Origin of the sequence: Hymenobacter metallilatus, from assembly GCF_003944705.1 — a bacterium.
GTDB classification, from domain to species: domain Bacteria; phylum Bacteroidota; class Bacteroidia; order Cytophagales; family Hymenobacteraceae; genus Hymenobacter; species Hymenobacter metallilatus.
The window spans coordinates 115344-173014 of record NZ_RWIS01000012.1 but is presented as its reverse complement, the minus strand read 5'-3'; the positions used below and the strand labels follow the sequence as shown (position 1 = coordinate 173014).

Sequence of the window (57671 nt, the reverse complement as noted above, 5' to 3'; positions counted from 1 at the left end):
GAGCAGGGCAACGTGTTCGTGAACGGCAAGCGGGCCAGCATCGGCGACCAGGTGACCAGCAAGGACCGCGTGGTGGTAAACGGCAACCTCATTGAGCCCCGGGCCGAGGAAGATGCCGTGTACATTGCCTACAACAAGCCCCCCGGAATCATTGCCACCACCGATACCGGCATCAAGGACAACATCATCCGGGCCATTAAGCACTCGGTGCGCATCTTCCCCATCGGCCGCCTGGATAAGGAGTCGCAGGGCCTGATCCTGCTGACCAGCAACGGCGACATCGTGAACAAAATCCTGCGGGCCGGCAACCAGCACGAGAAGGAATACATTGTGATGGTGGATAAGCCTATCAACGAGCTGTTCATTGAAGGCATGGCCAGCGGCGTGCCGCTGGGTGGGGTAATGACCAAGCCCTGCAAGGTGTCGAAGGAGACACCTTATATTTTTCGCATTACGCTGGTGCAAGGCCTCAACCGCCAGATCCGGCGCATGTGCGAGTACTTCGGCTACGAGGTGGTGCAGCTGGAGCGCATTCGGGTGATGAACATCAACGTGAAGGGCCTGGGTGTGGGCGAGTGGCGGGAGCTGCGCGAGAAGGAGTTGAAGGTGCTGTTTGAGATGATCAAGGATTCCAGCGGTACCGACGACGGCAGCAGCCCGCGCCGCCGCAAGCGCCCCTCCACCGCCGAGTTCTGGGCCGACCGCCCCGCCCGCCAGGGTGCCCCCAAAGCCCCCTCAGCCCGCCCCGACCAGGAGCGGCCGGCCGGTGCCTGGGTAGAAAAACCCACCCGCAAGAAAGTAGCTGCGGCCCGCGCCGCCAAGCCCGCCGCCAAAACCACCAACCCGGCCGAAACGCCGGCCTGGCCTACGGGCCCGGGCCGGCCGGCCGGGGGCGGCATTGTGCGGCCCGATGGAGCTGGCCCCAAAAAACCCGGCCGCCCGGCCAGCGCCCGGCCCCGCAGCGCCGGCCCCGGCAAAGGACCGGCGGCTTCCCCCAAAGGCAAAACCACCACGCGCGGTTCCCGCGGAGCCAGCCGCCCCGGCAAGCGGTAAGGCCGGGCGCATTGCGGCCGTAATGCGTAGCGCTTGCTGTATCCTACCGCCGCAACGCGCATTCCAAGCGACCCAAGAGCTGATTGATTACGTGAAAGCCCCGGGCTGCCTCAGTTGAGGTGGCCCGGGGCTTTTTATTGCGGTGCTCAGTGACTGATTAGGCTTGCTGAAATATCTGATGACACGCGAAGCTGCTGGTTGTCATTTCTTGCGCAGCTCAATAAAAACATGCCTTAACGTATTTCAAATGCTATTATAACAACTTACAAGTAAAAATTTGACTGAGTTACGATCCGCCATCATGGCTGCTTCAAAAGTCTGAACCGCGAAAATGGTGGTATGCGTAGCGGTATAGTTTCCCTGCTATGTTTGAAGGGTCGGACGGAGGAAACGTCCGGGCTGTTTTTCACTGCTCTACCTTACTTCACCATGAACACTGCCAAACCTTCTAATGCCTTTATTGCTGCTTCCTGGTTTGCTTTGCTGGCCGGCATGGCTGCCTTTATCATCGGGCTCTGGAATGCCCAAATGGCCCTGAATGAGAAAGGGTACTATTTCACCGTGCTTATGTACGGACTGTTTTCGGGAATTTCTTTGCAAAAGTCGGTGCGCGACCAGCTAGAGGGCATTCCCGTAACGGGCATCTACTACGGGTTGAGCTGGTTTTCCACCATTCTGGCCATTGCCCTGCTCACGGTGGGCCTGTGGAACGCTACATTGTTGCTCAGCGAAAAAGGCTTCTACGCCATGGCTTTCCTGCTGAGTTTGTTTGGGGCCATTGCGGTGCAGAAAAATACCCGCGACGCTAAAACAACGGCCTCTCCGGAGCCCGAGACGCCGTTTCGGGCGTAATCAGCAGAAACGGTAAGTAGCGTGAACAGTGTAGTTTGCGTATCCCCGAGTATGTTGCACTGGCTCTGGCATACGCAAACTATACCACACGCATTTAACAACCCAATCCTGAATTTGGCTATGAGCCTGACGCCGAAACAACAGATGCTGGCCGGTGAGCTCTACCTTGCCAACGACCCGGAGCTGGTAGCCGAGCGCCTGCACGCCAAACAGCTCTGCCACCGCTACAACCAGGAGCCCGTGGCCCTGAACCGGCAGGTACTGGCCGAGCTGCTGGGCTACGAAACCGACGCCCACATTGAAGCGCCTTTCCGCTGCGACTATGGCTACAACATCCGGCTGGGGCGGAATTTCTACGCTAACTATAATTTCACCGTGCTCGACTGCGCCCCGGTAACCATCGGCGACAACGTGTTTGTGGCCCCCAACGTGGTGCTGAGCACGGCCGGGCACCCGGTAGAGGTAGTGCCGCGCATTGCAGGCTGGGAGTTTGCCCAGCCCATCAGCATCGGGGACAATGTGTGGCTGGGCGCGGGCGTGCTGGTGCTGCCCGGCGTAACGATTGGGGCAGGCACTACCATTGGCGCGGGCAGTGTAGTCACGCGCAACATTCCGGCCGGTGTGGTGGCCGTGGGCAACCCTTGTCGGGTAATTCGGACGCTGTGAATAGAGCAGCCGACTCTGAAATGCCAGCTTTAGCTGAAGTAATTACTGCCCTGTATGCCTGGTTTTCTACTCATCGGCTTCGTCAGCCGCCGGATGCCTGCCCCTGCTGCATCAGTAGCGAAGAAAACCGGGTGCTGTTCACCGTGCCGCTGGCATACCTCAGCGAAAAACAGCTGCGGCGCTATGCTTTCAAGGCAATAACGACCTGGGGAAATGCGGCCGACTTCCGGTATTTCTTACCCCGGCTGCTGGAATTGCTGCTATGCCCAGACTCAGAGCTGGAGAAGGATGCTTTTTTCGACAAGATGCTGTATGCCGGCTGGGATGGTTGGCCCGAGGCGGAAAAAGGCGCCGTTCGGCAAGTACTGCGGGCCTGGTGGGCGCAGCATATTCAGCACGAATGCTTTTTCGAGGAGGAACTAATAGGCTGGCTAGTTCGACTGACCGGCTCACTAGAACCCTTGTTGCAAGCGTGGCAGCCGGCCGAAACCGATTGGGCTTTTGAAAACCTCGTGCGTATTATTCCACATCTTCCCGACTTGGAAAAGCACATTCAGGTGCTCACTCCCGATACCGCAGCGCACAGTATGCTCACGCTCCGTCGGTGGCTGAGCCAACAGGCTTCGGTGCTGGAAGCCGGCTTCTTTCAGCAAGAACCGTGCAATGAGGAATTTACCCAGGCAATTTCTCAGGCTCACACGCTGGTCACGGGCCTCCTGGCGGATGGAACTACGCACTGACTCATCTACAAATCCGCTTCTCGTGTATCTTGCGGCCCGCTGGCAGCTTCGGCTCCGGCGGGCCGCCCCGTTTTGCTTTCTGGCACAACGACCATCAACCACCGAAACCCTTCCCGCCCCTATGACACTCCGCACTGACTGGACCCTCGACGAAGTACACGCCATTTACAACCAGCCCGTTCTGGAACTGGTAACGCAGGCTGCTGCCATACATGCCCAAACTCAGGCTACCGGCGAGGTGCAGGTGTGCACCCTGCTGAGCGTGAAAACCGGCGGCTGCCCCGAAGACTGCGCCTACTGCCCCCAGGCGGCCCGCTACCACACCGGCGTGCAGGCCCATAAGCTGCTGCCCGATGCCGAGGTACTGGCCGCCGCCCAACGCGCCAAAGACGGCGGCTCCACCCGTTTCTGCATGGGCGCCGCCTGGCGCGAAATCCGTGACAACCGGGACTTCGACCGGGTGCTGGGGATGGTGGAGCAGGTAAACGGCATGGGCCTGGAGGTGTGCTGCACCCTGGGAATGCTCAACGAGTACCAGGCCGAGCGCCTCAAGCAGGCCGGCCTGTACGCTTACAACCACAACCTCGACACCAGCCGCGAGAAGTACGACGATATCATCACGACCCGCACCTACGACGACCGGCTGAACACCCTGGAGCACGTGCGTAAGGCGGGCATTTCGGTGTGCTCGGGTGGCATCATTGGCCTCGGTGAAACCGACGAGGACCGCATTGCCATGCTGCACACGCTGGCTACCCTGCCCGCCCACCCCGAGAGTGTGCCCGTAAATGCCCTGGTGCCTGTGGAAGGCACGCCCCTGGCCGACCAGCCCCGCGTGAGCGTGTGGGAAATGCTGCGCATGATTGCCACGGCCCGCATTCTGATGCCCCACACCATGGTGCGTCTCTCGGCCGGCCGCCAGGAAATGCCCGTTACGGAGCAGGCCCTGTGCTTCCTGGCCGGTGCCAACTCCATCTTCTCGGGCGAGAAGCTGCTGACCACACCCAACCCCGATTTCGACGCTGACAAGCAGATGTTTGCTCTGCTCGGCCTCAAGCCCCGTAAGTCGTTCAAGGACGTGCCCGAGGGCGCCACTGTGCTGGGCAAGGAAGTATTGGCGTAGACCTCATCCCCTAGCCCCCTCTCCTTGGGGAGAGGGGGAAATAGTAACTAGGTTTTTAGCGCTAGTTGCTATTGGGAAGAAGAAAAATTAGAGTTAAAAACTAAAGGTTAGTCCCCCCTCTCCCCAAGGAGAGGGGGCTAGGGGGTGAGGTTTCCCGTATGAACGACCAACTCCACCAACGCCTCCACGATGAACTGGCCCGCCGTGAAGCTGCCGGCACCCGCCGCCGCCTCACGCTGTCGGCAGCTGGGCTAGTGGATTTCAGCTCCAACGACTACCTGGGCCTAAGCCAGCACCCGCAGGTGCGGGCGGCCGTGCAGGCTGCGGCCCAACTACCTGCCGGCAGCACCGGCTCGCGCCTGCTCACCGGCAACTCCGCCGCCGCCGAGGCCCTGGAAACCACGCTGGCCCGTTTCCACCGCGCCGAGGCGGCGCTGCTGTTCAACTCCGGTTACGCGGCCAACTTGGGGTTCTTTGCCGCCGTGCCCAAGCGCGGCGACACGATTCTGTACGACGACGCCAGCCACGCCTCCGTGAAAGACGGCATCCGCGGCTCCTTCGCCACCGCCTGGAGCTTCCGCCACAACGACGTGGCTGATTTGCGGCGCAAGCTGGCCCGCTCCACCGGGGCAGTTTTCGTGGCCGTGGAGGCGCTGTACTCCATGGACGGCGACATGGCTCCGTTGCCGGAGCTGGCGGCGCTGTGCCGAGAGCAGGGCGCTTATCTGGTGGTGGATGAGGCCCATACCAACGGCCTCTACGGTCCGGCCGGGGAAGGATTAGTGATGGAGTTGAAACTGGAAGACGCCGTGTTTGCCCGCATCCTCACCTTTGGCAAAGCGTTGGGTAGTCAGGGCGCGGCTGTGGCCGGTCCGGCCGTGCTACGCGACTACCTGCTGAGCTTCAGCCGGCCATTCATCTACACCACCGCTCTGCCCCCGCTTACGGTGGCCGCCTTGGCGGCGGCCTACGCAGTGCTGCCCGCGCTGCAACCGGAACGGGCACGGCTGTTTGCGTTGTCTGACTACCTGAAAGCCCGGCTGAACGCGGTGCCAGGCCTGCGGGTGCCGCCGGAAAGTCACGTTATTCACCCGGTGTTTTTCCAGGTTAGTTCCGGTCCGGCCCGGGTGCGGGCCGTGGCCGCCGCTGCCCAGGCCGCCGGCTTCGATGTGCGCGCCATTGTTTCGCCCACGGTGCCGGTGGGTACGGAGCGGCTGCGGCTCATTGTGCATTCGTATAATTCGGAAGCGGATATTGACACGCTGGCGACTGTACTGGCCGGCGCAACGGCGTAGAGACGCATATTTGCGTCTCGTCGTTGAACAACTGGGGCGAACATTTGGAACAGCACGTCATGCTGAGCGAAGGCGCAGCCGCAGTCGGAGCATCTCTACCGCTTCGTTTGCCCGTCAGGATTTAGCTAGAGGTAGAGATGCTGCGACTGCGCTCAGCATGACGTTCAACAACGACATACACGTCACAGCCACCAATCCTTTCACCCCCAACCACCCCACCCATGAACGACCAGGAAGTTGGTGAATACTGGAACCGTAACGCCCCGGCCTGGACCACCCTGGCCCGCGCCGGCTACGACGTGTACCGCAACTACCTGAACACGCCCGCCTTCTTCGCCTGGCTTCCCCCGGTGGCCGGCCTAGCGGGCCTCGACATCGGCTGCGGCGAAGGTTACAACACGCGCCTGCTGGCCCGGCAGGGCGCCCACGTCACGGCCCTGGATATTGCCCCCGCCTTTGTGGAGGCGGCGCAACAGGCCGAGGCCACCGAGCCGCTGGGTATCCGCTATTTGGTGGGTAGTGCCGCCGCGCTGCCGTTTGCCGACGCATCGTTCGACTTTGCCGTTTCCTTTATGTGCCTGATGGACGTGCCCGATCCGCCTCTGGCCCTGCGGGAGGCGTTCCGGGTGCTAAAACCGGGCGGGTTTCTACAATTTTCCATCAGCCACCCCTGCTTCACCACGCCCCACCGCCGCAACCTGCGCGACGCCCAGGGCCAGCCCTACGCGGTGGAGGTGGGCGGCTATTTTGAGTACCAGCACGGCCAGCCCGAGGAGTGGATATTTCACGCCGCCCCAGCCCAAGAGCAGGCCCGTCACGCGCCGTTTCGGGTGCCGGTATTCAACCTGATAATGAGCCAATGGGTAAACGCCATTGTAGCGGCCGGTTTTCAGCTGGAAGCCATGCAGGAGCCCTGCCCCACCGAGGAGCAGATGACGCAGCATCCGTTTCTGCGCAAAGCCCGGGTGGTACCGTATTTTCTGCACCTGCGCTGCCGCAAGCCGTCGGCTTAGGTGGTTGTGTCATTCCGAGCAGCGCGAGGAAGCTGGATTAAATTGTTGGAGGATCAACTCAGATTCATCGCGCTGCTCGGAATGATAACTCAGTAAACTTCATCTATTCTCCCTCCTTTGGAACGACTTTTTATCAGCGGCATCGGCACCGACGTAGGCAAAACCTTCGTCTCGGCCATTCTCACCGAAGCTTTGCAGGCCGATTACTGGAAGCCCGTGCAGGCCGGCCTTACCCCCACCACCGACGCGGCCACCGTGCGCAAGCTGGTGCAGAATCCCGTCAGCCGCTTCTGGCCCGAGCGGCATCGGTTGCAGCTGCCGGCCTCGCCCCACGCTGCCGCCGCCGCCGAGGGCATTGCGCTGCGTCCCAAGGATTTCCAGCTGCCCGAAACTACCAACCATCTGCTGGTAGAAGGCGCGGGCGGCCTGCTGGTGCCGCTGGCCCCCGGCTTCCTTATCGTGGATTTAATTCAGCAGCTGAACCTGGACGTGGTGGTGGTGTCGCGCAATTACCTGGGCAGTATCAACCACACCTTGCTCACGCTGGAAGCCCTGAAGGCCCGCGGCTTGCGGGTGCGCGGCCTCGTGTTCAACGGCGAGCCAACGCCCGCCACCGAAAGCTTCATTGCCGAGCACACCGGTGTACCGGTTATGCCCCGCGTGCGGCTGGAGCCGGAAATAACCCCCGCCGTGGTGAGCCGCTACGCGGCGGAGTTTCGGGCGTGGTTTGGGCGCAGGTAGTTTTCTCGCAGAGGTCCGCAGAGGGATGCGCAGAGGTAAAGGGAGGTCGTTCCTCTGCTATCCTCCGCGCATCCCTCTGCGGACCTCTGCGAGAAACTCTCTCCCTACCTTTGCCCCATGCCTACCCTGTCCGAACGGGACCACGCCGTATTGTGGCACCCCTACACCCAAATGCAGACCGCCCCGCTGCCCATTCCCATCATCCGGGGCGAAGGCAGCTGGCTGGTGGCCGAAGACGGCACCCGCTACCTCGACGCCATTTCCTCGTGGTGGGTGAACCTGCACGGCCACGGCCATCCGCACATTGCGGAGCGCGTGAGCGAGCAGCTGCGCACTCTGGAGCACGTGCTGTTTGCCGGCTTCACCCACCCCGCCGCCGTGGAGCTGGCCGAGCAGCTGCTGACCTTGCTGCCCGCCAATCAGGCCCGCGTGTTCTACTCCGACAACGGCTCGACGGCCGTGGAAGTGGCCCTGAAAATGGTGCTGCAATACTTTCACAACCAGGGCCAGCCGGAGCGCCGCACGTTTATCTGCTTCCAGAACTCCTACCACGGCGACACGTTCGGGGCTATGGCCGTGAGTGCCCGCGGAGCTTTTACCGAACCGTTCTGGCCCCTGCTGTTCGACGTAGAATTTCTGGACGTGCCGGTGCCGGGCCACGAGGCCGAAACCCTGGCCCAGCTCGATACGCTGCTGCTCCGCCCCGACGTGGCCGGCTTCATTTTCGAGCCGTTGGTGCTGGGCACGGCCGGTATGGTGATGTACGAGCCCGAAGTACTCAGTGAACTACTGCGCCGCTGCCACCAGGCCGGCGTGCTGTGCATTTCGGATGAGGTGATGACCGGCTTCGGCCGCACCGGGCCACTGTTTGCCTCCGAGCTGCTCACGGAGCAGCCTGATATCATGTGCTTTTCCAAGGGCCTTACCGGCGGCACATTGGCTATGGGCCTGACCACCTGCGCCGCGCCCATCTACGAGGCCTTCCTCAGTCACGACAAGATGCGGGCCCTGTTTCACGGCCATTCCTACACGGCCAACCCCGTGGCCTGTGCCGCTGCGCTAGCTAGTCTGGAACTGACGCGGGCCGACGAGTGCACCCAGCAGCGTCGGCGCATCGAGGCGGCCCACACTGTGTTCCGGCAGGAGCTTGCAGGTAAGCCGGGGGTGCGGGCGGTGCGGCACCGGGGCACTATTTTGGCCGTGGAGTACGACCCCGGCGAGGGTACCAGCTACTTCAGCCGCCTGCGCGACGCCTTCTACCAGCTCGCCCTCGACCACCACGTGGTGCTGCGCCCTCTGGGCAACGTGGTGTACCTGCTGCCACCCTATTGCACTACCAACGAGGAGCTAGACTTACTCTACGCCGTGCTACGCCGCATGCGCGAGCTGGTGCTTGACTTCACCCCCGCTCCCAACCTGCCCGAAATTCTGCATGACTAACCCCTCCGATTCGCTGGTGGTTATCCGGGGCCGGGGCCGGGTGTCGGCGCTGGGCCGGGTGCTGCCGGCTTCGGCCGAAGCCGCCGTTTCTCCCTTCACCCACCACCCCAGCGGCGTGCCCGTAGCCGCTCTGCCGCCGGCCGCCGAAACCGCCGTAGCCGAGTTGCGCCGCCACCCCAGTTACCGCCAGCTCGACCGCACCGTGCTCCTGGCCCTGCTGGCCGCCCGCCAGGCCACCGCCCAGGCCGGGTGGTCGGTTAGTGGTGAGTTGTCAGTTGATAGTTGTCAGTTGTCAGTAGTTAATGGCCAAGATGGCTCTATCAGCATTGAGCAGGCGGCTACTGCCACCGATGATTCGGGGGCAATGTTGAATTCGGAGGGAGCCAGCAACTACGATGGCGCCACCCCCCCAACCTCCCTTCTGACAGCCACCAACCACCAACCAATAACTAACAACCAGCAACCAGCAACCAACCTGGCCGTGAGTATTGGCAGCAGCCGGGGGGCTACGGGGCGGCTGGAGCAGTTTCACCAAGAGTTCCTAGCCGAAGGCTCGGTGTCTGCTGCCGCCTCGCCCTTGACCACCCTGGGCAACGTGGCCAGCTGGGTGGCTTTTGATGCGGGCCAGCACGGCGGCGCGGCCCTGAGCCATTCCAGCACGTGCAGCAGCGCGTTCCAGGCGCTGGGCAATGCGCTGGCTTGGCTGAAAGCCGGCATGGCCACCCGGTTTCTGGCCGGCGGCACCGAGGCCCCGCTCACCGATTTTACCCTGGCTCAGATGCGGGCCATCGGCATCTACTCGCCTCTGGCCGCCACCGACTGGCCCTGTCGGCCGGGGGCGGGGCGGCCTTCTACGTTCGTGCTGGGTGAGGGCGCGGCAGTGTTTGCCCTGGAGCAGCTTTCGGCGGCCCAGGTGGCGGCCGAAGTTCGGCCCCTGCTGGTGCTGGCTGGCGTGGGGTTCGGGTTCGAGGCCATTGGCAGCAAGACCGGCCTTTCGCCCGAGGGCCGGCACTTCCAGCAGGCCATCCGCCAGGCCCTGGCCCAGGCCGGCCTCGCTCCCACCGACATCGACGCGGTGGTACTGCACAGCCCCGGCACCCCCGCCGGCGACGCGGCCGAGCGGTCGGCGTTGCGGGCCATATTTGGGTTGGAGTTGCCTCCCCTGCTCTCTAACAAATGGTTGTTGGGCCACACGCTGGGAGCTTCGGCTGCGCTAAGTCTGGATTTTGCCTGTCAGGTGCTGGAAACCCAGCAGTGGCCGGCGGCCCCATTTGCCACCGACCTGGCGACTTCAACCAACAAGCCCATTCGACGGATGCTGGTAAATGCGGCCGGCTTCGGCGGCAACGCGGCCAGCGTGGTGGTGGAGTTGAGAGTATGAAACACAAGAACGTCCTTCCGAACGCAGCTGAGGAATCTCGCGTGCTGACGTTGCCAAGCTAATTCAACAAAAAAACCGCTCCGTAGCCCAGGGTTTAAACCCTGGGCTAATGAAGCAACGTCAGCTAAGCGAGAATCCTCGCTCCGCTCGGAATGACAGTTACCAGCACAGCGTCAGCACGCGAGATTCCACGGCTGCGCTCGGAAGGACGTTCTGTTTGCCCCGCAACACTGGCGGAAATCCTGCGTCTATAGCCATCCATACCACAACCACCGTCTATGCGTCGTTTTTCCCCTTTGCTGCTCGCTCTTGGCCTTGCCGCCCCGGCCTTGGCCCAAACTCAGCCCGCTACCACGCCCAATCCGCTCATCAGCCGCATGGTGGAGGAGATTTCTGAACAGAACCTGCGCGAGGATATTGACAAGCTCGTGAGCTTCGGTACACGGCACACCCTGAGCGACACCAAAAGCAAGAAGCGCGGCATCGGGGCCGCCCGCAACTGGGTGGAAAGTGAGTTCAAAAAGTACAGTAAGGCCAGCGGCGGACGGCTGAAAGTGGAGCAGGATACGTTCACCATCAAGCCCGACGGCCGCCGTATCGACCGGCCGGTGCTCATGGCCAACGTTATGGCTACCCTACCCGGCACCGACCCCACCGACAAGCGCGTGTTCATCGTGAGCGGCCATATTGATTCGCGGGTGAGCGACGTGATGAACGCCACTGCCGACGCGCCGGGGGCCAACGACGACGGCTCGGGCACGGTGGCCGTACTGGAGCTGGCCCGCGTGATGAGCAAGCAGCAGTTCCCGGCTACCATCATCTTCGTGGCCGTACAGGGCGAGGAACAGGGCCTTTACGGCTCCACGCACCTGGCCAAGCGCGCAAAAAAAGAAGGCTGGAACCTGGTAGCCATGCTCAACAACGACATTATGGGCAACTCCGTGGGCCACGACCCGGAAATCAAGAACACCACCCAGCTGCGCGTGTTCAGTGAAGGCGTGCCCGCCACCGAAACGCCCGACGAGGCCAAAGTGCGCCGCACGCTGAGCAGTGAAAACGACTCGCCCAGCCGGCAGTTGGCCCGCTACGCCCGCACCGCCACCAAGCAGTACGTGCCTGGCCACGAGGTGGTACTGGAATACCGACCCGACCGTTTCCTGCGCGGCGGCGACCACACGCCCTTTAATCAGCAGGGTTTCACGGCCGTGCGCTTCTCGGAGATGAACGAGGATTTCCGCCACCAGCACCAGGACCTGCGCACCGAAAACGGGACGGAATACGGCGACTACGCCAAGTTCATGGACTTTGCCTACCTGCGCAAAAACACCGGCGTAAACCTGGCTACTCTGGCCGCCCTGGCCCTGGCCCCGGCTGCCCCCGAGAATGTGGGCGTGCTCACGGCCAACCTTACCAACCGTACTGAATTGAAGTGGGAAGCCCCCAAAACCGGCGAGAAGCCAGCTGGCTATTATGTGCTCATGCGCGAAACCAGCGCCCCCGAGTGGCAGCAGAAATTCTTCGTAACCGACACCAAAGCCGACCTGCCCCACAGTAAGGACAACTTCATTTTTGGGGTAGTAAGCGTGGACGCTGAGGGCCACGAGAGCTTGCCGGTACTGCCTAAGCCGGTGCGGTAAGGCATTTTCTTAATCTTTTTCTAAAAGGCCATCCTACTGCGGCAGGATGGCCTTTTTTCTATTTCTGAAGCTACTCATGTGGGTGAGCAAGCGTATTGCGGCATGGTCGTTTTGGTGGTTCGCCTTACTTCCCGGCACCCGGCACCGCCTGATGCGTGGAGGGCAAAGAATAAAGGGAGGCGGATAATCAGGATAGTTGTACGTGTGCTTAACCACTTTACGGCTGCTGCACTAGGTATGCACACTGTAAGCCCTGCGTAACCGCTTGCTTCTATCTGAAAGGCTTTTTGAGTTGTAGCCTGTATCAGGTTCGGACGCTGCCCTGCGCGGCACCTCGTTGGTATCATTTTAACACTGTCCAACGGGCAGATGCAAAGTGTTGCAACTGTGCCTTGTTTATGGAACTGCTACACTCCGCGTTGCTTGATCAAGCTCCTGAATGCACGCCGACATTGCTATATTTCGTCAATATCTCATCCTGGCCATTCTACTTGTATGTATGTGTTTCATTCGTTGCGGGCGCTTGTGTGGGGCCTGACTGCCGCATTGTTTTGCGCGGCCTACGATGGGTTAGCCCAGTCTGCTGCAGCCGCCCTGCCCAACCGACTACCGTTGCTTGGCGGCCGGGCCTATCTGAACTTCCCCGCCAGCGCGGTCAGCTCGGCCCGACCGGTAGATATAATGTCGGCCAAGCCCGATGAGCAACTGGAAACCCGCATTGTTCTTGATTTTGACAAGAGCCGGGTAGTGTTCTTTGCGCGGGAGCTATTCCGCCTGGCCGATAGTCATTTTACGGAGGAAGCCGCCCGTTTCGAGTCTGGACCGTTTACCTCAATGCCCCGTGTCATCCGAACCACCGATTCGGTAACGGCGGTAGTGAGCCTGGCGGCTCACCCGGACACCAGTGAATCGGCCATTCTGCTACAGCGGCTGCTGGTGCGTACCCTCGACAATACGGTATTTGAGGTGGATGCCTACGTGAACCCGGCGGGCTTCCAGCGCCGCACCGAATTCGATGCCCTGGCCACGGCCGTGTTCAACACCATCCAGCCGGGCCGGCGGCTGCTTAACCTGCAGGCCCGCACGGAAACTCACGACGAGCTGGTTTTTCAGCTTCCGAACAACTATTACGTAAGCCGCCGCCACAGCTATGACTTCTACGTGTACAACATCTGGCCGCTTACGCCCCTGCTTTCGACTACCGAAAACCGCATTCTAGTGTACTTGGGTAACCACCCCAGCCCTAGGTACCGGGACGAGCGCCTGACCCCCACCGACGCCATGCTTACTGACGGCCGCTTTTTGGGCAAAACTATTCGTTGGATGAATTTCAGCCACCCCCAGCAGCAGCTGTACTGGCGCGAGCAGCTAGTGCCAGATGCCTTGAGCAAGCAGCGTTTGGGCGCCCACGTAATTATCAGCAGCAACTCTCCCGATCAGCTCAGTGGGCTTACCCGAGTGGCCGAAGCTATTACCCGTAAGAAGTAGCGCCGCGAAGTCTGCCCCCCCTTCCATTCCGACCACCCCACCCTACCAAAATGATAGGGGGCGCAACAGCCGCCGGCTGAGCACCCGCTAAAAAAATGCCTGCGAATGATTGCACGGGCATTCTATAGTATTGGCCATTGGATTGGCACGGCCTGTGTGCTCCCGAGTATCAACTGTATCACATTTCGCGGCCTGAGGCCACTGTTTCCATGACGACGTTATTTGTCTTGCTGGGTATTGGATTGATTTTACTGTTTATGGGCCTGTGCATTGCTCAGGAATATGAGCGGGCCATTGTGTTCCGGCTGGGGCGCTACGCCGGGCGGCGCGGGCCGGGGTTGTACTGGATTATCCCGTTTATTGAGCGCCGCACTACCGTGGACATCCGCACCAAAACCGTGGACCTGGAGCAGCAGGAAACCATTACCAAGGACTCCGTAACCATTAAGGTAAACGCGGTGCTGTGGTTCCGGGTGGTGAACCCTGAGGATGCCATCATCAAAGTGGCCAACTTCAACCAGGCCGTATACCAGCTCTCCGTTACGGCGCTGCGCAACATCATCGGCCAGCACCAGCTGGATGAGGTGCTGAAGGAGCGCCAGCAAATCAACGCTACCCTGCAGCAGCTGGTGGATGCCGCCACCGAAACCTGGGGCGTGAAAATTGAGATGGTGGAAATCAAAGACGTGGAAATCCCCGAATCCATGCAGCGTGCCATGGCCCGGGAGGCCGAGGCCATTCGGGAGAAACGGGCCCGCATCATCAAGGCGGAAGCTGAATTGGAAGCTTCGTTGAAGCTCACTCAGGGTGCCAAGCAGATGGAAAGCAGCCCGATGGCCCTGGAGCTGCGTCGTATGCAGATGCTCTCCGAAATTGGCATCGACAACAATACCACTACGGTCGTACTCATTCCCTCGGAGTTCACCAACCTGGCCCGCGGCTTTGCCCAGGCTCAAGGGGCTGCCTCAGGCTCCTAAGCACTCCTTTAGGGTTAATTCTACCCCACCTTTCCACCGGTCTGCCCCCAGGGCCCGACCGGTGGTTTTTTGTTTTGTTTTATGCAGCTCCGCGTTAACAAGCAGCCCGAATTTTTGGTAGTTTGGTCTGCATTTTCACCTACTCTATCCTACTGATTCTCATGAACAAACTTCGACTATTAGCCTCTATTCTGCTGTCGTTGCTGCTGACAGCTTCGGCGGCCCGGGCCCAGACCAGCTACAAGGTGCCTACCGGATATTCTTTCCAAACCGCCGACGACTATGCCGAATATGAGCCCCAGGTTATTGCAGCAGTAAACTGGCTGGAAAAAACGCCCCTGAACCAAGAGCCCGCACTGCGTAAGGAAACCGACCAGTTTCTGTTTCAATGGATCAGCGGCAGTTCCTCGGTGTCGGTGCAGCTGCAGAAGTACGTGGCCGACTTAGCCGGCCAGGATTCGGAGCTGCTCATGCTCTTTATGGGTGGGTGGGCGCGCTACCAGCTGCAGCATCCTGAAACTAAAGATGCTGTACAGCTCAACACCGAGGGCATCCGGACGATGCTGCGCGCCTACCAGGCCGGGGGCTTCCGCCGAAACAAGCAGTTGGATGAGCTGAAAAAACTGGAGGCGGCTGGCACTCTACCAGCCTGGGTGAAAAAGCAGTTAGCGGGGTAGTAGTGCGAAGCCTTGCCTTGCGTCTCATCGAACCGAGCACTACCCCACGGCGAAACGCGAAGAAGGCTTCGCGCTACCGCTCTGCCGGCAGTACAACTACTTTTTAAGGAACTGATTTGGAAAATACCGCCCCCGCAGCCGTACTTGCAGCCGCAAAACGGCGCGGGGCCTTACGTCCGCTCTTGTCTTTGCCACCTTTCGTCATGCCCATTTCTGTTGTTTGCTGTGCTTCCGCTGCCTCACCGGCTTTCGCTGGTGCGGTGTGCCTAGCGCTCAAGAACGGCAAGTGCGCCGGCCTGCCCGTGGGCCTGCAGCTGATGAAGAAATCGAAGAAACGCAACCCGACCTGACCGTCGCAACCGTTCGTCGTACCCCAACCACTGAACTTCCAAGCGTCGGTCCTCCCCAGGGTCGGCGCTTCTTTTTTTGACCTGATGTTTCACTTTGCCCGCAACCTGGCGGGCGCATTTCCCGACTCTCCGATTCGGTTTCCTGCACTATGAAAGTTCTCAAGTTTGGCGGTACGTCCGTCGGGTCGGCGCAGCGTATGCGCGAAGTAGCCGAGCTCATTCACGCCCCCCACTTGCAGCGGCGCATTGTAGTGTTATCGGCCATGAGCGGCACCACCAACGCCCTGGTCGAAATCGGGCAGCTGCTTTACGGCGGTGATGCCACCACCGCTTCCACCCGCATCGAGGCATTGCGCCAGCGCTACCATGAGGTGGCCCGCGAGCTGCTGCCCGAGGCCGCCGTGGCGGAACAGGCCATTCAGGACCTCAACCAGAACTTCCAGACCTTGCTGGACCTCACGCAGGCCCCGCTTTCCGGCGATGGGGAACGGGTCATTCTGGCTCAGGGTGAATTGCTGAGTACTCTGCTGGTGCACCGCTACGTAACGCAGGTGCTCGGCCGTCCGGCCGTTTTGCTGCCCGCACTTGACTTTATGCGCCTAGATGTGGATGAGGAGCCCGATGCGGCCTACATTCAGGAGCACTTGGCCAGTACTCTGGCCCCTTACGCCCAGCAGCAGCTGTTTATTACGCAGGGTTACATTTGCCGCAGCGCTCAGGGCTCCATCGACAACCTCAAGCGCGGCGGCTCCGACTACTCCGCTTCCCTGATTGGGGCGGCCGTCCGGGCCGAGGAAATTCAGATCTGGACTGATATTGATGGGCTGCACAACAACGACCCGCGGGTGGTACAGGGCACCTACCCCATCCGGGAGTTGTCGTTTGACGAGGCAGCTGAGTTGGCGTATTTCGGGGCGAAGATTCTGCATCCCAGCTCCATTCTGCCGGCGGCCAAGCACGGAATCCCGGTGCGCCTGCTCAACACCATGCAGCCCGAGGCGCCTGGCACGCTGATTTCGACCCGTACCGGGGCCGAAGCCATCAAAGCCGTGGCCGCTAAGGATGGCATTACGGCCATCAACGTGAAGTCGAGCCGGATGCTGCTGGCCCACGGCTTCCTGCGCAGCCTGTTTGAGATTTTCGAGCGGTACCGCACGTCCATCGATATGATTACTACCTCGGAGGTGGCCGTGTCGCTGACCATTGACGATGCCACCCGCCTGCCCCAGATTCTGGAGGAACTAGGCCGATTTGGCTCGGTGGCAGTGGATGAGAATCAGAGCATTATCTGTTTGGTCGGTAACCTGGAGCATGATTCACATGGAGCAGCCCACCGGGCCTTCGCGGCCCTCAAGGATATTCCGGTACGCATGATCAGCTACGGAGGCTCGCCCAACAACATCAGTATTCTGGTAAGCACCACTGATAAAACCCGGGCCTTGCAGGCGCTAAATGCCGGGCTGTTTCAGCTGCGGTTACGATAAAAAGTAGAATGTCATGCGGAGCCGTAGTCGAAGCACGACGAGTATATTACCCAGTCCCTCAGACTCTCAGCTAACCATTTCATGCCTTTTCAACTTCCGCCGGAGCTTGCCCAGCAGCCCACACCATTCTACTACTACGACCTGCTGCTACTGGACCATACCCTGGCAGCCCTAACAGCGGCGGCCCGGCCCGGCAATTTTCAGGTGCACTACGCCCTTAAGGCCAACTCCAACCTGCCCATACTGCAGCGCATCCGGCAGGCGGGGCTGGGTGCCGACTGCGTGAGCGGCGGCGAGGTGCAGCGGGCCCTAGAAGCCGGTTTCGCCCCCGACCATGTGGTGTTTGCCGGTGTGGGTAAGTCGGATGCGGAAATTAACCGCGCCCTGGCGGCCGATATTTTCTGCTTCAATGCCGAGTCGGTACCGGAGCTACGGGTGCTCAACGAACTGGCCGCCGCCCAAGGTCGCACGGCCCGGGTGGCCTTGCGCATCAATCCCAACGTGGATGCCCACACCCACGCTTACATCACCACCGGCCTGGAAGCCAACAAGTTCGGCATCAGCCTGCAGGATTTGGCGGGCGTTATCGACAGCCTCGATAGTCTGGCCCACGTGGAGCTGATTGGCCTGCACGCTCACATTGGCTCCCAGATTACTAACCTGACGGTGTTTGCTGAGCTCAGCCGTAAACTCAATGAGCTCCAGATCTGGCTGGAAGGTCGGGGCCACCGACTGCCTCACCTCAACGTGGGTGGTGGTCTGGGTATCGACTACCACGCGCCCGATGAGCACCCAGTTCCGGATTTTGCGGCCTATTTTGGCACGTTTGAGCAGCATCTGCACCGGCGGCCGGGCCAGCAGGTACACGTAGAGCTGGGCCGGGCCGTAGTGGCGCAGTGCGGCACGCTGGTGAGCCGGGTATTATACGTGAAAGAGAGCCAGCAGGTCCGCTTCGCCATTCTGGATGCGGGCATGACGGAACTGATCCGGCCGGCCCTATACGGTAGCCACCACCACATCCAGAACCTAAGCAGTCAGGGCAAACTACTACCCTACGACGTGGTAGGCCCCATCTGCGAATCGTCGGATACGTTTGCCAAGGGTGTACTACTACCCGAAACCCGACGCGGCGACCTGGTAGCCCTCCGTTCGGCGGGGGCCTACGGCGAGGTTATGGCCTCGGGTTATAACCTCCGTGAAAAGGCCGAAGCCGTGTACCGGTAGTGCGCTGGCGGCGCTATTAACCGGGCTTCACCGCCTGAGATTAGCTATTGGCTTGGCAGAAGTCGGGGTTGATCCAAAGTTTCAACATCCTGGCCAGTGGCTATTCTATCTTTGATGCAATAACACACGGCGCTGGAGAAGTGCATTGGAAAGGAACACTTCTCGCAGTGAAGCGTTGCGGCTGACGCAGGAATAGGGTGGATATAAAAATTGCTCGCCGCAACCCCGTTGAGAAAAAGCCGCTGCCTTTGGCAGCGGCTTTTCTATTTGGCAGCAACCGGCATGGGTTTCTACCCACTACATCATGAGGTTTGCCGGAATAAAAACCACACCCAGTCAGCACGTTACGCACACTACCAGCGCACCGTCCACTTGCCCAGCTGTTGGGAGTGAGTGAAGTAGCGCAGCATCCACTGGCGCTCGGGGCGCAGCTCGCCTTTAGTAAGCAACACCGGCCGCTGGAGTAGTAAGGCGCCCAGGGCCGGCTCCTGCTGTGGGTCCTGGAGGTTGAGCAGCTGCCGCCGCCAGGCGTCGTTGGTCTGGAACTGGGTTTCGCGCTGGAGGCTGGCATTGCCATCGAACAGAGAAACCGGAATCTGGCCCAGCTCGAAGGCGAGAGAGGGCAGTAACTCGTTGTACACCAGAAGCGGACGATTGGTAAGCCCCTGTTTCCGGATAAATCCGGCCAGTGGCCGGCTCCCATTAAAGAGTAGCTCATTCTGCTGCATAATGGGCTTGGCTGCCAGTAGCAGAAACCCGGTGAACAGGGTGGTTGCTACCAATATGCGGGGCGCAATACGTACTTGGTTCCAGAGCGTGAGCGTAAGCACCAGCGCCACCACGCCCGCCGCCGGCCATGCGGCCGCAAGCGGCTGCACCTCCAGGTTCAGCGGCAGCACCGTGCTCAGAATGGGCAGCAGGCACAGCAGCCCCAGCAGCAACCCGAAGAACGCCACAATGCCTACGTACCAGCGCAGCAGCACCGCTTCGGTGCAGCGGCCCAGGTAATATACCGTGAGTAGCACCACGCCCGGGAAGATGGGCAACACGTAGAGCAGCAGCTTGGATTTGGACAGGGAGAAGAACATCAGCGGCAGCAGCACCCAGAAAATGAGCACATTGCGCCACTGCCGGGGCACCGTGCTCCAGGGTGTGCGCACGGCCCGCGCCACCAGGGCTACCGCCCAGGGCAGGCTGGTAGCGGGGGCCAGCACCAGGTAAAACCACCACGGCTTGCTGCGGTTGAAAGTGGCCGCGTTGGCAAACCGCTCCACGGTGTGCTCCACCAGAAAATAGCGCACAAAAGCCGGATTCTCGACCATCAGATACAGGTACCAGCTCAGGCCCACCAGTACAAATAGCCCGAACCCCAGGGCGTGGTGCATCGTGAACGGCCGCCGGGCCTGTCCCTGCCGGAAGTAGTGCCCCATTACCACCATCAGGGGCAGAATAAAGCCTACCGGGCCTTTAGTAAGGAAGGCCAGCCCCAGCCCCAGCCAGAACAGGTACAGCCACCGCGCCCCGCCCTGGTGGTAATAGCGCAGAATGCCGTAAGCCGCCGCCAGCTCCAGCGTGGCCAGGTAGGCATCGGTAGTTACGTTGAGGGCGGAGATGAGCACCACAGGCAAGGTGCCGTAGATGACAGCCGCCGCCAACGCCCGGGCCCGATCCTGGCGGAACAGCAGCAGCCCCAGGCCGTACACCAGCACCACCTGCAGCAGCACGGCCAGCACCGGCAGCAGGCGCACGCCCAGCATGTTCTGGCCAAACAGGCCTAAGCCGGCCGCCGTGAGCCAGTACGTAAGCGGAGGCTTGTGAAAGTGGTAGATGCCTAGCAGCTGCGGGTGCAGCCAGTCCTGACCCGTGAGCATCTCCCGCCCGATTTCCGAGTAGCGGGCCTCGCTGCTTTCCAGCGGCCCCCAGCTGCCCAGCTGCCACAGAAACGCGGCGCCCAGCACCAGTACAAAAATCCAGAGCCAGCGGCGCGACGTCATCGGGAAGGGCATAGGAGCAAAAATCAGCGGCAGAGAGAAAACCGCCGCGAAGGTAGCCACAAAGCCCCGCTAGTCCGTTTCGGCGGCGCCCTCAGGGTCATCGGATGGCTTTGCCTCCGGTAAGGGAGGGTCTATCCGCTTCAGGCCTATCACCATAAACAACAGCCCGAGGATGAGAAAGGTAGTCTGGTGCTTACCGAATAATCCGACTCCCACCCACACGAGGCCGGCGTAGAAAATTGGGTTCAGCTGGTAACGGCCGATTTTGGTGCTCATGTTCGAATGTACTAGGCTGCGCGGACAGTCACATAAAAAACGTCCTTCCTCGGCTTTGCTCGAAAGGGTGTTCTCTGATAGTGCATTGTGTTAACTGTTCGCACGCCCTAAACCGAGGGTGTTATTCCCCGGGTTCTACCGAACTTTGCCGGGGCTTCCTCTACCCTCCATGAACGACCCCGACATCCGCGCCCTGCTGTATCCGCTGCTGCTGGGCGGCGTGTACGTGGACGAGCTGCCCACCGGCACCACCCGCGCCGATGTGGTGCATATTACGGAGCAGTTCATGCACGGCTACGAGCTCAAGGGCGACCAGGACACGTTGCAGCGGGTGACCCGGCAGCTGCCCTGCTACGGCCGCGCCTACGACTTCGTAACTTTTGTGGTGACGGAGAAGCACCTGCCCAAGCTGCTGCCACTGCTACCCGAGTGGGTGGGCGTGCTGGTGGCCTCCGAGACCGGCCTCACGCTGCACCGGCCAGCCCTCTACAATGCCACGGTGGAGCGGCCCGCTGTGGCCGGCCTGCTGCGGGTAGAGGAAATCAAGCAGTACCTGCTGGCCCGGGGCCTGCCCGGCGTGAGCACTCTGCGCCGCCGCGACATTCTGAGTTTCCTGCGCACTACCCGCCTGGTATCCCTTGCCGACTTGGCTCACTTCGTGCGCCGTCAGCTGATGGGCCGCATGGAGGAACGCCTGCTGATGCGGGCTGAGCGCAAGGCCGAGCGGGAACGTCTGGCCCGGGTGCGCCGCAAACGCCCGAAACGGTAGGCTGGTTAGCAGCGCCGAAAGCCCCGGTACAGGGAACGTCATGCTGAGCGTAACCGAAGCATATCTGCCTCTGCTGTATGAATGATATTGTAACGACGACCACTCCATGGCCCAGGGTTTAACCCTTGGCCAGGCAGTGAAGCACCATCAGCACGCGAGATGCTTCGACTACGCCTCCGGCTTTGCTAAGCCTGACGGGCTGGTGTATGTCGCAGCTTAAGCACCACCCGGCAACTTCCCTTCCGCAAAGCAGTTAACACTGGTACACCCTCTCAACGCTGCTACCATGAATATTCTGCTCACCGGGGCCAATGGGTATATTGGGCAACGCCTGCTGCCTTTGCTGGTAGAGGCCGGCCATCAGGTAACCTGCCTTGTGCGCGACGCCCGCCGCTTTGAGCTGCCACCGGGCCTGCGCAACCGGATTGTAGTGGCCGAGGCCGACCTGCTCAAGCCCGACTCGCTCTCCAACCTGCCCCTGGATATTGACGCAGCCTACTACCTGGTGCACTCCATGAGCGGACACGACACCGACTTTTTCCGGCTGGAGCAGGAGTCGGCCCGGCACTTCACCCAGTACCTGAACCGCAGCCGCTGCCGGCAGGTCATCTACCTTTCCGGCATTGCCAACGACCGGGCCCTGAGCGTGCATCTTCGCTCCCGTAAGGCCGTGGAGAAAACGCTGCGCAAGGCCACTACCGCCCAACTCACGGTGCTGCGCGCCAGCATTATCATCGGCTCGGGCTCGGCCTCGTTTGAGATTATCCGGGATTTGGTGGAGAAGCTCCCCGTGATGGTCACCCCGCGCTGGCTAAACTCCCGCTGCCAGCCCATTGGCATCCGCGACGTGATGCACTACCTCACCACCGTGCTCGACAACCCGGCCTGCCTGGGACAGTCGTTTGATATTGGTGGGCCCGATGTGCTGACGTACCGGGAAATGCTGCTGGAGCTGGCCGCCGCGCGAGGCCTCAAGCGCTACATTATTACGGTGCCGGTACTCACGCCCCGGCTGTCGTCGTGGTGGCTGTACCTGGTTACCAGCACCACGTTTTCCCTGGCCCAGAGCCTGGTAGAGAGCCTGCGCAATGATACCGTGGCCGACCCCGGCCGCAGTATTGATAAAGCCGTGCCCCACACCTGCATGCGCTACCGGGCGGCCGTGGAGCTGGCCTTCCAGCGCATTGAGCAGAACGAGGTAGTGAGCAGCTGGAGTGATGCCCTGAGTAGCGGGGTGATGCCGCGCAACTACATGGACCACATTCAGATTCCGCAGTACGGCCTGCTTACTGACCGGCAGACGCTACGCTTTACCCGCCCACCCCGGGAAGTGCTCCAGAACGTGTGGAGCATTGGGGGGGAGCGGGGTTGGTACAAGGTAGATTGGCTCTGGCGTATCCGGGGGCTGCTGGATAAGCTGGTGGGCGGCGTGGGCCTGCGCCGGGGCCGCCGCTCCCCCACCGACCTGCGCGCCGGCGACCCGCTCGACTTCTGGCGGGTGCTGGTAGCCGACCGCGCCGGCCGCCGCCTGCTCCTATACGCCGAAATGAAACTCCCCGGCGAGGCCTGGCTACAGTTCCGCATCCTGCCCCACGACGACGGCTCGCACACCCTGGAGCAGCTGGCGGCCTTCCGGCCCCGCGGCCTGGCCGGGCGGCTGTATTGGTACTCGTTGGTACCCTTCCACTTCATCATTTTCAAGGGCATGATTGAGAATATCGTGCAGTATGGAGCTGGGCCCTCCCAGCCCCGCTCCCTCCCCGATGCGGCCCCTGCTCCCACCACTACTTCGGCAATGCCCTAACGGCCAATTTGCGCCGCCTCCTCCCAGCCGCCGTTCTGCCCGGGCTCCGCTCCGCAGGATGGCGGCTGGTTTTTGGGCCAATTCCAACTTATTCTTCTTTCCATACAAAATCCCATAAACACCCTCTCATCTAATTGACTATCATCTTATTAATACACAATATAAGTCAACAGAAAGTCTGATGCGCGTGGAGGTTGGTTGGCAAGGAAACGCAGCAGCCAAATATCTTTCATTTGTTATTCATCCACCTATTCTTCTGTGTTGGGCTGCACCGCCCCCCCCTTAGCCGACTGGTTATTACTGTAACATCCGGCCGCCTTCTGTTACCAGTTTATGGGAAGCAGAGGCGGCCTTTGTACTGCCTTGACCGACGGAACAACCCAGGCTAGCCTTTGCCGCATTCCTATGGCTACTTTTTTACCTTCCCTTCACTGGGCCGTACCCGCTGCCCACGCCGATTATTACACCCCGTTTTATGTGTTGGCATCGGGCCTGAACTTAGTGCTCCTGCTGCGGGAGGGCTGGCGGCGGGGCTACCCCATGCGCTCCTGGCTGGTAGTGCTGGCCTGCTCCTCCCTGGCCTTCATTCTGGGCACCAAGCTGCTGGCGTTGTCGGGCCCCGAGTGGCAACAGCTGCTGACTACCGGCCGCTGGCCCGCGGCCGGGGCCCGCTCGGTGCTGGGCGGGGCCCTGAGCGGTACGCTGTTGCTGCTGCTGCTGCGCCGCCCGCTGGGCTTCAGCTGGCAGATGTTCGATGCCTTTGCCCTACCCATGTGCCTAGCTCTGACTGTACAGTGCGTGGGCTGCGTGCTGACGGGGTGTTGCTTCGGGGAGGCTACGGCCGGGGGCTGGGGCCTCACGTATGCGCCTGGCACCTGGCCTTATGTGGCTCAGGTAGCCCAGGGTGCTATTTCGGCCAGCGCAGCCCACTCTCTGCCCGTGCACCCCACTCAACTGTATACCTTGCTGCTGTGCGCGGGCGTGGGGGCCCTGCTGCTGGGCACGCGCCACAAACCCTGGCCGGGGGGCAGCCGCAACCTGCTGCACCTGGGGCTGCTGCTGGCTGGCCGCTGGCTGATTGAGTTCTGGCGGGATGCGGCGGGGGAGCCAGTAGGCGCAACCGTGCATGAACACAGTGGCCTAGTGATGAACGAGCTGCAGTGGGTGCTGCTGGTACTGGCGCCCGGGCTACTAGGCCTGTGGATATGGCAGCTGCGTCGGCAGCCGGCTACCGCTTATCCGCAGTACGAGAAGCTCCCGACGGTCCGGCCGCGGTTGAACCTGCTGGCCGTGGCGCTGCTGCTGCTGGTTACGGGTTGGCTGGGTACTTCAGCCCTTAGTTTACCCGAAATTCTGGTGATGAAGGCCCTGCTGCTCACGGTACTCGTGCTGGAGGCCGGGGCTGCTCTTCGGGGCTCGGCCAAACAGCTTCGGCCGACGCGGGTGGCTCTGCCGTTGGGCCTGGCATGGGTAGTATTCGTGCTAACCAGCCAGGTACCCGCCGATTCAACCACTACTACGCTGGAAATAACGGCGGGAGCTGGTAACGGAGCCTACTTCGAGGACGTGCAGGATGGGGGCGGATGCTCGGGTCCTCTCACCCGTACTACTTACGACCACCGCTACGCCGTGCAGGGTGCCACCGTGGAGTTGCACAAGGACAATGCCCGGCACACCACTTTTGGCGTGGGCGTGTGGCGGGGCCGGGACAAGATTGCCTATCAGATTCTGGACCCTCCTACCGGCACCGTGCTGGCCGTGGCGGACAGCAGCCTGGCGCTGTTCAGCGTGAATCCTTACGTGGAGTTTACCTCGGCACTGCGGCCGGGCAAGCTGGGCTTTGGCTACCGCACTGGCCTGCAACTGGGCCGCCTGCACCACCAAGGCCGAACGAATTCGCTTACCGAGGATCCTGAATTCCAGAAAGTCAGTCTGGATCTGGGAGTGTGGGCCGGGGTACGGGAAAAACTATACGTGCAGGCCGATGTCAACCAGGGCGGTTTGGGAGTCGGCAACCCGACTGCTCGCTTAAGCCTTGGCTCGGGGCTGGGCCAGCTGGATGGCCGCCATCTACTGCTGGGAATGGCCTTTGCAGAAAACAAAGGAAGCTCAAAGATGGGGTTTGTCAGCGGCAGCTTACGGCTGGGGCAAACTGGCATTACCTTCTACCCCTACGCGGCCACCAACTTCGCCCGCCTGCACCAGCTGCACCTGCGGGTAGGCTACCGCATTCCGCTGCCGAAACCCGTCCGGGTACGCCGCTAGCTACCGGGCAGGCACTAACTGCCGCAGCTCCGGCAAATCGTAGTGCAGCAGTACGCCGGGCAGCAACCAGGAATACGCATCCTTTTGCGTGGGATTTTCCAGTACGCTCAGCCAGGAAACGGGGCTACTACGCAGCACTACTTTCCGGATGACTGGTGCCAGCACTGCAGCGTGCAGGGCCACAGGACCAGCGCTACCCGTTGCCAGCACCTGCACGGCGACCATCTGCAGGTGGGCATCCGTGCTTATAAAGCGCAGCAGCGTATTCACGTCCGAAACGCGCTGACTAAGCAGCGGGCGGCCCAAATGCAGGCTCAGCAAAGCCGGGCGGTACTCCTGATTATAGTATTTGGGGTCGTTGAACTGGCTGGGGTCGGCGGTTTCACCCAGGCCACGCAGGTCGGCCATCAGCACGGCCGTGCCCGGGGGCTGCTGCCGGAACAGCGCGGTACTATCGGCCAGGGAGGCTTTTCCTTCGGCGGGTAATACTAGCACCACTTCTCTCACCGGGCCCCGGGGGCGCCAGAGCAAGGCGGGCAAGGGCGGCTCCCCGGCTTGCCGCAGAATGAGCGGATGCAGCCACAACCCGCCGGCCTGCAGCACCGAATCCTTCTGCTCTACGGCTACCGGGCCGGCCGGCACAGGCAAAGCCAGCTGCCGGGCCACCAAGGGCCGCAGTTGCTCCAGGGTACGAACCGGGCGGTTTTTTACCAAGTGCCGGCCGGCTGCCAGGTACTCAGCCGCCAACGTTTGTTCGGCAGCGTAGGTGGTATTTACCTGCCCGGTGGGAGTTACGCGCAATGCGGTTTCAGGCCACACCGGCAGGTTATCCTCGGGTACCGGTGTGGCTGTTGGCAGCAGGTGCTGGCAAAACCAGCGCACGGCCGCTTCGCGCTTGGGGCGGGAAATACCATGGCCATCATCATAGGTGAACAACCGGATGTTTTCGGCCTGGCCCAGCCGGGCGTAGGCCTGCCGCAATTCGGCGCAGGTAGCTTCCATGCTGGGGTAGTCCACGAAGTCGTAGCGGCCGGCGAGCAGCAGCAGCGGCCTGGGCGCGAAGGGCAACGGGTAATCGGCCAGGTCGAGGCAGGCGGTGCCGGCGCCGGGCAGCATCACGCAGCCATCGGCCGGACCAGTCAGTTCCAGGTTTCGCTCCCCGGCCGCAACGTAGCTGCACAGCGCCGCTACTTTTACCCGCTCATCGTGGGCCAGGAAATAGGCTGTTTGGGTGGCCCCACCTGAGTTGCCGAGGCAGCCCACGCGGGCTGCATCTACTTCTTTACGGGTCAGGAGGTAATCCAGGCCGCGCACGTTGTCCCAAAGCTCTGCGGCCGGTGCGGTGCGGCCCAGCACGGTAGCAGCGGCATTCAGCAGGGTGTGCTCGGTAGTTCCGCCCCGGGTGAGGGGCTTTCCGGCTGCATCCGTCAGCTGCATTCTTTCACCTTGGGAGACAGGGTCGATAACCAGCACTACAAAGCCGTTGCGGGCGAAAAGAGCGGCCGTTTTCTGGTAGGATTCCGTGGCTTTCGATTCGGACTCGTGCCCGCAGAACAGCAGTACAGCGGGCCGTTTGCCCTTGCCATCCGGCAGGTACAGGCTGGCTGTAACGTGGTGGTTGGGGGTGCTTTCGTACACCAGCCGCTCAATGCCAAACCCCGGGCTCCGTAGCTGACCGGTTATCCTGGCCCGCAAGGGAGTACGCGCCGGCAGCGGCCCCAGTGCCCGCCGAAACCGTTGCCGCACGCTGTCCTGGTAGGTCTGCAATGCCTCTCTTGACTGTATGGCCTGCTGCCAGGCTGCCTGCCGCGCTTGGTACTGCCCGTGCATTTGCTGGAACAGGTAGGTGCTGAGCGTAGCCGGGGCTTTCCAATCGAGGACGTTGTATTGCTTCTGCGCTGCCGCCGACCAGCTCAATACCAGCAGCAGCGCCAGGAACCCACCACATTTCATAGCATTCAAACCAAAAGCTACGCCCTTTCCACGAATCAGTGAAAAGGGCGTAACAATTTGCATGTATTTCGTAGCCAGCGGCTTAAATTTTCTCGGGTAGCAGGGTGGCCTCCTCGAAGTTGCCCAAAATGGGCTTCTCGCCCTCGGTTACGGCCTCTACCAGCAGAGCTCCGCCTACGAAAGCACCTTTCCACGACTCGCCCAGGCCCCCGAATACTTCTTCCCGGTCGCCACGGGAGCGGAGCTTGTTGATACCCATTTTGAAGGCGCGCACTTCTTTGGCGGTGCGGGCGGCCCATTTCTCATCATCCGAGGCTAGAGCCCCCACTAGGGCACCGTTGCTGATGTTCATTTCGCCTACCAGCTCCTCCACGCGGTCTACCAGCACAATGCTGTCGATGGGGCCGAAGGGCTCCTTGAAGTACAGCTCGCTCTGGCGCGGCAGGTTGACCAGAGCCCGGGGGGCGCGGTAAGCGGAGCGGTCCTGGCCGGGCAGAAACAGGCTTTCGTCCAGCTTGCCCTCGTAAATGGGCGTGGCGCCGGTTTTCAGCGCGTCGGCGTAGAGGCGGTCCAGGTCTTCGGCCTGGGCGCGGTTGATAACGGGACCGAATGCCAGATCGGGCAGCTTATCCTCAGCAGAATCCACCAGCGTGGGGTTGCCCACTTTCAGGCTGCGGATGGTATTCCAGTAAGTTTCCACGAACTGCGGAAACAGGCGACGCTCCACTACGAAGCGTACGTAGGCCGTGCAGCGCTGCTTGCCGTAGTCATAGCCTTTTTTGAGCTGATCCGAGAGGCCGTCCCAGTCCGAGAAGTTCCAGATGCCGTAGGTGTTCACGCCTTCCATTTCCAGCATGTAGCGCTTGTGCTCCTGGCTGAGGGCATCGGCAATGTTGCGGCCGTTGTAGCGCCCCCCCACAAAGCTGAGGCAGTCCACGGCCTCATTCTTCACCAGCACGTCGCTCAGCTCCCCGCCCGAGCCGCTTACCAGCGTAACGGGCAGGCCGCAGCGGCGGGCAATGGCGAAGGTCAGGCTCAGGGAAATGAAGCCCCCATCGGTGGGCGTTTTGGCAATAACGGCGTTGCCACACAGCGCCTGAACCAGCACCGCGTGCAGCAGCACCGACATGGGGTAGTTCCAGGAGGCAATGTTGCTGACCAGCCCCAGGGGCTTGCGCGTGCCCAGCATGCTTTCGATGTTGTCCACGTACCACTGCACACCCTCAATGGCGCGGTCAATGTCGGTGAAGCCCAGCTTATAGGTTTTGCCGATTTCCCACATCAGCAGCTTGCCTACCAGGTCCACGTTGTCGCGCAGCTGATTCAGGCAGTCCTGCACCCGGCGCCTACGCTCATCCAGGTCCACGCGGGCCCAGTCGGCGGCTTCCTTTTTGGCAGCCTGCACGGCCCGCAGGGCAGTGGCGTGGTCGAGCATGGGCAGCCAACCGAGCTGGGTACCGTCAATGGGGGAAATAAACTCGCGGGGCTTGCCCGGCTCCTGCCAGCGGCCTTCCAGCAGGTTGAGAAACCCATGACCATCGGGGGCGAAGATTTCGGGCGCTACGCTTTTGGTTTGTTGCAGCAGGAAGCCAAACTCAACCTGCGGGGAAACAATTTTTGCCATGAGGGAGAAGGTATAGGGTTGCGACGCGAACCAGGGACAACGGCGCACACGGGAAGAACAGCCGGCCTTGGGCCAGTAAGGTACACGGTTCCGGCATTATGCCGCCGGCTGGGCTGTAGAAGCCGGTTGAGGAGCAGTTTGTTTGAGAAGGTCCCGTGCCGGAGCTCCCTGCAGGGGCGCAAGCAGGCGGCCAACCAGTTCCGGCGAGCCCACAAACAGCGGAGTACGCTGGTGAAAATCAGTGGGTACAATGTCCAGCACCGCCCCGGTACCCGTTTCGGCGCGGCCTCCGGCCTGCTCAATCAAATAAGCTAACGGAAAGCCCTCGTACAGCACCCGCAGCTTGCCATTGGGGTTTTTGCCGGTGGGCGGGTACAGGTAGATGCCGCCCGTAAGCAGGTTGCGGTGGTAATCGGCTACGAGGGAGCCCACGTAGCGCCCACTCTGGCCCTGGCGCTTGCACTCCGTCAGGTACTGGCGCACGTACTCGGGGTAGTCGAACCAATAGCCTTCATTGCAGCTGAACACGGTGCCGCTGGCCGGAATGGTGATGCTGGGGTGGGAGAGAAAAAACTCGCCCAAGGACTGCTCATAGGTGAAGCCTGCCACGCCGTGGCCGGTGGTATACACCAGCATGGTGCTGGAGCCGTACAGGATATAGCCCGCCGCCACCTGCTGCCGGCCACCCTGCAAAAAATCGGCCGCCGTGGCTGCCTCTCCTACCGGCGACACCCGGCGGTAAATGCTGAAGATGGTACCGATGCTGATGTTCACGTCGATGTTGCTGGAGCCATCCAGAGGGTCGATGGCCACTACGTACTTGCCCTGGCGGTTGCCGGTTTGGATGATGTCGTCCTCCTCCTCGCTGAGCACGGCGCAGGCCTCGCCCCCATTGGTAAGGGCCCGGATGAAGCGGATGTTGGCTTCCACGTCCAGCTTTTGCTGGGCCTCGCCCTGCACGTTCTGCTGGCCCATGCTCCCGATAATGCTGGTGAGGCCGGCGCGGTTTACCTCCCGGTTCACGATTTTACCAGCCAGGGCAATGTCGCGCAGCAGCTGGCTTAGCTCCCCGGTGGCAAACTGAAACTCGGCCTGCTTGCGCATAATGTAGCGCTCCAGGGTAGTGCCCACCGGCTGGGCAATGGTATTTTCAACAGACAGGTTCATAGCACTGAATAGGAGCCGAATAGCGCATCAGCGCATTCTGATGGGAAAGCGGAATGAGGTTACAGCGTGAAGCCTTTGCTTCGCGTACCTGTGGGTGTCTTGGCGGCGGGGCAGCTGGTCCGCCCGAACCATGCGCGAAGCAAAGGCTTCGAGCTACATGCCTTTGTCGGGCTGTTTCTGGCTTTGCCAGAGCACCACCTGCCAGCCTTTTTGGGGGTCTTTGATCTGCACCACCACGTATTTCAGGTGGGCCAGGTTGGGCGTGCCGTCAGGCTTGGGGGGCAGCGTGATGGTAATAGTGCCGTTGACGACGGCCGTGCGGCCGTGGTGGTAGGCCCGCACGTTCAGGGCTTCCACCTCAATCTGGTCGTACTGGCTTCTGCCGTCCCGGATGCTCTGGATGTACTCCTGCTTGTTGTTCTGCTTGCCGTTGGAGTGGGTATATACCAGATCCTCAGCAAACACCTTTTCCAGCACGGCGTAGTCCTTTTTCACCTGGGCCTCGAAGCGTTGGCGTTCCAGTAGCGCCACCTCTTTGGCGGCGGCCTGGTCTTTTTTGGAGGCTTGGGCAAGGGCACGCAGCGGCCCGGCCAGTCCCAGCAGGACCAGCAACAGCATCAGCTTTTTCATAACTCAGCAAGAGAAGAGGATTAGGACGTCCGGGCCGCGTCGAGGTCGATACGGCGCATCCGCGGGGCCAGGAAGTGCATCAGCACCCAGGCCAGCAGGTAGGCCCCGCCGCAAATCCAGAACATGATAAAATAGGCCTTATCCAGCTGCCCAAGGCCTTCGTAATACACAAACATGCGCTTCTGCACCAGGGCCGAGAGCAGAATACCTCCCAGCCCGCCGGCCATGCCTCCAATGCCCGTCACCGAGGCCACGGCCCGCTTCGGGAACATATCCGACACGGTGGTGAAGATGTTGGCGCTCCAGGCCTGGTGAGCCGCCGCCGCAATGCCAATTACCAGCACTGCCAGCCACATATTCACCTGCCCCAGCTGCTGGGCAAACACAATCGGGAACACGCACAGGGCAATGAGCAGCATGCTGGTTTTGCGGGCCCGGAAGGGAGCCCAGCCCTGCTTGATGAAGCTGAGCGGAATCCAGCCCCCGCCCACGCTGCCCACGCTGGAAAGCAGGTACACCAGGGCCACGGGCAAAGCAATATCGGTGCCCTTGAGGCCATACTGCTTGCTGAGAAAATCGGGGAGCCAGAACAGGTAAAACCACCACACCGGGTCGGTGAGGAACTTGCCCAGCACAAAGGCCCAGGTCTGGCGGAAGGTGAGCAGCTTAAACCACGATACTTTGGGCTCGGTGGTAATGGCGGCCGCGGCCTGGTCGTCCACGTCGCTGTGGATGTAGTCGAACTCTGCTTTGGTGAGGCGAGCCTGGTGGGCGGGCACCTCGTACAGCCAGAACCACAAGGCCAGCCACACAAACCCCAACGCCCCGGTAATCACAAAAGCCCACTTCCAGCCAATAGTTTCGGCAATGAGCGGCACCGTGAGCGGGGCAATAATGGCTCCTACATTGGAGCCCGAGTTGAAAATACCGGTGGCCAAGGCCCGTTCCCGCTGCGGAAACCACTCGGCCGTGGTTTTGATGGCCGCCGGGAAGTTGCCGGCCTCTGTAACCCCCAGAAACGCCCGCGCCACCGAAAAGCCGATAGTACTGCTCACAAATGCGTGCCCAATGGCGGCCAGGCTCCACAGAAAAGTTGACAGGGCGTACCCGATTTTGGTCCCGAGCCTGTCAATGACCCGCCCCACGCCCAGCATTCCCAGAGAGTATGCCAGCTTAAAGGCAATTTCAATATTGGCATAGTCCCCCGCGTTCCACCGGAACTCGGTTTCGAGGTAGGGCTTGAGCAGGGAAATAACGGCCCGGTCGAGGTAGTTGACGGTAGTGGCGAAAAACACCAGCCCGCAGATGGTCCAGCGGTATTTGCCGAGGCCGGGAGCCGCAGGCGCGGCGGGCGGCGCGGCGGTAGATGTCTGTATCATGGCGCTCATGGGAATTCGGGGGCTGATACTGAAAAGTGGGAAATAGGCAGCCGGCCGTTGGGGCAACCGGTTGGCGCTGTCATCCTGCGCTTGCGAAGGATTTTATCACCTCAGAAATGCTGGTTGCGCCGTGATAAAATCCTTCGACACGGGCCTGATGCGCTACATGCTCAGGATGACAGCGGTGATGTGGCGGTTTGGGCAACGGCCAGCAGCGCGGCAACCTGCCGGCTCAGGGCCTCGGTGTCGTTGGGGTTTTTGAAGAGTTGGGAGCCCATGCCCACCACGTTTACGCCCGCGCCGAACCACTCACGCAGGCTGGTTTCGGTGGGCTCCACGCCGCCGGTTACCATCAGCGGCACGGTGGGCATGGGCCCGCGCAGGCTCTTGACAAAGCCGGGCCCGAGCACGTTGCCGGGGAATATTTTCACGATGGCCGCGCCCAAGCGAGTAGCCTGGTACACTTCCGAAACCGTCATGGTGCCGGGCAGCCAGGGCGTACCGCTGCGGCGGCAGGCCTCGGCTACCTCGGCCGTGAGGCAGGGCTGCACCACAAAGTCGGCCCCGGCCCGGATGAAGCGCTGGGCATCCTCTGCCGTATAAATGGTGCCAATACCCAGCACTAGCTCGGGGCAGTTGGCCTGCACATGCGCTGCCAGCTCCGAGAAGACCTCAAAGGCATTGGCTCCCCGGTTGGTGAACTCGAATACCCGCAACCCACCGGCATAGCACGCATCCAGAATTCGCTTGGCAAACGCGGCATCGGCGTGAAAGAACACTGGCACCACCGGGTAGCGCAGCACGGTTTCGAGAAGTTGATCGGAGGAGAAGCGGGGCATTTCTTGTTGAGTTTCTGGTTTCTGGTTTCTGGTTTCTGGTTCAGCTGACAACTAGCAACCAGAAACCAACAACTAGAAACTATCTGAGTAAGCGGCCGGTGGTGTTACCGGCAACAATGTGCTCCACCTCGGCGGCGGTTACCAGGTTAATGTCGCCGGGAATGGTATGCTTGAGGGCCGAGGCTGCCGTGGCAAACGTGAGGGCCTGCTGCACCGTGGGATAGGTTAGCTGCCCATAGATGAAGCCGGAGATAAAAGAGTCACCGCCCCCGATGCGGTCCACCACGGGGTTGATGTCGAAGTCCTCGGTTTCGTAGTAGTGGCCGCCGCTGTAGGCAATACCCCGGATTCGCTCGTGGGAGGCGCTTTGGGTGTTGCGGCGGGTAGCTAGTACCTGCTTGATCTGCGGGAAACGCGCCAGCAGTTGCCGGCTCATGGATACGAAGGTATTTTCGGCACCCGCTTGGGGCTTGATGCCGAACAGGTCCTCCGCGTCGCCCTCGGTGCATACTACCAGGTCGCAGCCGGCTACCAGCTCGGGCATCACGTCCTGGGCGCGCTGCCCATACTGCCACAGGTTGCGGCGGTAGTTCACGTCGGCCGATACGGTGAGGCCCAGGCGGCGGGCAGCGGCAATGGCTTCCCGGGTTGCCTGGGCGGCCGTTGCCGAAATGGCCGGCGTGATGCCCGTCCAGTGCAGCCACTGCGCATTCCGGAACACGGCGTCCCAATCAAACCACTCCGGCTGCAGGTTGGCGAAGGCCGAGTCGTACCGGTCGTACACGATGCGGCTGGCGCGCAGGGAAGCGCCTACTTCCAGAAAGTATAACCCCAGCCGCTGCCCCCGAAATACGCAATGACGCATATCTACCCCGTGGTGCTGAAAGTGCTGCGCGGCGGCCTGGCCCACGGCCGTATCCGGGAAGCAGCCGACATGCGCCGCTGGCACGCCCAGGTAAGCCAGCCCGGCCGCCACGTTGGCATCTCCCCCACCATAGGTAATATCCAGGGAGGCTGCCTGCGACAACCGCTGGTACTGCGGGGGCGACAACCGCATCATGATTTCACCAAAGGTGACGACTTGCTTCATGGGTGGGATTTGGGGACTTGGGGACTTGGAAACTTGGGGACGTCATTCCGAGCGGAGCCGAGGAACCTTGCGTGCTGACGGTGCAGTAGTATTCAACCCTTAGCACGCGAGATTCCTCGGCTCCGCTTGGAATGACGTTCATCTTGCACTTACACGGCGGCTGCTTCGGCGGCTACTTTCTCGAAACCGAAATAGGCTTTGGCATTACCGTGGCAGATGTTCTGCACGATGCCACCGAGTAGCTCCAGATCGGCGGGCAGTTCGCCATTCTCCACATCGGTGCCGAAGAGGTTGCAGAGCACCCGGCGGAAATACTCGTGGCGGGGATAGGAAAGGAAGCTGCGTGAATCGGTGAGCATACCCACAAAACGGCTCAGCAGGCCCATGTTGCTCAGGGCGTTGAGCTGCTTTTCCATGCCGTCCTTTTGGTCAAGAAACCACCAGCCGGAGCCAAACTGCACCTTGCCTGCCACCGAGCCATCGTTGAAGTTACCAATCATGGTGGCCATCAGCTCGTTGTCTGCAGGATTGAGGTTGTAGAGGATGGTTTTGGCCAGCTTGTCCTGGGAATCCAGGCGGTTCAGGAACTGCGAGAGGGCCCGGCCCTGGGAAAAGTCGCCGATGGAGTCCCAGCCGGTATCGGGGCCGAGCTGGCGCAGCATACGGGCGTTGTTGTTGCGCAGGGCACCCAAATGAAACTGCTGGGTCCAGCCCTTCTCCCAGTCCATTTCTGCCAGCAGCACCAGCATCGCCGATTTAAACTGCAGCACCTCCCCTTCCGTCAGCTCCGCCCCACCTCTCACCTTGCGAAAGATGTCGTTGATTTCCGAGTCAGTATAGGGCGCGGCATAAATCTGCTCTAGGCCGTGGTCGGAGAGCCGGCAGCCCAGGGCCGCAAAGTAATCGTGGCGCAGGCCCAGGGCCGTTTGCAGGTCGTGGTAGGTTTGAATATCCACGGCCGCCGACTCTCCCAGCTTACCGAGGTAGGCGTTGTAGCTGGCCGCATCTTCCGCCGCCATGGCCTTATCGGGACGGAATGTGGGCAGCACCTGAATTTCGAAGCCGCTGGCCTGCAGGGCGCGGTGGTGCTCCAGGGAGTCGGAGGGGTCGTCGGTGGTACACAGGGCCTCCACGTTCATCTTGCGCAGCAGGTTGCGCACCGAGTACTCGGGGGTTTGCAGCAGAGCATTGCACTGGTCGAAGATGCGGCGGGCGCTGCCGGGGTTCAGCAGCTCCGTGATGCCGAAATAGCGCTGCAACTCCAGGTGCGTCCAGTGATAGAGCGGGTTGCGCAGGGTTTGGGGCACGGTTTCGGCCCATTTCTCAAACTTCTCCCAGTCCGAGGCGTCGCCGGTGATGTAGCGCTCCGGGATGCCGTTGGTACGCATGGCCCGCCACTTGTAATGGTCGCCGTAAAGCCACACCTGGGTGATATTCTCAAACTGCTTGTCCTCGGCAATCTGCTCGGGCAGCAGGTGGTTATGATAGTCGATGATGGGCATCTGCTTGGCATACTCGTGGTAGAGCACGCGGGCCGTTTCGGTTTGCAGCAGAAAATCGTCGTTGAGGAAGGGCTTCATAATCAACTCGAATGAAGTGGGCGGTACCCGCAGAGCGGTGGGTGGCGGGAATAGTAAAGGTATTCGGACTGCACCCAGAACAGGCCGTTTTCGGCGGCGCTGGGCAAGTTTTTCTACGCAAACGATGCCGGTAGTCGGAGGTGAGTGGTTGCTAGTTGCTAGTTGCTAGTTGCTGGTTGCTTCTGCTGCTAGACGCAACCAGCAACCTGAAACTATAAACTCACCCCGCGTTTCCACGGAATAAAGTCGGTTTGACCGTGGCGCACGGCGGCTACTTCCTCCCCGCTGGCCACGCGCACCACGTAGTCGAGAATGCGGGCGCCGGCCTGCTCAATGGTTTCCTCCCCGTCGATGACAGTGCCGGTGTTCAGGTCGATGATATCGGGCATGCGCTGAGCCAGGGCTGTGTTGCTGCTGATTTTGACCACTGGGGCAATGGGGTTGCCGGTGGGCGTGCCCAGGCCGGTAGTAAACAGCACCACCGTAGCGCCCGACCCCACTTCCGCCGTCGTCGATTCCACGTCGTTGCCGGGGGTGCAGAGCAGGTTGAGGCCGGGCTGGGTTACAGGCTCGGGATAATCGAGTACGGCCACCACGGGCGAGAAACCGCCCTTGCGAGCCGCCCCGGCCGATTTCATGGCATCAGTAATCAGCCCATCCCGGATGTTGCCCGGCGAAGGGTTCATATCAAAGCCCGAGCCCACGGCCACGGCCGAGTCGCCGTAGGCTTTCATGAGGGAGCTAAACCGCTCCGCCGTGGCCGTATCCACCGAGCGGTCCACCAGTTCCTGCTCCACCCCGCAGAGCTCGGGGAACTCAGCCAGGATAACGGAACCGCCCAGGGCCACCAGCAAATCGGAGACGTGGCCCACGGCGGGGTTGGCCGAAATGCCCGAGAAACCGTCGGAGCCGCCGCACTCCAGCCCGATGCAGAGCTTGCTGAGCGGGGCCGGCTGGCGGGTTTGCTGGTTGGCCAGCATCAGGCCGGCAAACGTCTGACGCAGGGCCGTGCTTATCAGGGCTTCCTCGGTGCCAACTTTCTGCTGCTCCAGAATGTAGAGCGGCTTCTGGAAACCGTGGGGGCTGCGCTTATTGATTTCGTCCTGCAGCATGCTCACCTGCGCGTTCTGGCACCCCAGGCTCAGCACCGTAGCGCCGGCCACGTTGGGGTGGGTGATGTAACCGGCCAGTAGCCCACAGAGCGTTTGGGCATCCTGGCGGATACCGCCGCAGCCGCCTTCGTGGGTGAGGAACCGGATACCATCCACATTCGGGAACAGGCGGGGCCGGTGCTCACCATTCTCGGCGGAATGCAGGTCGGTAGCCAGAATTTCCTCCACCGATTTACCGGCCTGCATCAGCGAAATCAGCTCCTGGGTTTGGGGCTGGTAGCTTTTGCGGCGGGCGTAGCCCAGGTCATTCACCAGGGCTTCTTCCAGCACCTGAATGTTGCGGTTTTCGCAGAATACCAGCGGAATCACCAGCCAGTAGTTGGCCGTGCCCACGCGGCCGTCGGCGCGGTGAAACCCCCGGAAGGTGCGCTCCTGCCACTGGCTCACGTCGGGCATGGGCCACTCCTGGCGGCGCTGCTGGTACTCGTTGTAGCTGTCGGTAGCGTGGCGGATGTTGGCGGTGGTGAGCAGGCCGCCGGTTTCAATGGCGGAGGCGGCTTTGCCCACCAGCACCCCGTACATGTGCACCGGGTCGCCGGGGGCCAGAAACTGCAGGGCCAGCTTGTGCTTGGCGGGTATGCGGGCGGTAGTGGTAACGGTGGTGCCTTCCCAGGTTACGGGCGTGCCGATGGGCAGGTCCTGGAGGGCAACCAGCACATTATCGTCGGGGTGAATTTTGGCTACCAAGTGCTTCATTTTCGGGGAGCTGTCAGCTCTTGACTTTAAGGAAAACCGCGTCATGCTGAGCGCAGCCGAAGCATCTCTACCTCTAATCTAACTCAGTCGTGAGAACGAAGCGGTAGAGATGCCTCGGCTGCACTCAGCATGACGTTCTTTTAAGGACGGCGTTATGACATTCTTTTTAGTTTACCGTCTCTATACTGCCACTTTACGGTTGAGGGCCTGGGCTACGGTGGCGCGGGCGCCCTGCTCCAGCAGCTGTTCCAGGTAACGGATTACACAGTCGGCAAAACCGGGCAAGGCCAGCAAATCGTGGCCCCAGAGGGCTTGGTTGTGCAGCACGGTGCGGGTCAGCTCGGCCGGTTCCAGGCGCTGCCAGAGGCCAGCGTAGTAACTGGCTTTTTCGTCCTGAATGGGATATTCCTGGCCATTCGCTTCGCCGTACCACACGCCCTGCTCCTCCCGTTCGGCGCGCATGAAACGCAGGTAAGCGGCAAACCCCAGGGCCATGTAGTGCGGCACGGCGCGCAGCTTACGGTGGTAATGCAGCAGCACAGGTACGCAGCGCATCTGCAGCTTGGCCGTGTAGTTCATAGAAATCGACAGCCAGCGGTGCTCAATGGCCGGGTTGCGGAACCGGTCCAGCACCTGCATTCCGAAGCGCTGGCCCACTTTTTCGTCGACGGCGTAGGGAATACCGGGCAGCAAATCGCCCAGCAGCAGGTTGTGCATAAAGCTGGCCACATCTGCATCGTCCATGGCCTCGCGTACGGTGGGCAAGCCGGCCAGGAAGGCCAGCCCGCAGCTGAGCGTGTGCGTGCCGTTGAGCAAACGGAGCTTCAGTTCCCGGAACAGGTTAATATCGGGCTGCACGATTACGCCGGCGTCGGCCTGCTCGAAGCTCAGCACGCTTTTCACGCGCGCATCGCCCTCAATAGCCCACAGCGTGTACACCTCCGACATGGTCAGCAGCTCATCCTCGTAGCCCAGCTCAGCTTCCAGGGCGGCTTGCGTAGCGGCATCGGGGCGGCCGGGCACAATGCGGTCTACCAGGGAGTTGCACACCTGGTTGGCGGTTTCCAGCCAGTCGATGAACTCCGCATCGAGGCCGTTGCGGTGGGCCTGCTCCAGCAGGATACTTTCCAGCTTGGTGCCGTTGTCCGGAATCAGCTCGGTGGGCACAATCACCAGCCCCTTGGATTTGTCGCCCGAAAACGCGCGGTAGCGGGCCAGCAGAAACGCCAGCAGCTTGCCGGGAAACGACTGGGGCGGGCTCTGAGTAATGTCGTCGGAAACGAGCTGAATGCCGACTTCCGTGGTGTTGGAAATCACCACCGTCAGCTCGGGGTTGGCGGCGCAGGCCAGGATATCGGCCCACTGGCTTTTGGCCGACAGCACTCGACTGATGGCCGAACACACCACATTTTCGGAAATCTCCTGGCCATCTGCAATGCCCCGGATGCCTAGCGTATATAAGCCGTCCTGCCGACGGAAAGCGTCAATATCACCGCCATCGGTGCTCTTCACTACCACAATGCGGCCGTTGAAGATACCCTGGCGGTTGGCTTTGTCGATGAGGTAATCGGGCAGGCCGCGCAGCAGCACGCCGGTGCCAAATTGCAGCACCTTTTCAGGCAAGGCCGACAGCTCGGCCGAGGGGAATGACACGGTCCCGGTGGGTGCCGGGGAAAGTAGCTGGCTGGATAGGTGCGGCATGAGAAAAACCGTTATTGCTTGGGTGCAGCCGGAGCCGCAGAATTCCATTTTTGTTGCCAGCGCGGATAGTCGCGGCTGAGCAATTTCACGGGCCACACGCCGGCGTAGGCATACCCGGTGCGACGCTCATACTCAATGTCCGAAAGCGCGGCGCGGGGCTTGGAGTCGCGCCCCACGTAGATGGGCTGGTTGGTAGTGAGGTCGTAGAAGCGGGCCCAGATGGTGGAGCCGGCTTCGGGCACTATCACCCGGTCAAAGCCCTTGGGCTGGTTGGGGTCGGGCTGGTCTTTCACGGCGTAGCCCGTGAGCTTCACCGCCTGCAGCCAGGCCACCGCCGCCTCAATTGATTTTTTGATGGCCGGCGTGGGATTTTCCGTGTCCATCAGAAACCGCACGATGTTCACGGTTTCCATGCCGCTGAGCGAGGCCAGCTCGAAGGCGCGGGCCTTGGCTGGCAGCAGGGTTTTCTCGTCGTGCTGGGCGCACCAGGCCGTGAGCCTGCCGTTCTGCACGTACTGGGTTTTCATCATACAGTCGATGCCCCGGGCCACGGCCTGTTTGGCGGGCTCGGTGAGGCTGGCATCCAGCACTGAGAAGCCGTTGGCACCCCGGGCCACGTCGCGCAGCACCAGCAGGGCCCGCACCATGGCGTCGTCGTTGTAGGTAATCAGGTGGCGGTAGCTGCCCAAATCGGGGTAGTACTGAGGGAAGCCGCCGTTGGGGTACTGCATCTGCAGCAGGTAACGGATGCCTTTCTCGGCGGCCGCTTTGTAGGCCGGGTTCTGGGTACTGCGGAAAGTGGCTACCAGGTGGCGGATTTCGCGGGTCGTGGCTTCGTTGTCGATGGTAGCATCCGACTTCGGGGTGGCGGCCCGGGCAGCAGCCCGTTCGGCGGCCGTCAGCGGGTGGTCGTATTTTACCTTGATGTCGTTCACCATTTTGGGCCAGCCGCCTATGGCGCGCTGGTACAGCAGCATCCGCTCAGCCACCGAGTCCCGCAGCGGCGTGGCAGGTGCCACGGCCCCGGCCGCTACCATCGGCAGCGGAGCCGCCGTGCTGGTTTCCGCCGATACAATGGTTTGGCGGGGCAGGGCCGTAAACAGGTCTTTGTTCAGGTTAGAAGGCTTCAGAGCCACCGTGGCCGGCTTCTTCGACTTCGGGTACCAGCGGCCCCCGAAGGTCCAGTCGGCGGTAATCTGCCGGGCGTTGGGGCTACCTTTGGCCGTGCTCAGGTTGTCCTTGAACCAGGCGTAGTCGCCGCCTTCCCGGTGGCAGTTGGAGTAATATACCCGGCGGCCCCACTGCTTGGCTCCGGGCCCTGACTGAGCCCAGTAGATGTCGGCATCGGCCATTTCCTTGGAAAAGCGGCAGTTAAGCAGGTAGAACTGGGATTCGCGGTGGAAGCGGCCCAGCTTGAAGTTGGGGTCACCCTCGAAGCGGCAGTTTTTGAGCACCGTTTTCTGGTCCTCCTCTCCGGTGCCATCGTGCCAGATGGCGGCATTGGGATTGTGGCAGATGAAGCGGCAGTTTTCGGCGTATGCCCAGCCCCGGGGGCAGTAGAAATCCACCCCGCCTTCCATGGTACAATCCTCAAACAAATACAGGCCGGCATCCACATCCCAGGGGCTCACGGTGTCGCCGCCCAGGGCCCGGAAGGTGCAGTGCTTCACGGTGAGGCGGGTGGTGCCAGGCATGGTGCGCAGGGCAAACTGGTGGCCGGTTTTACTCACTTTGCGCTGCCCACTGGCTTCCTGGGGGCAGGGAATCAGCACGTCGCCGGCGGCCTCAAACCCGTAGGGGTTCAGCACCGTCAGGTTTTCCAGCGTGATGTCGGGCGAGTTGCGCAGGTTCAGGGTGGCCGCGCCCCAGTCGTCGGTGCTGCCGGCGGGGTCACAGCGCCAGGCGTCGCGGGCCTGGCTGTAGGTCAGCACCACGCCCTTTTCGCTTTGGCCTTTGAGGTTGAGGTTCTGCTTGTTGTCCAGAAACACCTTCTCGTGGTAGGTGCCGTTTTTGATGTAGATGGTACGGGGCTTGCCGGCCTCGTCGGGGAGGCTGTTAATGGCGGCCTGGATGGTCCGGAACTGGCCCGAACCATCCGCCGCCACCGTCACCTGCTGGGCTTGGGCCGATAAGATTCCCATTTCCCCAATCCCCACCAGCAGGAACAGCAAAGTCAGTACTTGTTTCATACTCAAGTGCGCCAGGCGCCGCGTTTACACAAAGTCTTCCCGCATTGGGCTAAAGGAATCCAGCAGCACGCCGGTCTCCAGGCACTCTACCCCGTGCCACACGGTAGGAGCGGCGTAAAACGTGTCACCGGCCCGCAGCACCGTTTCCTCCTCCCCCACCGTGCACCGGAATACCCCGCTTTCCACGTAGGTAATCTGGCTGTGCACGTGCTGGTGCAACGCCCCGATGCCGCCCGTTGCAAAACGCACCTTTACCAGCATCAGGTCGGGCCCGTAAGTCAGCACCTGGCGCTGCACGCCCTCCCCCACAGTTAGCCAGGGTTCATTGCTCATGGTAGTTGGGGTAATGACGGGATGAGGTAATGAGGAGGGACTGTCATGCTTCGGCAAGCTCCATCTGGCGTCCGCTTAAGGCGGAGAGCCTAACAGTTAATACCCGAAATTCTGCTTCAGGGCCGGATCGGCGGCCAGGGTGCTTTGCGGAATGGGCAGCAACTCCTTGCCCTGGCCGGGCACGTACTCGGCGGCGAGGCCGGTGCCGGTGCTGGCGGCCGTAACGGTACCCACCGTAGCCGAGGAGCCAGTGGGCCGGGTATTGGCAATGTAGGCCGCGTCAATGGCCTGACGCCAGTTTACGCGAGTGGTGCCGGCGGGTGTGGCCGAGGGAGAAGGCCGGTAGAAGGAACGAGCCCACTGAATAGTGCCAATGGCGGTAGGCGTGCGGAAGTACATATACTGGGGCACATTCTGGTAAGGCGCTTGGTTCAGGGCCAGCTTCAGCAGGTTGGCTTTGGCCTCAGCCAGCTTGGCTTCAAACAGGTTCCAGCGCAGCAAATCATACTTGCGGATACCTTCACTGCCAAACTCCAGGTAACGCTCATTCACCAAGGCGTTGAAGAAGCTGGCTTTCGAGCTCAGGTCCAGGCCGGCCAGGGCGCGGGTGCGGTTGCCCCCGAAGCCGCGGGTGCGCACTTCCAGCAGGGCATTCTGGGCGGCCGTCGTGGGGCCGCTCAGCTCGTTTTCGGCTTCGGCAAACATCAGCAGCACATCAGCGAAGCGGATGATGGGCCAGTTGTAGCCCAGGTAGTTGCCGGTGCCCGGAATGGCAGGATTATGCCAGTCGCGGCGGAATTTGCCGTCGGTAATAGCCCCCAGGGCCACACCGGTCTGAAAGTTGGTGGCCGGAATGCTGTACGTGGTGATGGTTACGTCGCGGCGGGCATCCAGGGAGTCGAAGGCGTAGAAGTAGGTGGGCACCACCGTTACGGCACCTTGGGTGGAGCCATAAATGGGCGAGGCGTTGAGGCGGGGGCCATTGTAGTAGCCCAGCTTACTATCCGACACGGCCGTGGAGCCGCCCATGCCCACCTGGAACATGATTTCGTTGGCGGCTTCCGGGCGCTGCTCATTTATGCTCTTGAACAGTTCCAGGAAGCTGGCATTCAGCGTGTGCTCCCCGCGGTTAGCCAGCAGGCCGGCGCACTCGTCGCGGGCAATACGGTAGTAGTCCAGGTAGTCGGCGGGGCGCGTCATCTGGTTGCCCTGCAGGGCATAGCCGCCCCGGTACAAAGCCAGCCGGGCCCGCAAGGCTTTCACCGCGCCCTTCGTGATTCGCTCACTGGCCATACCAGCCCTCGTGCGCCAGGGCACCAGCTTTTCAGCCTGCAGCAAATCGGCAATGAGTTTGGTAAGCGTGGCGTTGCGGTCAGCGTTGGGCAGGTTGAAATCCTGGCCCGATACCGAGGGCGTAAACTGCGCGGGCACATCCCCCCAGTTCCGGATCAGCTCCAGGTAATACTGGGCCCGCAGCGTGAGGGCCTCGCCGTGCAGGCGGTGCAGGGCGGCCGTATCGGCGGCCGGGCCGCTGTTGTAGCTGGCCATCTGCGGAATCTGCTGAATGCAGATATTAGTACGCTCCACGCCCTGGTAAAGCGTGTTCCAGGGGTTGGTTATTTCCGTGTTGGTAGGCAACGACTTGTAGCGGGCAATGCTGCGCCGGGCCCCATCGGAGGCCCCCGAGGAGCCAATCATTTCATCCGAGTCGTAGGGGAAGTACATGCTCACGCGGGTGCCGTAGCTCTGGTCACCCGACAGCGGATCGTAGGCCCCGATAACGGCGGCCGTGGCCCCGGCCACGGTGCTGAACGTGTAGGCGGTGGTGTTGAGGGCCACGGGCTCCACGTTTAGGTAATCCTGGCAGGAAACCAGGGCCCCGGTGCAGCCTGCTAAAGCCAGCCCGGCCAGTGCAGTCCGGAAAGTAAGTGCGGATTTCATATCAACTGGGGGTGGGAATTAGAGGGAAAGGTTCAGGCCAAACAGGAAGGCACGGCTGCGCGGGTAGGCCGCGTAATCAACGCCCGGGGTCAGCGGCGACGAGCGGCGGGTGTTCACCTCGGGGTCGTAGCCCGTATATTTGGTGAAGGTGTACAGGTTGTTGAGCGTCACGTAGAAGCGCAGCTGCTGCACATGGGCGCGGGTAGTGAGCGTTTTGGGCAGGGTGTAACCCAGCGTCACGTTGTTGATGCGCAGGAAGGAGCCATCCTCCACGGCCCAGGAGTGCAGGAAGTAGTTGCGGGTGGGCGTCCAGATGCTGGCGTTCTGGTTTACCTGGCGCAGGGTGTTCAGGTCCGTAATCAGCGCCCCATCTGAGCCAATTACCTTGTAGCGGTCCTCCATTACATCCAGCAGGTTGCTGAACACGGTGTTGGCCGTGTTGGAGGTAAACTCAATCTTGTTGGCGTTGTAGATATCGTTGCCCAGCACGAAGTTCACGAACACGCTGGCATCGAAGTTCTTGAACGTAAACTGCTGGTTCAGGCCGCCCGAAATCTTGGGGTTGGCATTGCCGATAACCGTCTGGTCCTGGTCGTTGATAACGCCGTCGTTGTTCAGGTCTTTGAGCTTGATAAGGCCGGGCCGGGCGGCGGTTTCGCCAATCAGGCCCAGGTTATTGGCAAACACGTTGGCCCCCTGCGCATTCTTCTTCGGCGTCCAGGTTTGGGTGGTGGCGTTGTAGCTCTCGAAGTCGTCGGCCGTCAGGAAGCCGTCGGTTACGTAGCCGTACATCTCCCCCACCGGCCGGCCCACGCGGGCCACATAGTCGCGGTTGAGGGCGGTACCGGCCCAGCCCGAGGCAATACCCGGAATTTCCTGCAGGCCCGAGCCCAGGCTTTCAATTTTGCCCCGGTTGAGGGAGGCGTTGGCCGTGGCCGTCCAGGTGAAGTTGGGCTTGTTGAAAATGGTGCCAGTCAGCTGCAGCTCGATACCCTTGTTGGAAGTTTCACCGATGTTGCGCAGCTGGGACGTGTAGCCCAGAAACGGCGGAATGGGCTGGTTGATGAGCAGATCGGAGGTGGTGTTGTAATACACGTCGCCGGTGAACTGCACGCGGTTTTCCCAGAGGGCCAGGTCCACCCCAAAGTCGCGGGAGGTAGTTACTTCCCACTTCAAATCGGGGTTAGGCAGGGTGGTGGCCGCCGCGCCCAGCACCTGAATATGGTTGAGGAAATAAGGCGCGCTACCGGCCGAGTACAGCTGATCGTAGAGGAAGTCGTTGATGCGGTTGTTACCGGCCTGGCCGTAGCTCAGGCGCAGCTTCAGGTCCGATACGGCCGTCAGCGACTTGAAGAAATCCTCCTTGGAAATGCGCCAGGCTACCGAAGCGCCAGGAAAGTAGCCCCAGCGGTTGCCCTCCCGGAACTTGGAAGACCCGTCGGCCCGGAACGTGCCGGTAAACAGGTATTTGTCATCGAAGGAGTACGTAATCCGGCCGAAGCCCGAGAGCAGGCGGTAATCAGTGGGGATGCTGGTACCGGGCAGCACGGGCTGGGAAGTTACGCCCGCCGGCAACACACCCTGGTTAATGTTGGCCAGGGCCCGCTCAGCGGTAATATCCAGGGGCAGGAAGTTGGTTTGGATGAACTGCTGCTTTGTTTGCTGCTGGTAGATTTCCTGCCCCAGCAGCACGCCCACCTGGTGCTTGCCGGTAGTAAAGGCGTAATCCAGCACGTTGGAGTTGTTGAGCGTGCTCTGGGTACCCGTGGTAATGGTGGCGAAGGGCAGGTTGAGGTAGCCCCCGGCCGCCTGCCGGATGGTGGGCGAGTAGCGGCCGTTGAAGGTACCCAGCTCGGTGTTCGTAATATCAAAACCCGCCGTAGAGCGCAACGTGAGGCCCTTCAGCAGCTCCAGCGCCGCGTTGGCCCCAATGTTGAAAGTGCGGCGCTTGTCGCGGCGGTACTCATTGTCGATGGTGAGCACCGGGTTTACCAGGCTGGAGTTGGTGAAGAACTCGTCATCAAAGGTGCTGGGGTCCAGCACCTGGCCCGTGGCGTTGGGCACCATCAGGGGCATGTATTGCACCGTGTTGCGCAGGCGGGAGGTTACGCTGGAGCCGGAGGAAGACGTGCCCGCCCCGTTCACCGTCTGGTCGTTGAAGCGCATGTTCATGCCCACTTTCAGGCGGTCCATGGGCTTGGTATCAAAGCGGAAGTTGACCAGGTTGCGGGTAAAGTCGGAGCCGCGCTGGATGCCGTCCTCGTCGTTGCGCGTCAGGCTCAGGGAGTACGTAGTACCTTTCACCCCACCCGATACCGAGAGGTTGTGGGTTTGCTGGAAGGCGTCGCGCCCGAATACCTCTTCCTGCCAATCCACGAAGGGCGCCTGGCGGGCGCGGCCGAGCGTGTCGCTGAGGTAATTGCGGGAGCCAAACAGCTTGCCAAACGCCGATAGGCCGCCCTGCCCGGTAGCGCCGGCCAGCTGGGCCCGCTCGTACTGGTAATTCAGGTAGTCATCAGGACTGAGCACGCCCAGCTTCTTGCTGATGCGGCGGAAACCGGCGAAGCCATTGTAGCTGATAACCGTTTTGCCCTCGATGCCTTTCTTGGTGGTAATAATCACCACGCCGTTGGCGCCGCGGGCCCCGTAAATGGCCGTGGCCGAGGCATCTTTGAGCACATCCACGGAGGCAATATCTTGAGGCGCAATTACGGCCAGGGCGTTTTCAATCTGGATACCGTCCACCACGTACAGCGGGGAGTTGTCCTGGGTTACCGAGCCACCGCCCCGCACCCGCACCCGCACATCCAGGTTACCGGGCGTACCCTCTGAGGAAGTCAGCTGCACCCCGGCCAGGCGGCCCGTGAGGGCCTCGGCGGCGGAGTTTACCGGAATGTCCTTGATCTGCTGGGCACTCACCGACGATACCGAGCCCGTCACGTCGCGGCGCTGCACGGCCTGGTAGCCAATTACTACCACGTCGTCCAGTGTCTTGCTATCTTCCTGCAGAGCCACCGTAAAGTCGGTTTTGGTGCCTACGGCCACCTCATACGGCAGAAAGCCGATGTAGCTGAAGCGCAGCGTAGCATTATCGGGCACGGCCAGGCTGAAGCGCCCTTCCCCGTCGGTAGTGGCCCCGGTGCTGGTGCCCTTAACGACCACCGTTACGCCGGGCAGGGCGTCTCCCTTGTCCGACTTAACAACCCCCTGTACGCGGCGTTGCTGCGCCCAAGCGGGTGCCACCGTTGCCACCAGAAGCGGCGCCAGTAACAGTAGATTTTTTTTCATGACGTGACGTGATGGTGTGGGAATTGAAGTGGGAAGGTGGGTAAGCAGCCGGTTGGGCACTTGGGTAAGCAGCAGCGAAACAGCCGGGCGCCGACGGGGCTTCGGGTCGGCCGGGTTGCTATTCGTAGCGGGCCGCTGGCGTCTTTATCAGCAGCGTTGTATACTTTTTGAAGAAGCTGGCTGCGTTGGGTTTACAGCCGGCCAGCAGTTGGCTTGATTAAGGTTACTGGAAGCCTCCGCGAAAAGGAAGAAATTGACCTGATTAATTTGTGCAAACGATGTCGGGAACGTGACCAATCAGTCACTGCCGTAGTTTTTCAGGGTCAGTATTCCGGTTATTCACTGGCTATGCCTATTTTTCGGACAGTTGGGCACCTTTCCGGCATCAGGTACATTCTTGTACTTTAGTAAGTACCCACTCTCCGCTTACCTTTTCTTTCACCTAGCGCCGCACCATCTCGTGGAAACGTACACCATCAAGGACATTGCCCGGGAGCTGGGAATCTCAACCTCCACCGTGTCGCGGGCGCTGCGGGGCAGCTACGAAATCAACGCGGAAACCAAGCGCCGGGTGATGGAGTGTGCTGAGCGGCTCAACTACCGCCCCAACCCCATTGCGCTCAGCCTGAAAGGCAGCGCCAGCCGGGCCATTGGCGTGATTCTGCCCCAAATTGCCAACTACTTTTTCTCCCAGGCCATCAACGGTATCGAGGCTATTGCTTACAACCGGGGCTACCACGTTATTATCTTTCAGAGCCAGGAAAGCTACGAGCGGGAAATGGCCAACGTGCAGCAGGCCATGTCGCGCAAAGTAGATGGCCTGCTGATGTCTCTGTCCAGCGAAACCTCCGATGTGGAGCACCTGCAGGAAGTGCTCGACAAAAACGTGCCGCTGGTGCTGTTTGACCGGGTTTCCAGTGAGCTGAACGTGACCAAAGTAGTGGCCGATAATTTCGGTGGGGCCTTTGCCGCCACCGAGCATCTGATTCAGGAGGGCCGGCGGCGCATTGCTCACCTCACCATTCAGCCCTGGCTCAGCATTACGCAGGAGCGCCTGGCTGGCTACCGCGCCGCCCTGGAGCAGAATGGGCTGGAATTCGATGAGAACCTAGTACGTTACGGCACTTTCGGGCCCGATGAGGTAGGCCCGATGGTAGATGAGCTAATGCACCTGGACTCACCCCCCGATGCCTTTTTCACAGCCTCCGACCGCCTGGCCGTGGGTTGCCTGCAGGCCCTGCGCCAGCGCGACCTGCACATCCCCGAAGATGTCTCGCTTATCGGCTTCACCAACCTCAACGTGGCACACCTACTGAATCCGGCCCTAAGTACCGTGGTGCAGCCCGCCCAGGAAATTGGTCAGATAGCCGCCGAGCGCCTCATCGACCAGATTGAGCGCAAGCACCGCGCCCTGCCCATTGAAACCGTGCGCATTCCCACCGAGCTGGTAGTGCGCAGCTCCACGCGCCTGGAAGCAGTGAAGCTGTAAACCGGACTGTCATCCTGAGCAGCGCGAAGGACCTAATCACGCCAGAACGGGCCGTTGTTACGACTTGCTGACGGGATAAGGTCCTTCGCGCTGCTCAGGATGACAGTTCTCTGACAGTTTTCAGAATCACTGTACTGGCTCTACCCGAAACCAATCCACGTCGGCGGTACCGGCGTCGTTGGTTTGGCCGGAGCGAGTGTAGAACAGACCCATTTTCGCGCCAATCCACTTGCCTTCCCGAGCATGAAACTCGGCGCCTAGTGGTGTAAACTGTTTACCGTCGAGGCTGTAGCTGAAGCGGCATTTGGCGCCGGACAGCACCGTTACGCGCAGATACACGGGCTGGCGCGGAGGCACAGTAACGGGCGCACTGGCAGCGGTTTCGGGAGTAAGCTTGTCGGCCTCTTTACACACCGTCTGACTGAGCAGCAGCTGGCCGCCGGAGTTACTGAGCGTGATGGTGGCATAATCAAGACCCATCATCACTAACCCTACCTTTTCGCCCTCGAAGCGGGGCGTGACGGCGAGCTTGACGGTGGCCATAAACTGCTCGGCGGGCAGCTTCTGCAGCAGCAAATTGGGCACCTGCCACAGGTTCTTGGCGCCAGCGGGCAGCGGCACCGAGTATAGGCGCAGCATACCCGCACTCTGATTCAGAAACGCCCAGCCTGGCTGCGGATTGGCGTGCCACTGCCACTGTAGCCCCAGCGCCGCACTGCTGAACTCGTCGGACGTAGCGGGCGTGGCCGGGGGCTGTGGGCCGCGCACGGCGGGTTTGCGGTACGTAAGCACGGGCTGGCCAACGCCGTCACCGTCCGGGTCTTCGCCGATGATGGGCCAGTCGTTACGCCAGGTCATCGGTTGCAGATGTACTACGCGGCCGTAGGGGCCTTGGTCCTGGAAGTGCAGAAACCAGTCCTGCCTGCCATCGGGCGTATCCACCCAGGCGCCCTGGTGCGGGCCGTTGATGGGCGTAGTGCCCTGGTTCATCACAATCCGGTCTTCGTAGGGGCCGAACACGTTTTTGGCGCGCAATACCACCTGCCAGCCGGTGCTCACGCCCCCGCCGGGCGCGAAGATGTAGTAGTAGCCGTGGCGCTTGTAGAACTTGGGACCTTCGATGGTGGGGTGCTTCTCGTGGCCGTCGAACACTAGTACTTCGTCGCCAACCAAGCTCAACCCATCGGAGCTCATACGGCTCACGGCCAGCACACTTTTGAAGCCCGCCCGCGAGCCGGCAAAACCGTGTACCAGGTAGGCCTGCCCATCCTCGTCCCAGAGCGGGCAGGGGTCAATCCAGCCCCGGGCCTCCCTGATGCAGACCGGCGCGCTCCAGGGCCCGGCGGGGTTCTTGGCCTTGGTTACGAACAGGCCCAGGTCGGGGTCGGGATAATAGATGTAGAACTCCTTTTTGTGGTAGCGAATGGCCGGAGCCCAGACACCGTTGCCGTGTTGGGGCTGGTTGTAGCGCGCCACAGGTAGCTGCTGACTGAATGCGGCCCCAATGATGGTCCAGTTCACTAGGTCGCGGGAGTGCAGAATCTGCAGGCCGGGGGCGCTGTTGAAGCTGGACGACGTGAGATAATAATCGGAGCCCACACGCACCACATCGGGGTCGGAATAATCAGCGTACAGAACCGGGTTTTTGTAGCTCCCGTTGCCTAGATCCGGCACCCACACCTGCGAGAGGGCCGACTGAGCACGGGTGGCCAGCGGCAGCAACAGAGCCAGCAGAAACAGGCGAAACTTCATTATAAGGCGAGTTGAAAACATTGTCATCCTGAGCTTGCGAAGGACATTATCGCATTGCATCCTATTCGGGAAGCCCATAGAACGTCATGCTGAGCGTAGTCGAAGCATCTCTACCGCTTCGTTGCAATATTTAATGATTAGTCAGAGGCAGAGATGCTTCGACAGGCTCAGCATGACGTTCCATCTAGTTTCAGGTACTCGCTGAACGGCTGCGTTGAACGACAATCGTATAAAAGCCTCGTTCTTCCGTGGTAAGATCCTTCGTCCTCGCTTGATGCGCGACATGCTCAGGATGACAGATGGGTTTGGGTTATTGCAGGTAAGACCAAAAACCATCATTCCGACCAACCGGCGGCCTCTGCGGCAATCGGCGTGGCCGAACCTCAGATTTCTCCCGTTGGTCGGAATGACGGGCGGCAGCACTTAGGCCAGCGGCTCACTCACCAAACGGCCGGCCTGGGTGCTTGCCGCTATTTGCGGCCGGGCTGTTGTAGCAGCCAGGTCGCCAGGTCGCGGGCGGCATTGTAGTTCTCGAACGAGGCCGGAATCTTGCGGCCGTCCACGTACTCATTATACAGCCAGGGGTCACCCACAGCCAGTACGGTGCCCTTGCCCACTTTTGCGGTGGCTATGACGGTGTGCCCGCCCATCTTCACCAGCGGCGTGGCCGGGGCCTGCACTTTCAGCGGGGCCAGCTCCTTGATATAGGCTGATTTTGAGGTTTTGAACACAGCGTTGTCGGCCGGAATATTCACCCGGCCCTGCTCGAATTCACTGCCTTTCACCATGTTCAGATTCAGGGGCAGGAACTCCATTCCGAAGGCCCGGGCCAGGGTATTGAAGCGCGGGATTTCGCAGTTGCTGGTGTCGTTGGCCATTAGTACCAAGGTGCCACCGTCCTTCACCCATTTAGTGAGAGCCTGCACGTCGGCGGAGCGCACGAAATTGGGCTGCGGGGTTTCCTTTTCAGTGTCGGGGTCCACGATGATGAACACGTCTACACCCTTCAGCGCGGTGGCCGTGGGGGCGGTGCTGATGGTGGCGGTTTTCGCGCCCAGGTCGCGGAACTGCTGGCCCCAGAAGTAGAAGCCGCCGTGCGTGCGGTCGTCCCAGGTGTAGTGCCAGGTTTCGGGCTGGCCGCTCAGGGCGTTTTTGCGCAGCTCGTGGTTGAAGTAGTTGTCTACGGCCACGGTTTTGCCGGTTCCCACAGTGCTGGCGGCGGTTTCCATTTCCACGCTGGCCAGAATGAACGGGCCCACGCCTTTCAGGTCGTTCTTGCGCAGGGGCTCGGTGAGGTAGTATTCGAAGCTCCCGTCGCGGTAGGGCTTGCCGCCGAGGCCGCCCACGCTCACGGTGCCGTTGAAGACCAGCGCACCGTTTTCCTCAGCCACGAACTGCTTCAGCAGACCGTCGTAGCCCTTGCGGGCGGCGGCGGCGTACTTCTTATCGAGGTAGCCCATGCGCACGCCTTTCTGCAGGAAATACACGAACATGCTACTGCCCGAGGCCTCCTGGTAATTGCCCTTGCGTGCGGCCTGGTCCATCACCAGCGCCCAGGTGCCGGCATTGGCATCCTGGTACTTCACCAGCACCGGCGCAAGGCGCTGCACGTTTTGGATGAGCTGCGGGCGTTGCGGGTGGTTTGGGGGGAAATAATCGAGCACATCCACCAGCGCCATGGCGTACCATCCCAGACCCCGGTCCCAGAAATTGGGCGACTGGCCGGTGGTTTTGTTGGCCCACTGCTGCTCCCGGCTTTCGTCGTAGCCGTGGTATTTCAGGCCGGTTTTGGGGTCGGTGAGGTGCTGCTCAATGAGGGCAAACTGCCGGGCCACGTCGTCGAAGCCGGCGGGCTGATTGAAAACCTGGCTGTACTCGGCGTAGAACGGCTCGGCCATGTACAGGCCATCGAGCCACATCTGGTTGGGGTACACTTTCTTGTGCCAGAAGCCGCCGGCCTTGGTGCGCGGCTGCCCCTCCAGCTGCTGGCGTAGCTGTCGGGCCGCCAGCCGGTACTTCTCGGCCTGGGGCACCGACATCTGGCCCAGCGTGAGCAAGGCGTGGCCAGTGGTCAGGTTGTCGAGGTTGTAGTCGTCCAGTTTGTAGGTGCGGATGGTGCCGTCGGGGCGCACGAACTGGTCGAGGTCTTTCTGGATGTAGGTGAAGTAGCGGGCGTCGCCGGTACGCTGCCATACCCGCTCCAGCGCCTTCAGCATCAGCCCCTGCTCGTAGTCCCAGCGGGCGGTTTTGCGGCTGCCGATAAGGATAGAATCGGGGTGCCAGCCGATAAACGCATCGGCCATGCGCTGCGACATCGGCCGCGCCGTGGGTGTGGTCTGGGCCTGGGTGGAAAGCGAGGCCGTGAGCAGGCCGGCCAGCAGAAAAGGACGGAAGGACATGGATGGAAAGCTAGAGCTAGAAACTAGTTCCCCTCCTTGGAAAGGAGGGGCTAGGGGTGGTTGATTCGTTGAACGACTCGGGGTCAGGTCGTTCGGATAAACAACATCAGCACGCGGGTCAACCACCCCAGCGTCGGCTGCGCCGCCGCGTCCCCTCCTTTCCAAGGAGGAGAGTTTCGTTCATTACAGCTTGCTTACCGTCACCGTTTTCCTGGCCACCTTCTCCCCCACTTCCACGTCTTTTTTGGCAGGTTTGGTGTCGGTGTTGCGCAGGGTTACGGCTTTGCTACGGGCGCCGGTTACGCGCAGCAGCAGCTCGGCGCCGGGCGTGTAGCGGAGGTTGTCGAAGCTGATGTTGCGGCTGTTCTGGACTTCCAGCACCGGTTTGGTTGCCTCGGAAAGCAGAGTCACGTTTTTGAGGCGGATACCGTCGGCTTCCTGGCAGACCATGCCCTTATTGCACTCCAGCACCGTGTTTTCAATTTCCACGTTCTGCACCGCCATTTCAGGCAGGCCGCGCACCAGAATGCCGGTGTTGGCACCCTTGCAGGTGACGTTGGTGATGCGGAAGTTGCGGAACTGCGGGGTGCCCTCGTTCAGCGGCTCGGCCTTGATTTCGGGGATGCCGTAGGCCTCGCCGTTCACCTGCACCGGGTCTTTGGCGGCGTAGTACATATCGAACAGGATGGCCTCGCCGGCAATGTCGGTCATGTCCACGCCGTCCACGAAGATGTTTTCCACCACCCCGCCCCGGCCCCGGGCCGTCTTGAAACGCAGGCCCACATCGGTGCCCATGAAGGTGCAGTTGCTCACGTACAGGTTGCGCGCCCCGCCCGACATTTCCGAGCCAATCACGAAGCCGCCGTGGGCGTGGTACACTTTCGTGTCGCGAATGATGAAGTTCTCGGTGGGCACGCCGCGCCGGCGGCCTTCCGCGTCACGACCCGATTTGATGCAGATGCCATCGTCGCCTACGTCGAAGGTGCAGCCTTCCACCAGCCCGTTGCGGCAGGATTCCAGGTCCAGGGCGTCGGTGTTTTGGCCGTACCAGGGGTTGCGGGCCGTCACGTTGCGCAGGGTGAGGTTGTCGCAGAGCAGCGGGTGAATCGTCCAGGCCGGGGAGTTCTGAATGGTGAAGTCTTCGAGCAGGATCTGCTTGCAACGCTGCAGGCTGAGCATGTTGGGCCGCAGGAAATCCTTGAACTCCGCAAACTTGCTGAAGTCGGGCTCCTGGCCGGCGGCATAGGTCCAGGGTTTGCTGAGCGTGGAGCCTTTGAGTGAGCCCGCCGAGGGGTACCAGGTCGTGCCCTTCTCATCCACCACCCCACCCGATTTCACAAGACGCTGCCACTGGCCGGGGTTGAGCTTTTCCTTTTTCACCATGCGCCAAGCGTCGCCGGCTCCGTCGAAGGTGCCCGGGCCGGTAATGGCAATGTTTTCGAGGTCGTAGCCGGAAATGGGCGACTGGTTGCGCACGGCGTCCTCCCCTTCCCAGTTGGTTTTGATAAGTTGGTAGTCGGAGAGTTTGTTGCTGAACTGCACCAGTGCGCCTTTAGCCACGTGCAGGTTCACGTTGTTTTTCAGCTGAATGGGGCCGGTGAGCCAGAGGCCGCGCGGCACCAGCACCACGCCACCCTGCTGGCTGCAGGCGTCAATGGCCTTGCGAAACGCCTCGGTGTTGAGCGTCTGCCCATCGGCTACCGCGCCGTACTTGGTGATATTGAAGGTGTCCTTGCGGAAGGTGGGCTGCAGCACGATGGGCAGCTCATAGGCGTACTTGCCGGCGAAGGCCAGCGGCTTAAGATGCGCGGCAATACCGAGGTTCTGCTTGCGTACTTCCTGGGCCACCAGCTGGGCCACCCGCTCGGCGCCGTAGGCCGAGAAGTGGGTGTTATCGAGTTTGGTGTTGTTGGCCCCGTTCTGGTAGCTCCAGAACAGCGGCTTGGTGCCGGCGTCGCCGAGTTGGGTGTACATGACCCAACTGGTTTCGTGCAGGTCAATCAGGGGTACTTTCTGGGCTTTGGCTACCTCGCGCACCACGCCGGGGTACTCGCCGTGGTCATCTTTGCGCTTGCCGGCCTCATCAAAATAGCGCCGACCCACGGGCGTGAGCAGCACCGGGTTGGCGCCTTTGGCGCGGGCTTCCTGCACGTAGCGGGTCAGGTTCTGGCGGTAGGCGGTTTGGGGGGCGGCGTAACGGGCGGTGTCTTCCTGCTTGCTGTCGTTGTGGCCAAACTGGATGAATACCCAGTCGCCGGGCTTCACTTGCTCCAGCACCTTGGCCCAGCGGCCCTCGTGGCGGAAGTTGCGGGTGCTGCGCCCGTTCATGGCGTGGTTCTGCAGGGCCACATTGGCATCGAAATACTGCCGGAAGTACATGCCCCAGCCTCGCTCGGCCTTGTCCAGCGGCTTATCCGACATGGTAGAATCCCCCACGAGGAAGATGGTGGGCTTACGGTCGTCGGCGGGCGGGCGGAAAGCCAGCAGCAGCACGGCCAGCAGTACAGCACAGAGTTGCTTCATTTCGGGCGGGAGTGGGAAGGCGCGTGGAACGAAATTCAGACCCGGAACTGCAGTTTTCCGGAAAACCGGACGGGTAGTTTTGGCCTGAATAGTTGTTAAGGTTAGCGGAATAGTTGGCCCCGCCTGCTCCTCACCTGGCTATTTTTTGCGCAAACGTTATCGGGCACGTTGCCGGAAGTGCCTTTCTGTCTCCGCAACTCTACCAAAAGTGGTTTCACCTCCGGAATATTGCTCTTCCTACCTACTCTCTACCCCTGCTTCAATTGGATTTCCGCCTGCTTACCCGCCCAGCTTCCGCACCAGCCACAGCAGCGCGCTCAGTCCCGCACTCACCAGCAGCATCGACACCCAGGGCACGTACAGCCGGAAGCCCGGCCGCTCCACCCGCACGTCGCCCGGCAGCCGCCCGAACCAGCCCAGCAGGTTGCCCCCGCCCAGCCACAGCAGCGCCCCTAGTACCATCAGGCCCAGGCCGAGCAGAAACAGCGTTTTACCGAGGTGGGGAGGCATAGGAAGGATTATTTTTTAGTTGGCATCCAAGTCTGCGTTTTGCGTAGCGACTCCAACAGCGTATAGAGCCGAGTCAATCCAAATGAGCCTATGCCACCCCTATCGCCTACCTGCAACCGGCGGCCATCAGCATACACTATACGCAGCGCAATGTATGGCACATGGTTATAACCAATCCGGTATGCACGCTTCAGCTTGTCCGGTTGCAAGTAATTCACTAACTCGCTAAGCTGTTGTTGTGCAGAGGTATTGAGCGTAGTGGTTAGGTCCTCACTCTTCTTTTCAGCCTCATTCAATACCGGATACTCACAGGAGTGATAGGTGACACTATCCTGAGGTCCAATGCCAATTGTTATTTCCTCGACCTCGTGATAGGCAAAGTGAGACGTATACAGCAGACTATCTATTTTGGTGCTCGTGGGAGTAGAATTATACTCAACTAATCCTCCAAAACGATAGGTCAGCAGGAATTGCTGACGGCCATCTTCCTCTAACTGTTCTGTTGTCAGAAAGGGCTTATGGTAATCGGCGTAAGCAATCAGCGGCTGGGCACCTTGGTAAACGATGCGCGCTACCGGACAATACTGGTAAAACTGCCGGCCAAAATCTTCCAATACCAGACTGTCACCCATATCCAACACACAGATGACTTTGCTTTCGTCATCGTAATGGGTGCCGGTTATCAGCAGATCAATCAGGCCATTTCCATCAACATCTGCTTTTTCCCACGCTTTGATTTTCTCTCGTTGATATATTTTTTGTACCCGCTTGTCCTCGAACCGAAGGCGGGAATCTACCTTGAAATTCTTGTAGTAATCATCCAGCGACCTTACTACTTGCTGCACTGCAGCATCGGAGTTCAATTTGGCTAATTTCCCTTGGGACTGAGCTAAGACAGTCACAGTAGAAACCAGCAGTAGTAAAAATACGCAGCACGTTTTCAGCATAGAATAAAGCTTACCCCTTGTTGTCAAACACCGGCTCAATGCGCCCGTCGGCCCCTACCTGCAATGCGGCTTCGTAGCGGTTACCGGTTTTGCTGGAGATGAAGCCGCGGATGACGCCGGTTTTGCCTTTGCGCAGGAGCTGGTTCATCTGGGCGTCGGTGAGGGTTTTGCCGCCCCACTCGAATGGGGCCCGGAACTGGCAGTCCTCGCGGAAGCGGGAGCAGCCCCAGGCACTTTTGCCCTTCAGCATCTGGCCCAGACGGCACACCGGGCAGGGTATCTGGCCGGGGTCCTGGGCGGTGGTGGGCTTGCTTTCGGCGGCGCGCACCAACTCCAGCGTCCGGTCGGGCGTGAGCCGGATGGCGGCCCCGAACTTGTTGCCGGCCTCGTCCAGGAAGCCCTGCATTACCTGAGTGCGCCCTTTCTTGAGCAGGTCACCCACCTGCTTATCGGTAAACTTCTTGCCCTCGAACTCCACCGGCAGCCGGAATTGGCACCCCTCCTTCCAGCGGGAGCAGCCCATAGCCGATTTTCCGCGCAGCACGTGGCCGCTGCCGCAGGCCGGGCACGGCCCCAGACCTTGGTTAGTTGCTGGTTGTTGGTTGTTGGTTGTTGGGCGAGTGGGGATGGGTTTGCCAGCGGCAGGCGCAACTTGCGTGGCGTTGGCTACCGTTACGGCGCGGCCGGAGCCGTCGTGCTTTACTTCCAGCACCATTTCGCGCACCAGCTGCTTCAGCTCGCCCAGAAACTGCTCCTGGTCGAGCTGGCCGCCTTCAATCTGGCGCAGCTTCCGCTCCCACTGCCCCGTCAGCTCCGCCGATTTTAGCGTGGGGTTGCGGATGAGGCCGATGAGCTCGACGCCGGTGGGCGTGGGTACAATCTTCTTCCGGTCGCGGCGGATGTAGCCGCGCTTGAACAGGGTTTCGATGATGGCGGCGCGGGTGGAGGGGCGGCCGATGCCATTTTCCTTCATGGCCTGGCGCAGTTCCTCGTCGTCCACGTTGCGGCCGGCGGTTTCCATACCGCGCAGCAGCATAGCCTCCGAGTACTCGCGTGGAGGCTGAGTCTGCTTGGCGTCGAGGCGGGGCTTGTGGGGGCCGGTTTCGTCTTTCTGGAAGCTGGGCAGCACGGTACTCACCACATCGTCGTCGCCCTCACCGGCGGCTTTAGGGGCCGAGGGGGCTTGCTGCTTCTCCGGGTCGCCGTACACTTCGCGCCAG

The 57671-nt window shown here is 61.1% G+C and carries 43 protein-coding genes (2 of these 43 cut by a window edge); 21 read left to right on the top strand and 22 right to left on the bottom strand.

What is annotated here, in order from left to right:
- From rluF to lysA, 17 genes are all read left to right on the top strand, one after another.
- Positions 1-1053 carry the 3' portion of a 23S rRNA pseudouridine(2604) synthase RluF gene (rluF, locus tag EI290_RS17210; RefSeq protein ID WP_125432898.1) on the top strand. It extends 72 nt beyond the left edge of the window, so the window shows 1053 of its 1125 coding nt (coding positions 73-1125); its start codon lies off the left edge, out of view; the stop codon is at positions 1051-1053.
- 429 nt (positions 1054-1482) lie between these two features.
- The gene (gene yiaA, locus EI290_RS17205) at positions 1483-1905 is read left to right on the top strand and encodes an inner membrane protein YiaA (RefSeq protein ID WP_125432896.1); all 423 of its coding nucleotides are present in this window, start codon (positions 1483-1485) and stop codon (positions 1903-1905) included.
- A gap of 120 nt (positions 1906-2025) precedes the next feature.
- Positions 2026-2571 carry a sugar O-acetyltransferase gene (locus tag EI290_RS17200; RefSeq protein ID WP_125432894.1) on the top strand — a complete coding sequence of 182 codons (546 nt, stop codon included), beginning with the start codon at positions 2026-2028 and terminating at the stop codon, positions 2569-2571.
- Between the two features lie 131 nt (positions 2572-2702).
- Positions 2703-3311: a hypothetical protein gene (locus tag EI290_RS17195; protein WP_125432892.1), complete on the top strand. Its 609-nt coding sequence runs from the start codon at positions 2703-2705 to the stop codon at positions 3309-3311.
- Between the two features lie 121 nt (positions 3312-3432).
- Complete coding sequence (bioB, locus tag EI290_RS17190; protein ID WP_125432889.1) at positions 3433-4434, top strand: biotin synthase BioB; 1002 nt, start codon at positions 3433-3435, stop codon at positions 4432-4434.
- Between the two features lie 158 nt (positions 4435-4592).
- Positions 4593-5729: an aminotransferase class I/II-fold pyridoxal phosphate-dependent enzyme gene (locus EI290_RS17185; protein WP_125432887.1), complete on the top strand. Its 1137-nt coding sequence runs from the start codon at positions 4593-4595 to the stop codon at positions 5727-5729.
- A 221-nt stretch (positions 5730-5950) separates the two neighbouring features.
- The gene (locus tag EI290_RS17180) at positions 5951-6742 is read left to right on the top strand and encodes a class I SAM-dependent methyltransferase (protein WP_125432885.1); all 792 of its coding nucleotides are present in this window, start codon (positions 5951-5953) and stop codon (positions 6740-6742) included.
- A 117-nt stretch (positions 6743-6859) separates the two neighbouring features.
- The gene (gene bioD / locus EI290_RS17175) at positions 6860-7483 is read left to right on the top strand and encodes a dethiobiotin synthase (protein ID WP_125432883.1); all 624 of its coding nucleotides are present in this window, start codon (positions 6860-6862) and stop codon (positions 7481-7483) included.
- 117 nt (positions 7484-7600) lie between these two features.
- Complete coding sequence (gene bioA / locus EI290_RS17170) at positions 7601-8923, top strand: adenosylmethionine--8-amino-7-oxononanoate transaminase (protein ID WP_125432882.1); 1323 nt, start codon at positions 7601-7603, stop codon at positions 8921-8923.
- Positions 8916-10304, top strand: coding sequence for a beta-ketoacyl synthase N-terminal-like domain-containing protein (locus EI290_RS17165; RefSeq protein ID WP_125432880.1), 1389 nt, complete (start codon positions 8916-8918; stop codon positions 10302-10304). The genes bioA and EI290_RS17165 overlap by 8 nt, the downstream gene beginning before the upstream one ends.
- A gap of 278 nt (positions 10305-10582) precedes the next feature.
- Positions 10583-11941 (top strand): M20/M25/M40 family metallo-hydrolase, encoded by a 1359-nt coding sequence (locus EI290_RS17160; protein WP_125432878.1) that lies wholly within the window; start codon positions 10583-10585, stop codon positions 11939-11941.
- A gap of 495 nt (positions 11942-12436) precedes the next feature.
- Positions 12437-13429 (top strand): hypothetical protein, encoded by a 993-nt coding sequence (locus tag EI290_RS17155; RefSeq protein WP_125432876.1) that lies wholly within the window; start codon positions 12437-12439, stop codon positions 13427-13429.
- A 209-nt stretch (positions 13430-13638) separates the two neighbouring features.
- Positions 13639-14406 (top strand): slipin family protein, encoded by a 768-nt coding sequence (locus tag EI290_RS17150; RefSeq protein WP_125432874.1) that lies wholly within the window; start codon positions 13639-13641, stop codon positions 14404-14406.
- 161 nt (positions 14407-14567) lie between these two features.
- Positions 14568-15083 (top strand): hypothetical protein, encoded by a 516-nt coding sequence (locus EI290_RS17145; RefSeq protein WP_125432872.1) that lies wholly within the window; start codon positions 14568-14570, stop codon positions 15081-15083.
- Positions 15084-15286: 203 nt separating this feature from the next.
- Positions 15287-15433 (top strand): hypothetical protein, encoded by a 147-nt coding sequence (locus EI290_RS22500; protein ID WP_185817052.1) that lies wholly within the window; start codon positions 15287-15289, stop codon positions 15431-15433.
- A 149-nt stretch (positions 15434-15582) separates the two neighbouring features.
- Positions 15583-16917: an aspartate kinase gene (locus EI290_RS17140; protein ID WP_125432870.1), complete on the top strand. Its 1335-nt coding sequence runs from the start codon at positions 15583-15585 to the stop codon at positions 16915-16917.
- A gap of 81 nt (positions 16918-16998) precedes the next feature.
- The gene (gene lysA, locus EI290_RS17135) at positions 16999-18141 is read left to right on the top strand and encodes a diaminopimelate decarboxylase (protein ID WP_125432868.1); all 1143 of its coding nucleotides are present in this window, start codon (positions 16999-17001) and stop codon (positions 18139-18141) included.
- Positions 18142-18494: 353 nt separating this feature from the next.
- Here the strand turns inward: lysA and EI290_RS17130 are convergent, their stop codons facing one another.
- Both EI290_RS17130 and EI290_RS17125 read right to left on the bottom strand, forming a co-directional pair.
- Positions 18495-20147 (bottom strand): ArnT family glycosyltransferase, encoded by a 1653-nt coding sequence (locus EI290_RS17130; protein ID WP_125432866.1) that lies wholly within the window; start codon positions 20145-20147, stop codon positions 18495-18497.
- Positions 20148-20204: 57 nt separating this feature from the next.
- Positions 20205-20411, bottom strand: coding sequence for a hypothetical protein (locus EI290_RS17125; protein ID WP_125432864.1), 207 nt, complete (start codon positions 20409-20411; stop codon positions 20205-20207).
- A gap of 169 nt (positions 20412-20580) precedes the next feature.
- On the opposite strand from EI290_RS17125, the gene EI290_RS17120 reads away from it, so the two are divergent.
- From EI290_RS17120 to EI290_RS17110, 3 genes are all read left to right on the top strand, one after another.
- On the top strand, positions 20581-21180 hold the full coding sequence (locus EI290_RS17120; protein WP_125432862.1) for a sce7726 family protein: 600 nt from the start codon (positions 20581-20583) through the stop codon (positions 21178-21180).
- Positions 21181-21466: 286 nt separating this feature from the next.
- Positions 21467-22984: an SDR family oxidoreductase gene (locus EI290_RS17115; protein WP_125432860.1), complete on the top strand. Its 1518-nt coding sequence runs from the start codon at positions 21467-21469 to the stop codon at positions 22982-22984.
- 405 nt (positions 22985-23389) lie between these two features.
- Positions 23390-25249: a prolipoprotein diacylglyceryl transferase family protein gene (locus EI290_RS17110; RefSeq protein WP_185817051.1), complete on the top strand. Its 1860-nt coding sequence runs from the start codon at positions 23390-23392 to the stop codon at positions 25247-25249.
- Here the strand turns inward: EI290_RS17110 and EI290_RS17105 are convergent, their stop codons facing one another.
- The 14 genes from EI290_RS17105 to EI290_RS17035 all read right to left on the bottom strand — a co-directional run bounded on the left by EI290_RS17105 (position 25250) and on the right by EI290_RS17035 (position 46831).
- The gene (locus tag EI290_RS17105; protein ID WP_185817050.1) at positions 25250-27202 is read right to left on the bottom strand and encodes an alpha/beta hydrolase family protein; all 1953 of its coding nucleotides are present in this window, start codon (positions 27200-27202) and stop codon (positions 25250-25252) included. It abuts the gene before it with no gap.
- 82 nt (positions 27203-27284) lie between these two features.
- Positions 27285-28826 (bottom strand): aldehyde dehydrogenase family protein, encoded by a 1542-nt coding sequence (locus tag EI290_RS17100; protein WP_125432854.1) that lies wholly within the window; start codon positions 28824-28826, stop codon positions 27285-27287.
- Positions 28827-28922: 96 nt separating this feature from the next.
- Positions 28923-29993, bottom strand: a complete 1071-nt coding sequence (gene fbp / locus EI290_RS17095; protein ID WP_125432852.1) for a class 1 fructose-bisphosphatase — start codon at positions 29991-29993, stop codon at positions 28923-28925.
- A gap of 153 nt (positions 29994-30146) precedes the next feature.
- A complete protein-coding gene (locus EI290_RS17090; protein WP_125432850.1) occupies positions 30147-30623 on the bottom strand; it encodes a nuclear transport factor 2 family protein in 477 nt (158 codons plus the stop codon).
- Between the two features lie 20 nt (positions 30624-30643).
- Positions 30644-32002 (bottom strand): MFS transporter, encoded by a 1359-nt coding sequence (locus EI290_RS17085; RefSeq protein WP_125432848.1) that lies wholly within the window; start codon positions 32000-32002, stop codon positions 30644-30646.
- A gap of 170 nt (positions 32003-32172) precedes the next feature.
- Entirely contained in the window at positions 32173-32841 is a 669-nt protein-coding gene (locus EI290_RS17080; protein WP_125432846.1) for a beta/alpha barrel domain-containing protein, read from the bottom strand.
- Between the two features lie 79 nt (positions 32842-32920).
- On the bottom strand, positions 32921-33931 hold the full coding sequence (locus EI290_RS17075; protein WP_125432844.1) for a sugar kinase: 1011 nt from the start codon (positions 33929-33931) through the stop codon (positions 32921-32923).
- A 149-nt stretch (positions 33932-34080) separates the two neighbouring features.
- On the bottom strand, positions 34081-35511 hold the full coding sequence (gene uxaC, locus EI290_RS17070; RefSeq protein ID WP_125432842.1) for a glucuronate isomerase: 1431 nt from the start codon (positions 35509-35511) through the stop codon (positions 34081-34083).
- Between the two features lie 212 nt (positions 35512-35723).
- The gene (locus EI290_RS17065; RefSeq protein ID WP_125432840.1) at positions 35724-37379 is read right to left on the bottom strand and encodes a UxaA family hydrolase; all 1656 of its coding nucleotides are present in this window, start codon (positions 37377-37379) and stop codon (positions 35724-35726) included.
- Between the two features lie 180 nt (positions 37380-37559).
- Positions 37560-39080, bottom strand: a complete 1521-nt coding sequence (locus EI290_RS17060) for a tagaturonate reductase (RefSeq protein ID WP_125432838.1) — start codon at positions 39078-39080, stop codon at positions 37560-37562.
- 11 nt (positions 39081-39091) lie between these two features.
- Positions 39092-41269 carry a pectate lyase gene (gene pelA / locus EI290_RS22770; RefSeq protein WP_246008986.1) on the bottom strand — a complete coding sequence of 726 codons (2178 nt, stop codon included), beginning with the start codon at positions 41267-41269 and terminating at the stop codon, positions 39092-39094.
- 24 nt (positions 41270-41293) lie between these two features.
- Positions 41294-41602: a cupin domain-containing protein gene (locus EI290_RS17045; RefSeq protein WP_125432836.1), complete on the bottom strand. Its 309-nt coding sequence runs from the start codon at positions 41600-41602 to the stop codon at positions 41294-41296.
- Between the two features lie 96 nt (positions 41603-41698).
- The gene (locus tag EI290_RS17040) at positions 41699-43543 is read right to left on the bottom strand and encodes a RagB/SusD family nutrient uptake outer membrane protein (RefSeq protein WP_125432834.1); all 1845 of its coding nucleotides are present in this window, start codon (positions 43541-43543) and stop codon (positions 41699-41701) included.
- 18 nt (positions 43544-43561) lie between these two features.
- A complete protein-coding gene (locus tag EI290_RS17035) occupies positions 43562-46831 on the bottom strand; it encodes a SusC/RagA family TonB-linked outer membrane protein (RefSeq protein ID WP_125432832.1) in 3270 nt (1089 codons plus the stop codon).
- A gap of 460 nt (positions 46832-47291) precedes the next feature.
- Here EI290_RS17035 and EI290_RS17030 point away from each other — a divergent pair, with 460 nt between their 5' ends.
- On the top strand, positions 47292-48320 hold the full coding sequence (locus tag EI290_RS17030; protein WP_125432830.1) for a LacI family DNA-binding transcriptional regulator: 1029 nt from the start codon (positions 47292-47294) through the stop codon (positions 48318-48320).
- A 126-nt stretch (positions 48321-48446) separates the two neighbouring features.
- Here EI290_RS17030 and EI290_RS17025 read toward each other — a convergent pair whose 3' ends face one another.
- The 6 genes from EI290_RS17025 to EI290_RS17000 form a co-directional block, all read right to left on the bottom strand.
- Entirely contained in the window at positions 48447-50072 is a 1626-nt protein-coding gene (locus EI290_RS17025; protein WP_125432828.1) for a glycoside hydrolase family 43 protein, read from the bottom strand.
- 470 nt (positions 50073-50542) lie between these two features.
- Positions 50543-52471: a glycoside hydrolase family 88/105 protein gene (locus EI290_RS17020; RefSeq protein WP_125432826.1), complete on the bottom strand. Its 1929-nt coding sequence runs from the start codon at positions 52469-52471 to the stop codon at positions 50543-50545.
- Between the two features lie 183 nt (positions 52472-52654).
- A complete protein-coding gene (locus EI290_RS17015) occupies positions 52655-54994 on the bottom strand; it encodes a glycosyl hydrolase family 28 protein (protein WP_125432824.1) in 2340 nt (779 codons plus the stop codon).
- Positions 54995-55273: 279 nt separating this feature from the next.
- Positions 55274-55504 carry a DUF2905 domain-containing protein gene (locus EI290_RS17010; RefSeq protein WP_125432822.1) on the bottom strand — a complete coding sequence of 77 codons (231 nt, stop codon included), beginning with the start codon at positions 55502-55504 and terminating at the stop codon, positions 55274-55276.
- 8 nt (positions 55505-55512) lie between these two features.
- Positions 55513-56451: a hypothetical protein gene (locus EI290_RS17005; protein ID WP_125432820.1), complete on the bottom strand. Its 939-nt coding sequence runs from the start codon at positions 56449-56451 to the stop codon at positions 55513-55515.
- 10 nt (positions 56452-56461) lie between these two features.
- Positions 56462-57671, bottom strand: the final stretch of a protein-coding gene (locus EI290_RS17000; RefSeq protein ID WP_125432818.1) for a type IA DNA topoisomerase. The gene runs 1334 nt beyond the window's last position; 1210 of the gene's 2544 nt are visible here — the last part of the coding sequence; its start codon lies beyond the right edge, outside the window — the gene reads right to left on this strand; the stop codon is at positions 56462-56464.

Bases quoted from the DNA above. Each gene is read 5' to 3' on its own strand.
- EI290_RS22500 (WP_185817052.1), top strand. From the start codon at position 15,287: ATGCCCATTTCTGTTGTTTGCTGTGCTTCCGCTGCCTCACCGGCTTTC.
- EI290_RS17160 (WP_125432878.1), top strand. From the start codon at position 10,583: ATGCGTCGTTTTTCCCCTTTGCTGCTCGCTCTTGGCCTTGCCGCCCCG.
- EI290_RS17015 (WP_125432824.1), bottom strand. From the start codon at position 54,994: ATGAAGCAACTCTGTGCTGTACTGCTGGCCGTGCTGCTGCTGGCTTTC.
- EI290_RS17105 (WP_185817050.1), bottom strand. From the start codon at position 27,202: ATGAAATGTGGTGGGTTCCTGGCGCTGCTGCTGGTATTGAGCTGGTCG.
- EI290_RS17045 (WP_125432836.1), bottom strand. From the start codon at position 41,602: ATGAGCAATGAACCCTGGCTAACTGTGGGGGAGGGCGTGCAGCGCCAG.
- EI290_RS17035 (WP_125432832.1), bottom strand. From the start codon at position 46,831: ATGAAAAAAAATCTACTGTTACTGGCGCCGCTTCTGGTGGCAACGGTG.
- EI290_RS17075 (WP_125432844.1), bottom strand. From the start codon at position 33,931: ATGAAGCAAGTCGTCACCTTTGGTGAAATCATGATGCGGTTGTCGCCC.
- EI290_RS17125 (WP_125432864.1), bottom strand. From the start codon at position 20,411: ATGAGCACCAAAATCGGCCGTTACCAGCTGAACCCAATTTTCTACGCC.
- EI290_RS17110 (WP_185817051.1), top strand. From the start codon at position 23,390: ATGGCTACTTTTTTACCTTCCCTTCACTGGGCCGTACCCGCTGCCCAC.
- EI290_RS17115 (WP_125432860.1), top strand. From the start codon at position 21,467: ATGAATATTCTGCTCACCGGGGCCAATGGGTATATTGGGCAACGCCTG.
- lysA (WP_125432868.1), top strand. From the start codon at position 16,999: ATGCCTTTTCAACTTCCGCCGGAGCTTGCCCAGCAGCCCACACCATTC.
- EI290_RS17065 (WP_125432840.1), bottom strand. From the start codon at position 37,379: ATGAAGCACTTGGTAGCCAAAATTCACCCCGACGATAATGTGCTGGTT.
- yiaA (WP_125432896.1), top strand. From the start codon at position 1,483: ATGAACACTGCCAAACCTTCTAATGCCTTTATTGCTGCTTCCTGGTTT.
- EI290_RS17020 (WP_125432826.1), bottom strand. From the start codon at position 52,471: ATGTCCTTCCGTCCTTTTCTGCTGGCCGGCCTGCTCACGGCCTCGCTT.
- EI290_RS17090 (WP_125432850.1), bottom strand. From the start codon at position 30,623: ATGAAAAAGCTGATGCTGTTGCTGGTCCTGCTGGGACTGGCCGGGCCG.
- bioA (WP_125432882.1), top strand. From the start codon at position 7,601: ATGCCTACCCTGTCCGAACGGGACCACGCCGTATTGTGGCACCCCTAC.
- EI290_RS17140 (WP_125432870.1), top strand. From the start codon at position 15,583: ATGAAAGTTCTCAAGTTTGGCGGTACGTCCGTCGGGTCGGCGCAGCGT.
- pelA (WP_246008986.1), bottom strand. From the start codon at position 41,269: ATGAAACAAGTACTGACTTTGCTGTTCCTGCTGGTGGGGATTGGGGAA.
- EI290_RS17150 (WP_125432874.1), top strand. From the start codon at position 13,639: ATGACGACGTTATTTGTCTTGCTGGGTATTGGATTGATTTTACTGTTT.
- EI290_RS17180 (WP_125432885.1), top strand. From the start codon at position 5,951: ATGAACGACCAGGAAGTTGGTGAATACTGGAACCGTAACGCCCCGGCC.
- EI290_RS17085 (WP_125432848.1), bottom strand. From the start codon at position 32,002: ATGATACAGACATCTACCGCCGCGCCGCCCGCCGCGCCTGCGGCTCCC.
- EI290_RS17080 (WP_125432846.1), bottom strand. From the start codon at position 32,841: ATGCCCCGCTTCTCCTCCGATCAACTTCTCGAAACCGTGCTGCGCTAC.
- EI290_RS17185 (WP_125432887.1), top strand. From the start codon at position 4,593: ATGAACGACCAACTCCACCAACGCCTCCACGATGAACTGGCCCGCCGT.
- EI290_RS17200 (WP_125432894.1), top strand. From the start codon at position 2,026: ATGAGCCTGACGCCGAAACAACAGATGCTGGCCGGTGAGCTCTACCTT.
- EI290_RS17060 (WP_125432838.1), bottom strand. From the start codon at position 39,080: ATGCCGCACCTATCCAGCCAGCTACTTTCCCCGGCACCCACCGGGACC.
- EI290_RS17005 (WP_125432820.1), bottom strand. From the start codon at position 56,451: ATGCTGAAAACGTGCTGCGTATTTTTACTACTGCTGGTTTCTACTGTG.
- EI290_RS17120 (WP_125432862.1), top strand. From the start codon at position 20,581: ATGAACGACCCCGACATCCGCGCCCTGCTGTATCCGCTGCTGCTGGGC.
- EI290_RS17100 (WP_125432854.1), bottom strand. From the start codon at position 28,826: ATGGCAAAAATTGTTTCCCCGCAGGTTGAGTTTGGCTTCCTGCTGCAA.
- EI290_RS17025 (WP_125432828.1), bottom strand. From the start codon at position 50,072: ATGAAGTTTCGCCTGTTTCTGCTGGCTCTGTTGCTGCCGCTGGCCACC.
- uxaC (WP_125432842.1), bottom strand. From the start codon at position 35,511: ATGAAGCCCTTCCTCAACGACGATTTTCTGCTGCAAACCGAAACGGCC.
- EI290_RS17165 (WP_125432880.1), top strand. From the start codon at position 8,916: ATGACTAACCCCTCCGATTCGCTGGTGGTTATCCGGGGCCGGGGCCGG.
- bioB (WP_125432889.1), top strand. From the start codon at position 3,433: ATGACACTCCGCACTGACTGGACCCTCGACGAAGTACACGCCATTTAC.
- EI290_RS17040 (WP_125432834.1), bottom strand. From the start codon at position 43,543: ATGAAATCCGCACTTACTTTCCGGACTGCACTGGCCGGGCTGGCTTTA.
- EI290_RS17145 (WP_125432872.1), top strand. From the start codon at position 14,568: ATGAACAAACTTCGACTATTAGCCTCTATTCTGCTGTCGTTGCTGCTG.
- EI290_RS17155 (WP_125432876.1), top strand. From the start codon at position 12,437: ATGTATGTGTTTCATTCGTTGCGGGCGCTTGTGTGGGGCCTGACTGCC.
- fbp (WP_125432852.1), bottom strand. From the start codon at position 29,993: ATGAACCTGTCTGTTGAAAATACCATTGCCCAGCCGGTGGGCACTACC.
- EI290_RS17130 (WP_125432866.1), bottom strand. From the start codon at position 20,147: ATGCCCTTCCCGATGACGTCGCGCCGCTGGCTCTGGATTTTTGTACTG.
- EI290_RS17010 (WP_125432822.1), bottom strand. From the start codon at position 55,504: ATGCCTCCCCACCTCGGTAAAACGCTGTTTCTGCTCGGCCTGGGCCTG.